This window comes from Gordonia effusa NBRC 100432, from assembly GCF_000241305.1.
Taxonomy (GTDB): domain Bacteria; phylum Actinomycetota; class Actinomycetes; order Mycobacteriales; family Mycobacteriaceae; genus Gordonia; species Gordonia effusa.
Genome location: NZ_BAEH01000091.1, coordinates 1 through 55915, shown reverse-complemented (window position 1 = coordinate 55915; position 55915 = coordinate 1). Strand labels below are relative to the sequence as shown.

Below are 55915 nucleotides of genomic sequence, written 5' to 3'. Positions count from 1 at the left end.
ACCTCATCCTGTTCGGGCGTCTACTCGGTTTGCGCAAGTCTGAGGCCAAAGCTCGGGCCGACGAACTGCTCGACCACTTTTCGCTCACCGAAGCCGGCGGCAAACGCGTCGGCCAGTACTCCGGCGGAATGCGTCGCCGGATTGACATCGCGTGTGGGCTGGTTACCTCACCCAAGGTCGTATTTCTGGACGAGCCGACGACCGGGCTCGATCCGCGCAGCCGTCAGGATGTCTGGGCGCTGATCCAAAGCCTCAAGGCCACCGGCGTCACAACCTTGCTGACCACGCAATATCTCGAAGAGGCCGACATGCTGTCGGACAATATCGTCGTCATCGACAAGGGACGTGTCATCGCCGAGGGCACCTCCGACGACCTCAAGACCCGAACCGGGGCGGCGTACTGCGATGTCACGCCGGAACATGGCGACGACCTTCCCCGACTGCGAGCGCTGCTATCCGACCTGGTGGGTGACCCGACGGCGCAGCCGAAAGACCTCACCATCTCGGTACCCGCGCCCGATGGCGCCAATACCCTTGTCGAGGTCGTTCGACGGACCACCGAAGCGCGTCTGGAACTCTCTGACATCACCATGCGTCGCCCGTCCCTCGACGAAGTCTTCCTCCACCTGACCGATCCGACCAGGGACGGGAGCTGACGTTGAGCACTGGCTCGCAGCCGTTGATCTCACCCGCGCGCGACATCCGGATCAGCACCTTTGAACAGTGGCGCGCGCTGTCGTGGCGTGGGATCACCAGCATCATCAAGAACGGCGAGTTCATCTTCGCGATCGTGTCCCCGTTATTCCTGGCGGTCTGCTTCTACCTTCCGTTGCGTTCCATCATGGAAACCCGCGGCATCGACTACGCGCAGTACCTGATGCCGGTGATCGTGCTGCAGTCCATCGCGTTCACGGCGTCAGCCGCGGCGATGCGCGCGTCGATCGACGGCCAGAAGGGCATCAACACTCGATTCCGCGTACTTCCGATGAACGCGACCGTCCCTACCTTCGCGCGACTGACCACGAATACCGCCCTGTTGACGGTGTCGGTGCTATTCGCGTCGATCATTTGCCTGGTCATCGGCTGGCGGCCACAGGGCGGCATCGTCGGAATCATCGGCCTATTCGGCGTGGCCATCGGCGTTGGCGTAATCGTGAGCCTGCTCTGCGACGGCATCGGATTGCTGTCGGGCAGCCCGGAAGCGACCAGCCAGGCGTTAGCGTTGCCACTGCTCATCCTGGGTATGTGTTCAACCGGCTTTGTCACCGAAGACCAATTCCCCGACTGGATTCAGCCATTCGCGCGCAATCAACCGGTCTCGCAGATCACCAATGCGATGCGCGCCTTCGACGAAGGCCATGTCACTTGGTACAACGTCGGGCCGACGGTCTGGTGGTGTATCGGCCTGGGGCTCTTCGCCATCGTCGTAGTGATTCTCGGTAACCGGAAGGTGCGCCGATGACAACGTCGAAGTATCTGGACCCGGCTGGCTTCCCCAGCCCGGACACTCCACGCGAAGGCAGTATCCGCGCCTGGTTCACCCAGTCCGGGCCGTTGGTCGGGCGGCAGTTGATGGTCTGGTTCCGCGACCCGGTCACCATGATGCAGAGCCTGCTGATGCCCGCGGTGTCGATGATCATGTTCAAGGTGGTGCTCGGCGATTCGATCGCCCAAACCACCGGACAGAACAGTGCCTACGGCACGGTGCCGCTGGTGATCCTCGTCGGCGCGATGTTCGGCTCGATGGCGGCGGCCGTCCGACTGAATCAGGAACGCGGCTCCGGGCTGTTGGGCCGGCTGTACGTCATGCCCATCAACCGCGGCGCCGACATCACGTCAAGGCTCGTTGCCGAACTCTTCCGCGTCCTGGTGACCACCCTGGTGCTGCTGGCGGCGGGGCATCTCATCGGATTCCGATTCACCCAGGGAGTGCTGCCGGCCATCGGCATCGTCGGTGTGGCATTGCTATACGGGGCGTCGTTCTCGATGTTGGTGCTTGCCTTGGCGGTCAGCGCCAAGCCGGGCGCCCCGTTGGTCCCGCTGCTCTCACTGTTGTCGAGTTTCATGATGTTCTTCAACTCGGGTTTCGTTCCGCTGAAGTCGTATCCGACCTGGGTGCAACCGATCGTCGAATACCAGCCGATGACACCGGCCATCGAGGTCATGCGGTCACTCGCCATTGGCGGACCCATCACCAAGAACCTGATCATCGTCGCGATCTGGGCGGTTGCGATCCTCGCACTCACCACCTATCCGGCGCTGCGCGGCTACCGGAAGGCCGCGACCGATCGCTAAATTCCGGCATCGGTCGGTTGACTGAGAATGCCGATCGGCCGAAAATCGTAACAAATACCGCCCCGCTGCCGATGTAGCATCGAGGAAGCAGGCAAACGGAAGGGCGCGAAACCCATGTTTCGAACCATGATGACATCGAAAATCCACCGCGCGGTAGTGACACAGGCAGACCTGCACTACGTCGGATCAGTGACAATCGATGCCGATCTACTCGACGCGGCAGACCTGCTCGAAGGCGAACAGGTAACCATCGTCGACATCGACAACGGCGCTCGGCTGGAAACCTATGTCATCGCCGGTGAACGTGGATCCGGAGTGATCGGCATCAACGGCGCTGCGGCCCATCTCGTCCATCCCGGCGATCTCGTGATCATCATCGCGTACGGCATCATGAACGAGGCCGAAGTCCGCGCGTACTCACCCCACGTCGTCTTCGTCGATGCCGACAACCGCGTCCTCACCGAAGGAAACGATCCCGCGGACGTCCCGGCGGGGTCGGATTTGCTCGATCCGCGTCGCCCGCTGGTCAACGCCTGACGCTGAACAAAGCTTCTTGCCGACACGTCGAGGCGATCCCTCGCCGCTCAACGTCGGCTTGCCGCTACTACACTCGTCCGGGTGACCACTGACAAAGCAGGCGCCCAAGTCACCATCTCCGCAAACCCCGAACTCCGTCGTTACGAGGTTTACGCCGATGGTGAGCTGGCCGGATTTACCGTCTACCGCGATCGCGAGTACGACGGCGCCGCCGAACGAGTTTTCTACCACACCGAAGTCGCCGAAGCTTTCGGCGGACGCGGGCTCGCGACGATTCTCGTCAAAGAAGCCCTCGACGCAACGCGCGCCGAGAACAAACTGATCGTCGGCGTGTGCCCACTGGTGGCGATGTTCCTCACCAACCATCCGGAGTACGCCGAGGCATCCCGCCCCGTGACCGATGAAGTCCTGAACTGGCTGCAGCCATAACCGACGACGCGACCGGCCAGAGTTTCGCCGACGAAAGCTTCGTCGGCGAGACCTGGACCGAACGTACCTTTACCGACTGCGCGTTCTTCGACGCCGACCTGTCCGACCTCACGACCGTCTCGGTCGTCTTCGACGGATGCGATTTCACCGGCGCCAACTTCGCCGATTCGACGCACCGATCGAGCGCCTTTCGCAACTGCACGTTCCGTCGGACTCATCTGTCCGGACTCACGATGTCGGACTGCTCGCTCGTCGGCTCGGTGTTCTCCGAATCACGAACACTCCGTTGGAAACTCACCGACTGCGACCTGACGCTCGTGTCGCTCGCCGGGCTGCGGCTATTGCGCGCTGACCTAACCGGTTGCCGCCTGCGCGAGGCTAACCTCGGCGAATCCGACCTCACCGGGGCGGATCTGTCCGGCGCCGACCTCTCGTCGGCGCGCGCCATCGGCGCCATTCTGCGTGACACCACACTGCACGGCGCCCGCATCGACCCGACGTTGTGGCGCCAGGCCAAGGTCGACGGCGCGCGCGTCGACCCGCATCACGCACTGGAGTTCGCGATGGCATACGGCCTGCGGATCGGCGACTGACCAACGCCGACGTCGGGTAGCTACTACGGTTGATACATGCCAACTTTCGCTGATGTCGCCAAAGCTAAATACATCTCGCTGACCACCTTCACCAAAGACGGTCGGCCAAAGCCGACGCCAATCTGGGCCGCACCCAGCGGCGACAAACTTCTGGTTATCACCGAGGGGTCCGCCTGGAAGGTCAAACGCATCCGGAACACGCCCCGAGTCACCATCGCGATCTGCGATGCCCGCGGCAATGTCAAAGGCGACGCCGTCGAAGCCACCGCGGTCATCCTCGATAAGTCTCGCAACGGCGAGGTCTACGACGCCATCGGCCGTCGCTACGGCATCATCGGGAAGACGTTCAACGTCTTCAGCAAGTTACGCGGCGGCATGAAAAAGAATGTGGGACTGGAGATTTCAGCCGCTTAGGCTACCCGCCCGCGAAAATCGTCCGAATAGTGTGCCAGCGAGGGCAAGTTGCCCTTGCTGGCACACTATTCGGACGATTTTCCACGACGGGCGCTTCGGGCAATTGTGGATCCGGAAGCGCGACGCGATCACCGGAATCGTCATCGGCCCCAAAACCAAAGCGGCCCACTCCCTTTCGGGAATGGGCCGCTTTATAAGGCGTGCGAGCCGGGCAGACCTACTTGGCCTTCTCCAGCACCTCGACCAGACGCCAGCGCTTGGTGGCGCTGGTCGGACGGGTCTCCATCAGACGAACGCGGTCGCCGATGCCGGCGTCACCGTTCTCGTCATGTGCCTTGACCTTGCTGGTCGTGCGGATGATCTTGCCGTAGAGCGGGTGGCTCTTACGATCTTCCAGCTCGACCACGATGGTCTTCTGCATCTTGTCGCTGACCACGTACCCGATCCGCTCTTTGCGGCGGGCGCGCTCAGTCGTCGTATTCTCAGTCACCTTCTGGTCCTCACTCATGCGTCAGCCTCCGGTCCGGCAGCCAACCCGAGCTCACGCTCGCGCATGACGGTGTAGATCCGGGCGATCTCGCGACGCACGGTCCGCAGACGACGGTTGTTGTCAAGCTGGCCGGTAGCCATCTGGAAACGAAGGTTGAACAGCTCTTCCTTCGACTCCTTAAGGCGATCGACGAGATCGGTATCACCGAGCTCGCGGAGCTCGGCAGCGGCGGTTCCCAATGCCATCAGAACTGCTCCTCTCGAGTCACGATGCGGGTCTTGATGGGCAGCTTGTGCTGCGCGCGGCGCAGGGCCTCGCGAGCGACTGCCTCATCGGGGTAGCTCATCTCGAACAGCACGCGACCCGGCTTGACCGGGGCGACCCACCACTCGGGCGAACCTTTACCGGAACCCATGCGGGTTTCGGCTGGCTTCTTGGTCAGCGGGCGGTCGGGGAAGATGTTGATCCACACCTTGCCACCACGCTTGATGTGCCGGTTGATGGCGATACGTGCCGACTCGATCTGACGGTTGGTGATGTACGCACCCTGCAACGCCTGGATGCCGTACTCGCCGAACGTCACCTTGGTGCCGCCCGATGCCTGGCCCTTCAGGCTGGGGTGATGCTGCTTGCGGTGTTTAACCCGACGTGGGATCAACATGGCTAGCTCTCCTGATTCGCTTCGGTCGGTGACGTGCCGCCCGCTCGCTCCGCTCCCGGCGCGGTGGCCGGTGCGTCAGCCGCGACCGCGGCAGGTGCCTCAGCGGCACGTCCTGCCTCGGTGCTGGTCGCGGTGGTGCCCGAAGCACCACTACGACGCGGCCGGCTGGGGCGACGCGAACGACGATCGTCGGACGGCGCAGCGGCCGCGGTCAGCTCACGCTTTCCACCGACGATGTCGCCCTTGTAGATCCAGACCTTCACACCGATACGGCCGAAGGTGGTCTTGGCTTCGTAGAGTCCGTAGTCGATGTCGGCGCGCAGCGTATGCAGCGGCACGCGTCCTTCGCGGTAGAACTCACTGCGGCTCATTTCTGCGCCACCCAGGCGACCCGAGCACTGAACCCGGATGCCCTTCACATTCGGCTGACGCATCGCCGACTGAATCGCCTTACGCATCGCGCGACGGAATGCCACACGGTTGCTCAGCTGTTCAGCGACGCCCTGGGCCACCAACTGGGCCTCGGACTCTGCGTTCTTCACCTCGAGGATGTTCAGCTGCACCTGCTTGCCGGTCAGCTTCTCCAGGTCGCCACGGATCCGGTCGGCCTCGGCGCCACGGCGACCGATGACGATGCCCGGACGGGCGGTGTGGATGTCGACGCGGACGCGGTCACGCGTGCGCTCGATCTCCACCTTGGCGATGCCGGCACGCTCGAGGCCGGTGGCCAGGAGCTTGCGGATGGCGACATCCTCTTTTACGTAGTCCGCGTACTGCTTGTCTGCGTACCACCGCGACTTCCAGTCGGTGGTGATGCCCAGACGGAAGCCGTGCGGGTTGATTTTCTGGCCCACTACTAGGCTCCCTTCTTGGGCTGGCGCGAACGTGCCGAAGATGTACGCTGTCCGCCCTTCGAGTTCGGCGTACTTTCCACGATCACGGTGATGTGGCTGGTGCGCTTACGGATACGGAACGCGCGACCCTGCGCACGCGGCTGGAACCGCTTGAGCGTCGGGCCTTCGTCGGCGAATGTCTCGGAGACGACCAGGGTGCGACGATCGAGCCCCAGGTTGTTCTCGGCGTTGGCGATCGCGCTGGCGAGCACCTTGTAGACCGGCTCGCTGGCGGCCTGCGGAGCGAACCGCAGGATGTCCAGTGCCTCGTCGACATTCTTGCCGCGTACGAGCGCGAGCACACGACGTACCTTCATCGGCGTCGCGCTGACGTGCTTGGCGGTTGCCTTAGCGGTCGGATTCTCAGTTTGCGTAGTCATGGTTACCGACGCTTCGCTTTCCGGTCATCCTTGATGTGACCTTTGAAGGTACGTGTCGGGGCGAACTCGCCCAGCTTGTGGCCGACCATGTTGTCCGAGATGAACACCGGGACGTGCTTGCGGCCGTCGTGCACCGCAAAGGTGTGTCCGATGAAGTCGGGGATGATGGTCGAACGGCGTGACCAGGTCTTGATGACCTGCTTGGTGCCCTTTTCGTTCTGCGTGTCCACCTTCGCAAGGAGGTGGTCGTCGACGAACGGGCCTTTCTTGAGGCTGCGTGGCATTCTCTAACTCCCTCCTTGTTATCGCTTGTTCTTGCCGGTGCGACGGCGCCGGACGATGAGCTTGTCGCTCGCCTTGTTCTTACGGGTACGGCCTTCTGGCTGACCCCACGGGCTGACCGGGTGGCGACCACCGGAGGTCTTACCCTCACCACCACCGTGCGGGTGGTCGACCGGGTTCATCACGACACCACGGACGGTCGGGCGCTTGCCCTTCCACCGCATGCGGCCGGCCTTGCCCCAGTTGATGTTGCTCTGCTCGGCGTTGCCCACCTCGCCGACGGTTGCGCGGCAGCGCACGTCGACGCGACGGATTTCACCGGAGGGCATACGCAGGGTGGCGTAGGCGCCTTCCTTACCGAGCAGCTGGATGCCAGCACCCGCACTGCGGGCCATCTTGGCGCCGCCGCCCGGACGCAGCTCCACCGCGTGCACGGTGGTACCGGTCGGGATGTTGCGCAGGGGCAGGTTGTTGCCCGGCTTGATGTCGGCGCCCGGACCGCTCTCCACGACGTCGCCCTGGTTCAGGTTCTTCGGCGCGATGATGTAGCGCTTCTCGCCGTCGAGGTAGTGCAGCAGTGCGATGCGTGCGGTGCGGTTGGGGTCGTACTCGATGTGCGCGACCTTGGCGTTGATGCCGTCCTTGTCGTTACGACGGAAGTCGATCAGACGGTAGGCACGCTTGTGGCCGCCACCCTTGTGACGAGTTGTGATGCGCCCGTGCGCATTTCGTCCACCGCGACCGTGCAGCGGGCGAACCAGCGACTTCTCCGGGTGGTTACGGGTGACTTCGGCGAAGTCCGAGCCGCTACTGCCACGACGACCCGGGGTCGTCGGCTTGTACTTACGAATAGCCATGAGTCTTGTTCCTTATCTGAAGGTCCAATCGGCGTCAGCCGACCGGTCCTCCGAAGATCTCGATGGGCTTGGAATCGGCGGCCAGCGTCACCATCGCGCGCTTGGTCGACTTGCGTCGGCCGTAACCGGTGCGGGTGCGCTTGCGCTTACCCTGCCGGTTGGCGGTGTTCACACTGGTGACGGTGACATCGAAGATCTTCTCGATCGCGATCTTGATCTCGGTCTTGTTCGAATTAGGCGCCACCACGAAGGTGTAGACGTTGTCTTCGATCAGTCCGTAGGACTTCTCGGAGATCACCGGCGCCAGGATGATGTCACGCGGGTCTGCGTGCGTAGCCATGCCTAGGCCTCCTTCGATTTAGTGTTCGCCTCAACGAAGGCGTTCAGCGTCTCGACGCTGAAGACAACTTCATCCGAGTCGAGGACGTCGTAGGTGTTCAGCTGATCGGGAGCGATCGGCTGTACGAACGGCAAGTTCGCGACGCTCTTCCAGGCGGTCAGGTCTTCGCGGCCGAGGACCACGAGGAACTTCTTGCGCTCGGAGAGCAGCTCCAGGAACTTACGTGCGGTCTTGGTCGACGGCACCTGGCCGGCAACCAACTCGTCGATGACGTGGATGCGATCGTTGCGAGCACGGTCGCTCAGCGCACCACGGAGAGCGGCTGCCTTCATCTTCTTCGGGGTCCGCTGGCTGTAGTCACGCGGCTGCGGGCCGTGTACAACGCCACCACCGGCGAACTGCGGAGCGCGGGTCGAACCCTGACGCGCACGACCGGTTCCCTTCTGGCGGTAAGGCTTTGCGCCACCGCCGGAAACCTCGCCACGAGTCTTGGTCGAGTGCGTACCCTGCCGTGCCGCCGCCTGCTGGGCGATGACGACCTGGTGCATCAGTGCGATGTTGGCCGTGGCGTCGAAGATCTCGGCCGGCAGTTCAACGGTTCCGTTGGTCTTGCCGTCGACGGTCTTGACGTCCAGGGTCAGATTGGCTTTGGTTTCGGTGCTCATTTGGCACCACCCTTCACTGCATCACGCACGACCACGATGCCGCCCTTGCGGCCGGGGATCGCGCCCTTGATCAACAGCAGACCTGCTTCGGCATCCACCTTGTGGACGGTGAGGTTCTGCGTGGTCACTTTGTCGTTACCCATGCGACCCGCCATGCGCATGCCCTTGAACACGCGGCCCGGGGTGGCACAGCCACCGATCGAACCCGGTGCACGGTGGACACGGTGCGCGCCGTGGCTGGCGCCCAGGCCGGCGAAGCCGTGGCGCTTCATAACGCCGGCGAAGCCCTTGCCCTTGCTGGTGCCGGTCACGTCGACGAGCGCGCCGTCGGCGAAGATCTCGGCGGTCAGCTCCTGGCCGACCTCGAACTCAGCGGCGTCGTTGACGCGGATTTCCGCGACGTGGCGACGCGGGGTCACGCCCGCCTTGGCGAACTGGCCGGCGACCGGCTTGATCACCTTGCGGGGATCGATCGCGCCATAAGCCAATTGGACGGCGGCGTAGCCGTCGCGCTCGGCAGTGCGGATCTGAGTGATCACGTTGGGGCCGGCCTTGATAACGGTGACCGGGACAACGCGGTTGTTCTCGTCGAACACCTGGGTCATACCAAGTTTGGTACCCAAGATGCCCTTCGTAGCATTCTGTGTCATAGCTGCAACCCTCGCCTACTGGATGTTGACGTCGACGCTCGCCGGAAGATCGATGCGCATGAGCGCGTCAACCGTCTTCGGCGTGGGGTCGAGAATGTCGATGAGTCGCTTGTGAGTGCGCATCTCGAAGTGCTCGCGGCTGTCCTTGTACTTGTGCGGCGAGCGGATGACGCAATACACGTTCTTTTCAGTGGGCAACGGCACCGGGCCAACGATCCGTGCCCCGGTACGGGTCACGGTCTCCACGATTTTGCGCGCAGATGCGTCGATCGCTTCGTGGTCGTAGGCCTTGAGCCTGATGCGGATCTTCTGTCCCGCCACGCTGTGTCCTCTTCCGTCAGATTTTCTCTCGACAGACAAACACCGCGTGACCTGGCCCGAACACACTCGGGTGGGTGCACATGACCTCGGGCAACTTCCGAAGATCTACGCTGTTCATCTGTCGTTGTACGTTGCCGGGTTGATCCCGGCGGGGCTCCGGTCCACGCGGTCGGGCGTGTCGGTCCGCTGAAGCTGGTTCAGCGCGTTTCACGCACAATCCGAATGTCTCGGGCTGGCAGTCGCCTACCTGATCGAGGCCGCGAAATAGCGACTACCCCATCAAGGCAACCCGACAAGTATGCACCATTTGGCCGGGCAGGCCAAATCGACGGCGCTGAGGGCGGGCGACGACTGGTTTCCGCGCGCTCGACATCGGCGAGGGCGTTACTCCCTTGGCGCGACTCAGGCCGCAGACTTCAGCCGACGCCATCCGCTCGAATTTACTAAGGAATTCTTATTATTCACTTTCGGGAACTAGATCGTCGGGACCGTCGTTAACGGGTTTCACCGTTTTCGGATCCAGAAAGGTCCATCCCGATATGCCCGAGAACTCTGAGCCCGGCCCTTCGACGCCGGGATCCACCTCTGACGAACCAACGCCATCGCAATCACAGTCGGACGCGGCGGCATCACCGCCGACGACGACATCCCCACTAAAGGCGGGAACCATCCCGCCCTACCCCGCCGCCCCCATGCCATCGTTGCCGCCGCGAGTTCGCTGGTGGACCTCGCGCGAGTCCAACGTCACCTATCCGCGGGCAACGCTGATGGCAGTCGCCGCGATGGGAATCGTCGGCGCGTTCTGTTGGCGCATTGACGAGACCGGTATCGGCATCACCCTTACCGGCATCGCCGCCTTAACAGCCGTACTTGCGACCGCGCCCGGCGACTTTCGCACGCGAACCTCGCCGTATTGGGTGGTCATGGCAGTGGGCATCGTCGGATTGGTGACGGTTCCCTCGTTCCGCGACGCCGACTGGGTCTGCGCATTGTGCATACTCGCCGCCATCGCCGCGGGCGCGGTGCTCTTCGTTGAGGCGCATGGCCTTCGCGGGTTGTGGCTAGCGGCGCTGAGTCCCGCGTTCGCACCCTTCGGGGGATTTATGGCACTGTTTCGCCGACCGCCCAGGCCACCTCGCGCCAATGCCCGGCAGCATTCTGCCTTGATCCTGGTCGTCACGGTCACGACGATCCTGCTGTTGATCGTTTTCGGCGCGTTGTTCGCGAGTGCCGATGCGACCTTCGGCTCACTCTTCGACGTCAACCTCGACAATCCCGTCGGCCCCGACCTCGCCGCGGCGCTTGTCGCCGGAGTTGTGATCGCGCTCTTCACCCTCGGCGGCGCTTTTCTCACCGCACAGGGCACTCGTTACCCGTCCCGCCCCCAACGCCAGTTGCCACCGATCTGGGCGTGGGCCGTACCCGTCGGCGCACTGTTCGCGATGTTCCTGCTCTTTCTCGGCGTACAGGCGACCGCGATGTTCGGCGGCGACGACTTTGTCCAGAAGACCGCCGATCTCACCTATTCGGAGTATGCGCGCCAAGGCTTTTGGCAGTTGCTCGTCGTAGGCATATTGGTAATCGGCGTCGCGATCACCGCATGGCATTTCGTCGACGTCGATAATTCGCGCTCGCGCCTATCAGCACGAGTTCTGCTCGGCGGCCTGTGCATCGCGACGCTCGCCGTTAGCTTCTCGGCCATCCATCGGATGACGCGATACATCAACGCGTACGGGATGACCGAAGACCGCATCTTCGGCATCTTCGTCGAAGTTCTCGTCGGTCTGGTGATGATCGGCTTCCTGGTCGCGGGCGCCCGAATGAGCGCCGCCGGCCTTACGCGAACGCTGGTCGCGCTCGGTATGTTCGCGACGCTCGGCTTCGCACTATTCAATCCGGAGCGGTACATCGCGCACTACAACATTGATCGATACGAGTCCACCGGCAAGGTCGACGCCTACTACCTCGGCGGTTTGTCTGCCGACGCCGCCAGCCAATTCGGCCGTCTACCAACGAATCTGCGCGCCTGCACTGATTGGCACTATGCCCATCGCCACGGCGAGAAAAGTTGGCGCGAGTTCTCCTTCGCGCGGTACACCCCGTCGGCGTCGCAGATCAATGGGAAGTCGTATTACGACACGAACTGCGCCACGCACCGCGGTTATTGATACCCCGCACAGTCGGACTACCCACTATCTTACCGTGCGGTAAGATAGTGGGTATGTCTGAGAAGCGCACCACCAGCGCCACCTACGCACTGCGCAAGAAGCTGCCCAACAACGCCTTTGGAAACGCACTGTTCTCCATCGGCATGGTCGCTCGCGTCCCCTACTTCGGCACCATCCTCCCGGTGGTCACCGACATGGAGCCCGGCTACTGCAAAGTGACCGCCCCCAAGTGGTTCGGCGTCCACAACCACATCGGAACCTTCCACGCGATCGCGGCCTGCAACCTCGCCGAAGCAGCGATGGGCATGTTGATGGAGGCCACTACGCCATCGACGCACCGCTGGCTGCCCAAGGCGATGAACGCTCAATATCTCGCCAAGGCCGGCACCCGACTCACTGCCGAGGCCCGACTCGCAGACGTCGACTTCGACGCCATCACCACCGGCACCGACGTCGTGGTGAATATCGCCGTTCGCGACATCGACGGCAACGAGGTCGTGCACTGCGACATCACCACCTGGGTTACCCCGGCCTGAGCTTGGCTACCCGAAACACGCCTGCCAGCCGCGGTTGCGCAAGACCGTCACATCGCAATAGGTCGCGCGCGGATAGTAGGCACCCATCGTCGATGCCGGGTCGGTGCGATTGGCCTGCTCGGCCTGCACCGTCTGCGGATAGAACGCCGACGACGGCAGCATATATCTGAGGAAGACCACCTTCTTCGGCACCGACGTCGAGCCCCAGGGAATCACCGTCAGCGCCGGATTCGACGACGACGCCATATCCTGTTGTACCGCAACGACATACGTGTAATAGCCGTCGGCGTCGAGTCGGGTCTGGAAATCCGCCGCGCACGCGACGACCGGATATGGGCTGACTTTGTCGTTCTGGCACATCGACCAGTACCGCAAGTCGACGCCGGGTTGCGCCGGGGACGCGCCTGCTCGCGTGTTCGGATACGTCGGCGCTTTGCCGCGCACCACGGCGACCCGACCCGGACGGTAGGTCAGTGCGGCACCGATATATTTGTTGTCTCCGTTGGGAAACAGCCCCGCTGTGCTCGCCGGGTTCACGAAAGTAGCCTCCGGCGAATTCGCCGGAAATGAATTGGCCGCCGCATTCCCGATCGCCTTGTCGAAGACCGACGTCAACGCCTCGGCTATTGGACCGCGATAGTTACGCGGATTGAACGGGACCGCACATGGCGGCAGATGCACAGCGGTACCGCCGAGATGCATGGTGACGTCGGGCAGCGTCACACCGCCATTCGCCGACGTCGGGTTGTGCGGCACATAGACACGAATAATGAGGAATCCCAACGGAATCCGTTGCTTTCCCGCAGCCGGAAGCCCACGTATCTCATTACGTGCGTGGTTGGCAGGGCGATTGACTACCGTCGCTTTCCACTTCCCATTCCCCAAACTCGACGCCGCAGCTGTCGACGCATAGGGATTTCCGCCGGAGACTGGGTGAATTTGGTTGTCGCGCAATGTATCGACCGTATTGAAGTCGGTTCCGTAGGTATTCAGCGAAAAGTACCGGGCCGTCGGGTAGGTGCCGGACAAACTGATCGAGTCACCACCGCCGAGCAGGTACGGCAAAATCCAATAGGTGGCATTGGCGTCGGGGAACGCGACGTTGAGATCCGAGCTGTTCGACATCAGTTGCCACGCGCAGCCCGGCGGTGGTGCGTATCCCTGTGGCGCACCGGAAGCGGGAGCGGTCATCGACAGAGTCGGCATCGCTACCGCCACAATCAGTATCATCAAGCGTCGCATGACTTTCGAGGATCCTTGAGCGCCCATAGATCGAGATTATGGCGTGTCAACTTCAACCGAAAGGTTACTTAGCCGGGCGTATCGACTGATTGGTGAATCGCCTAACCCGCGGGCCACCGCAAACTGTTCGCCCATCGCAGCGCCTGGGTCTCCACCGAACTTTCCAATCCGTGTGCGGTCGGCACCTTGCGATAATCAACCGATACCTTGTTGTTGTGCCGCAACAACCCGACGAAGTCGTCCGTAAACGGAACGGGCACAACAGGATCGTAGATTCCCTGATAGATGAGAATGGGAGCGCGATAACCCGAATTCGGAACACTCGTGATCTGCCGAATGGCTTCGATCAGATTACCCTGCGCCAGCGGTCGCGAAACCAATTGCCCCACACCGAGCCCCTTGGTCGCACGTCCCTGGTTCGGATAGCACAACGTCTTCGCGTTCTCGACGACACGTTTACCCAACGGAGTGAGATACGAATCCACATCGACGTCGGGGCGCGCGACCTTGACTCCGGCCAGAATGTAGGACACATAGGTGACATAGTCGGGCACCGGTACCGGCGGGATACCCGGTCGAATGACCGAAACCATCGCGGCTATCTCCGTCGGCACCGACTGCGCGACCGTGCCGACATTCTTCAGTTCGGGTGCGTACGTATGTGCTTGTCGGCCGGCCCAGAGCGAGGTCTGCCCGCCCTGCGAACCTCCTACGGTGACCACGCCGCTGCCTAGGGTCTGGCCGGTGTACTTCTGGACGATTACCCGTGCCGCGCGTGCGGCGTCGAGGAGGTTCTTCCCGGCGACTTTGCCATCGGAATAGGCGTGCACACCCGGACCACCGATGCCGGCGTATTCCGTTGTCGCGAAGACATATCCGCTGCCGAGCCACTGCCCGAACCAGTCGTCGAATACACCTTTGCCGTCGACCTTGCTGCCCATCCGATCGGTGGTCGTGCACCTATCTCCGAGGCCGGTGGTGCCGTGTCCAAATGCCACCAGCCGCCATCCAGCCGCAGGTCGCGCGGGGATCGACACCGAGCCGCGAACCGGAACGAGGTGCCCATGCGGCCCCTCGGAGAGATAGGTCATCGCAATAACACGCTGCGCGTTCACGATTCGCGAATTCGGTTGCGCCGTAATCTCGTTCGACGAGATCACGGTGCCGGCGGCCGCGCGCGGCGCCGCGTCGGCAATCGACGCCACCGACGTCAGCGTCGCCATCGCGATCATCAGCAACCCAAGCCGCATCGACATTCGACACAGCACACCACTGCTCGTCGCGCTAGTTCCTAGCATACCGGAAACGGTACACCAGGGATAAGCTAACTAGTCACGCGGTAGCGTCCAACTGTGCGATCACCTTGGTCGGCGTGATCCACACAACCAGCTCGCCCGGCACACCATTGCGGGCCCCGAACTCCTCGGCACGGTCGGCACCCATGTACCGGCCGCCGCACGCGGCGGCTATCCGCGCTACTTCCGATAGGTCGTCGGATAGTTCCACCGCGCCCTGTACCGTCACAAACCCGTACGGCGGCTCTTGCAGGTCCACACAGAGCGCCACTCTCGGATCACGCTGCATGGCACGGGCTTTGGCCGTTGTCGCCCCCGTGTTGAACGCGAGTCGATCGCCATCGACGACGAACCAGATCGGCACGGTCAACGGACGTCCGTCCGACGCCGTGTAGGCCAGGTGCCCGGTCCTAGTTCCGTCCGCGAGGAAGTTCTGGATCGCCGGGTCGTTGAATGTATAGCTCATAACACCACTCCTGGGTTCAATAGTCCTTGCGGGTCCAAGGCATATTTGATCATTCGGGTCATCTCCATCACGTCGGGGCCAACCTGATTCGGTAGCCACCCCTTCTTCAACCGCCCGACTCCGTGTTCACCGGTAATAGTTCCGCCGAGTTCGATCGCCAGATCCATAATCTGCCCGAATGCCTCGGTGGCCCTGCGTGTTTCATCGACATCATTCGGATCGTGCACGATCAGCGGATGCGTATTTCCGTCACCGGCATGTGCGATTACCGAGATGGTCACGTCATTCCGCGCCGCTATCTTCGCCACCCCGGCGACCAGAGCAGGCAACTGCGGCAGCGGCACCCCGACATCCTCGAGCAATAGAGGGCCAAGTCGTTCGACTGCGGGAATTGCCGCGCGCCGCGCTGCGGTGAACGCCTCACCTTCGGCCCCGTCGGTCGTCGAAAAGCACTCGGTTGCACCATGCCTGTTGAATGCGTCCTCGATGATCGCCAGCTCATGTGTCACCGCTGGCCCCGCCGCGTCCGACTGCGCGACAAGCATCGCGCCTGCCGACCGGTCGAGGTCCATCCTCAGCATGTCCTCCACCGCATTAATCGCCACCGCGTCCATGAATTCGAGCATCGCCGGGCGTATTTGCGCGGTGATATCCAGGACGGCGCGAGTGGCTTCGACAACCGACGGAAAGCTGGCGACCACCGTCGCCGGCGTCTGTTGCCGCGGCAACAGACGCAACGTCACTTCAGTGACGATGCCGAGCACGCCTTCGCTCCCGACGAACAGCTTGGTGAGCGGGAGCCCGGCCGAATCCTTCAGCTGACGACCACCGAGCCGCACCACGCGACCATCGGCAAGCACCACCTCCAGACCGAGTACATACTCGACCGTCACGCCGTATTTGACACAGCACAACCCGCCGGCATTGGTTGCCACGTTGCCGCCGATCGAGCAGATCTCGAACGACGAAGGATCCGGCGGATACCACAGATCATGTTCTGCGGCAGCGGCTTTCACGTCGGCATTCAACGCACCCGGTTGCGCGACGGCAGTGCGAGTCGCCGTATCGACGCTGATCGTCGTCATCTGTTCGGTGCAAACTGTCACCGCGCCGTCCACAGCTGTCGATCCGCCAGACAGGCTGGTGCCCGCGCCGCGAACAATCATCGGAACCGCGTGCCGCGCGCACCAACGCACCGCGGCTTGAACCTCGTCGGTATTCGTCGGCCGCACCAGCGCGACGGGAGTGCCGGCGTCGGGATCGTTGGCGCGGTCGAAGCGATAGGCACCGAGCACGTCGGCGTCGGTGACGACCCGCCCCGGCGGCAGGGCGGAAACAAGGCTGGAAAGATCTACGGCCATACCTCGATACTGCCCTATCTCTCCGGTTGACATCAGTGGATGAGCTCGTCGCCGATCAGGCAGGCAAGCATCATGATGGTTTCGTGTGGACCGCTGCGGCCCGCGTGCGGCAGGATTGATCCGTCCACTACGCGCAGCCCGTCGATACCTCGATGGGCGCCGTACCAATCAGTCGCCTGTCCGATCGGCAAAGTCGCGCACGCATGTTGCGACGTCGACGAAACCCCTGACACCGCAACCGAATTCGGCTCCACGATGTGATCAAACTCGGACGATTGGAGCATCCGCGACACCGAATCGACCCCGGCTGCCACGGCGTCACCGCCGCGCCAGAGTGCCGGGTCCCGGGGCCCCAGTTCAACCACCAGGGCTCCGCGTTCCCAGCTAAGTTGACCGAGCACTCCCGGCGTCATCGCGGCTACGCCTATCGCGGGACCCCACGCGGGTATCCGGTCGATAAACTTCGCGAAATCGTCAGAGTAGCAACGTATTTCACACCCTCCTGCGTCGTGGACCACCGTCTGCAGCAATGCTGGCGCGGTGCCGGGTGCCCGACGTCGCCGATAGCGGACCAGCACCTCCCGGTGTTCGACCACGGTCACATAACCATCGAGCAGGCCGGACCGGAAAAGCACTTCCGCGGTTCCCAATGTCCCGGCACAGAGGATCACCTGTCCCGCCGTCACGGTCGTAAGCCGACCGTCGAAGTTCACCTCCACACCGGTAACACGACCATCGCCGATCCGCAGCGTTCGGACTTCCGCACCACTCACCAACGTCAGATTCTCCCGCTCAGCAGCGGAGCGCAGATAGCCGTCAAACGCTGAAAACCGTTGTCCATCAACATTATTACTCAATACGCGATTCAGCCCGACGATCGGCCGGCGATCGGTTGGCTGCCGGGTCGGCACTCGCGCCGACCAGTAATCCTCGAAAGCGGCTGCGATATCGGTCAGTTCATCGTCCCGCCACTGCCGGACCCGCATGGTCCCGTCGACCCAATCGAGTTCGCTATACGCCTCGGCGATCTGGGTAGCCGACCATGGCCCGACGGCGACCAGGTCGCGGAGGTCCCCGTCGTGCCAGCGCATGAAGTATCCGCCGTTAACCGCTGACGAACCACCGAGACCCTGACCGCGTACTACCGACAATGTCGGATCGACCGTCTCGAATTCGCGCGCGTGCGCCGACTCGGGACCGATCGGCAGCTTAGAGAGCGCGGCGTCGCGCACCGACGTCGAGGGCCCCCGTTCGAGCAACATCACGCGTCGGCTCGGATCACGCGAAAGTCGTTCCGCTAACACACATCCAGCACTCCCCGCGCCGACTATGACGACATCAGCACGGTCAGCTGTCGGGCCCACGCGCTATGGAATCAGTTGCGGTCGAAGCGCGGAGAAGTCACCTGCACGAGCGGCGCCCTGCCACAGCCCGGCGCCGTATGCGAGGTCGTCGAGCCGATGCAACACGAAGTAGGTCAGCGGTCCGACGGTCGGTGCATGGTCTTCGACCAGCGCCGACCGAATCCACAACGTCAGCGACTCGGCAACGGCGATCTGAAGAACCAACAACCTGAACCTGCTGGAGACCAGCGCGCCGGCGACACTCACCGGCCAATAGTGGCGACAGACGGCGCCGGCGGTCTGGAGCAATCCGAAACCGATTGCCTTGCTCATCATCTCGGCTGTCACCAACTCACCCGAGGGCAGTTCACCTAATCGACGCCGTAGCCGCCAACTCATCTGGGCGATGCAGAAGACCGCGATCGCCAGACCGATCCGGGTACGCGAAAGCAGCGCGACGACAGCGAGCGCGAGCGGTATGCGCATGACTACCGGCGCGGCCAAATCATCGTGGCGCTGCGCCAGCGACGCCGCACCGGTGCCGTAGAAACGGCGACGGTCGAGTACCGCGCGGAGGGTGGTGCGATGATCGTGTGCCACCGTTGCCACCGGGTCGTAGCGGATCAGTTGTCCAGCTTGGTGAGTCCGCCAACACAGGTCGACGTCCTCGGCCACCCGCATCGACTCGTCAAACCCCGCAAATGCGTTGCGGCGCACGATCATTGCCGCACTCGGCACATACGGGACGCGAGTTCCGGGGATAACCGCCCCCTCCTGCGGCCCCATGTCGAGCGACGAGTACCCATTCTCGTAACGCTCGACCGGCGACCGAGCGTTCCGACGTAACCCGACAATGCGGGGCGCGACGATGGCCACCAACGGATCGGAAAAATGCCCCATCAACATGGTCAGCCAGTCCGTCGACGGCACCACGTCGGAGTCGAGAAACGCTACGAAGTCGGTCGTCGCGGCAGCCGCGCCAGCGTTGCGCGCTGCCGCCGGACCACGATTCGCCGAGAGACGCAGCACCCGGACGCCAGGCCGGTCTGCCGTGATCGGCACATCCGACGCGTCGTCGACGACGATGGCCTGGGTGTCGGCTGGCAGCGCGGCGATTAGACGGTCGACGCCGGATTGGTTGTCGCGCACCGGAATTACCACTGTCACCTGATCACTCGACGGGCCGAACATCGGGCGCGGATTCGCGATCCCGGACGCGAGTAAGGTGCGCGCGAGCTGGCGGGTGGCAACGTCGCAGACTTCGATGCGGCCATCTGCCGACGTCATCCCCAAGGCGCGGTCGCTCATCCGGAGCAGGCGCGTCGGGGAACCGCCGACGAGATACCGCAGATCGCCACGCACGCACGCCGAGTCGATCTGCACCTGAAAGCCGTTGGGCAGTTCGGTAGTGTCCGTCTCATCGACGTCGGGTGTCGACCCCGCCACCGCCGTCATGCGAGCATGCCCCGGTCGTCAATCTGCCAAGCGTCCAGGCGACGAGACAGCGCGCCGGTCATGCCGGCGATCAATTGACGGCCTTCGGCTTCATTCGCCCCGGCCGGGTCACCGAGCACACCATTCGGACTGACTGCACAAATCCCCTGTTGCGCAATATCTTTCATCAAATCAGTGATCGGCGTCGTATTGCCGGCGCGAGCGCGCTCAGTTACCACCAGTGCCGGTGAGATAGCCAGCAACAGCGACGTCTCGGTACGTCCCGCGTGGGCGTCACCACGCGCGGGAGCACACGGGAACCATGCGACGTCGCGGCCCTCGTAGCGGAGTCGACCCACCGCGTCGATCAGTGTCGGCACATTTCCCCCATGACCGTTGACGAAGACCACTCGCGAGGCCCACCGGCACACGCTGCGGCCATATTCGACGAGCATCAAACTAAGCGCGTCCCGGCCAACCGAAATTGTGCCGGGAAATCCTTCGTGCTCGCCGCTGGCCCCGTAATTGATGGCCGGCGCGACCACGAGCGAATCTAGTTGAGCATCAGCAACCACAGCGTCGGCGACAGCTTGCGCTACCTGAGTATCGGTGGAGAGTGGGAGATGTTCCCCATGCTGCTCTGTCGCACCGATCGGTACCAGTACGACGACCCCTGCACCGTCGAACTCAGGCCAGGTGCGATGACCCAGCTGCGCCGAACGTGTCATTCGCACCACTGTAGTCAGTTCACTCGACGGTGTTAACCCCAAAATCAGGCGAATCCACGTCACCGCGGCAAAAGTCTTGTGCATACCGCCCAGGGCCGGTTGTACGAGCGCTCGATCGGTTGTGCCATGCTGGATGCGGATTGTGATAGCGACCACGCTTTCGACACTTCCCCCGCGTTGTGCGGGGCTGCGCCAGGCGGGCAGCTCAGACCAGGAGGCTTGAAGAATGACCAGTCCGAACCGTGCGGACTCCGGCCGCAAAGGGCCGTTGCATAACGTGCGCGTCATCGAGTTCGCCGGCATCGGGCCGGGACCGCACGCCGCGATGCTCCTCGCCGACTTAGGTGCCGACGTCATCCGCGTCCAGCGCCCGGGCACGCTCCCCGCCGAAGGACGCAACGCGGACGCTCTGCTCCGCGGTCGGCGCGTGGTCGAAGCCAATCTGAAGAACCCCGCGGACCGGGAAACCATCCTCAATCTCATCTCGAAAGCTGATGCCATCATCGAGGGTTTTCGGCCAGGTGTCATGGAACGCTTGGGATTTGGCCCCGACGACTTGACCGCGGTCAACCCGGGACTGATTTACGGTCGGATGACCGGCTGGGGCCAGGAAGGCCCACGTGCCAACCTTGCCGGACACGATATGAACTACATCTCGCTTACCGGCATGCTGCACGCGATCGGCCGTAGCGACGAGAAGCCGACACCCCCACTGAACTTCGTCGGCGACTTCGGCGGCGGTTCGATGTTCCTGGTCTTCGGCATCCTTGCCGCAATCATCGAGCGGCAGACGTCTGGCAAAGGACAGGTCGTCGATGCCGCTATGGTCGACGGCGCATCGGTACTCGGTCAGATGATGTGGGCCTTCCGCGGCACCGGTCTGTGGCAGGATCGTCGAGGCGTCAACCTGCTCGACACCGGCGCCCCCTACTACGAGGTGTACGAGACCTCCGACGGCAAGTACATGGCGGTCGGCGCCATCGAGCCGCAGTTCTACGCCGAACTCCTCAAGGGTCTCGACCTCACCGACGCAGATATCCCGTCGCAGAACGACTTTGGACGCTGGGGCGAGTTGAAGCAGATCTTTATCGACAAGTTCAAGACCAAGACGCGCGATGAATGGTCGGCCATCTTCGACGGCACCGATGCATGCACCTCGGGCATCCTCGATTTCACCGAGGCCCCCTCCGATCCTCACCTCGCCGCGCGCGGCACCCTGGTCGAGATCGATGGGGTCATGCAGGCGCAGGTGGCGCCCCGCTTCTCCCGATCGGCCACCGAGACCCCGACGGGCCCGGCCCGCGTCGCCACCGACCCGGCGACAGTCTGGCAAGACTGAATTTCCTTTTCGACGGCTACGACAACATTTCCGTCCCCCTCAGCGCGGTCGAAGGGCAATATGCCCTCGGATGCCGTTGAGGGGGACGGAAATTCACGTTCGAGGCGAGCGATCCGCTCGGCAGCATCCCTGGTTGGTCGAGTGCCGAGGGTTCGCTAGTGGCGATTCACCGATGGTCCAGGGCCAAGGAGCGCAAGCGACGAGAATTCACCGATGGTCGAGTGCCGAGGAGCGCTAGCGACGAGGTGTATCGAGACCCCGCAACCACTGCCCCACGAACGGAACCGAATCGACTGTGTCAGCCGTAAACATCAGCGGCGTAGCGGGAATTCCGTCCCCCTCAGCGCGGTCGAAGGGCAATATGCCCTCAGATGCCGTTGAGGGGGACAGAAATTCACGTTCGAGGCGAGCGACCCTTTACCTGAGCGACGATCGGTGCGAGGTCCAAATCGGCGGGCGAGATCGCCAGCGCCGCCCAGTCAAAATCATCAGTATCAGCGATCGCGGCGCGTAAACCTAGACTTTCGAGCTGCCCATATCGATCTGGAACTCCGCTCCGGTCACTGCCTTCGCCGTCGCCAGATACAACACCGCGTCGCTAAGATCGTCGACGCTGGCCACCGGATAGTGGTCCATCAGCGATGGGAAGTGGCGGCCGTGCTCCTCGAAAACTTTGAACGCCGTGGTGTCTTGGACGCCCATTGGCGTGTTCACCGCGTAGGGGTGAACGGTATTGACACGAATCCTCTTGTTGCCCAACTCTTTCGCGACGGTTTGAGCCAGCCCGCGCAGGCCGAATTTGGACGCCGCGTACCCCGACTGCACCGGCATCGCCTTGAGTCCGGCGACCGAACTGATCACCGTGATCGATCCACCATTCCCAGCCTCCAGCATCGCCGGGATGGCAGCTTTGAGCGTCTTCCAGGTGCCAATCAGGTTGACGTCGATGACGTCGGTGAATTGTTCCTCCGATAGCTCCCAGGTGAGTCCCCAGGAAAGGACGCCGGCATTCGCGACCACATGGTCCAGTCGCCCAAACTGCTCGACCCCGTCGGCGATGAGTTGCGTCTGGAACGCCAGATCGCGCGTATCTCCTTGGCGCGCAAGAATTTTGCCGCCAGCCTCCTCGACCAGTCGGATGGTTTCGGCGAGGTCGTCGGGAGTAGCCGACGGGTAAGTGGCATGGTCCACAATCGGGCCGGCGATATCCATCCCGATAATCGACGCACCCTCACCGGCAAAGCGAATCGCGTGGTTACGACCTTGCCCACGCGCGATGCCGGTGATGTAAACGACCTGGCCGTCGAACGTTCCCATGCGCTTCTCCCAACAGACGAGTTACCCAAAACTGTAACACGTTCTAGTGGTCGCCTACGCGCAAACCCGACCCTGCCGGACATTCCCGACCCAGTTTCCGGGTCGGGAATGTCCTCGCGAGTCGGGTTTGCGAAAGAGACGGGCGCCCGGGCGCTATCCCCCGAAGCTGCGCTCGAACCCGTGCGGGATGAGCAGATCGTCACGCGACAACTCGTGCACGCTCGATCGCCCCAAACCCATCAACGACGAATCGATCCCCATTCGCAGCAAATCCAACACATTCTCGACGCCGGTCTGCCCGTTCGCGGCAAGACCCCATAAATACGCGCGGCCGATCATTACGGCCTTGGCGCCCAACGCAAGTGCCTTCACCACGTCGCTGCCGCGACGGATGCCGCCGTCGAGCAGAACCTCGACGTCGCCTCCGACGGCGTCGGCGATCGGACCAAGCACGCGGATCGTCGCTGGAGTTCCATCGAGGTTATTTCCACCATGATTGGACACCGAGATGGCCGTCGCGCCGATGTCGACCGCGCGCTTAGCATCGTCGAGGCGGGTGATTCCCTTGACCATAAACGGCCCGCCCCATTCCTTGCGCAGCCACTCCAGGTCCTCCCAGGTGGGCGGCGGAGTTCCCATCCACTGCCCATAGGCACCAAAAAACGTAGGCCCCTGTTCACCCTTTTCGACCAGATTGGGGGCGGATAGATCCGGGATCAGAATCTTGCCGTCACGAATCCAGTCCATCGCATACCTCGGCTTGGTAACAATCTCCGGCGCGAGTTTCGCCAGCGCACGCAGGTCGACCTTCTCCGGGATCTCCGGACTGCCCCAGTCACGGCCGGTGTTGAACACCCAATCGGTGGTCACGATCAGCCCCTTGCAGCCCGCCTCACGGGCGCGGCGCGCGCGATCAAGGATCTGTTCGCGGCTACCCAGCCAATAGATCTGGAAGAAGATCTGGTTGTTCACCGCGGTGACTTCTTCGACCGGCTTGGACGCGAAACTCGACAGCCCCATCGCTGTGCCGCGCGCCGCTGCCGCCCGCGCGACGGCGACTTCACCATCGGGATCGACGGCCTGCACGCCGGTCGGCGAGATCATGACCGGGAACGAGATATCTTGTCCCATAACCGAAGTGGCGAGATCACGCTCGGGCGTAGCCCCGACGACGTGCGGTGCGAAACCGACCTCGGAGAACGCTTCCACATTGTCGTGGATCGTTACACCTTCCTGAGTTCCCGCTATCAGCGAAGAGTAGACCGACTTGGGCAGACGCTTCTTTGCCCGACGCTGCGCCTCGAGAACAGTCTCGAACCACGGGTTGCGGCGCCAGGGATTCTGCTCCAATAGCTCGGCGAATTTGGACATGGTGTTACTACTCCTCTGGTACTTCTGATCGCGCTCTGAGGCGAACAGGCAATGCGATTAGGCCGGTGTGATCGACAACGATGTTGGGGTGAAACCGGCGAGCGGGTTTTCGTCGCAGTCGCGGGAGGGCGGCCGAGTCATCAACTTGAGTGGCACGCCGCGCGAATGGTCTTTGTTCGCAGTGGGTTTCGACCGTTCACCGGCAAGCAACTGCTCTCCATAGCCCTGAACGCATTCGGGATCGGGACCGTCGAGTGGCAGGCCGGTGAAGAATTTGGCGGCCATGCAGCCACCGCGACAGGCGTCGAAGTGGCTACATTTGGTGCATGCACCGGCGCTCTGTGGTTCACGCAATTCGGTGAATAAGTCGCTTCGCTGCCAGATTTCCCGGAATCCGCCGTCGGACAAGATATTTCCGGCGAGGAAGTTTTCGTGGATAGCGAAGGGGCACGCGTACACGTCGCCCACCGGGTCGATCAGACACACCACGCGGCCCGCGCCACACAGGTTCAGGCCGGGCAGCGCTCCTCCGCCGCTATCTCCGGAGAACGCGGACAGATGAAAGAACGAGTCGCCGGTCAGCACTCGATCCCCGTGTGCGACAAGCCATTCGTACAACGCGCGTTGCTGCTCCGGTCGCGGGTGCAGGTCGTCCCAGACGTCAGCGCCGCGCCCCGACGGACGTAGGCGGGTGATGCGCAGGGTGGCGTTGTAGCGGTCAGCGAGCGCCTTGAACTCGTCGAGCTGATCGACGTTGTGGCGCGTCATCACGACGCTGATCTTGGCGTCGGCGAACCCGGCGTCACGCAGATTTTCCAGCGCGCGTACTGCCATATCGAAGGATCCCCGACCGCGCACAGCGTCGTTGACCTCGGCGGTGGCACCGTCGAGCGAGATCTGCACGTCGACATAATCCGATGCCGCTAGACGTTGCGCAACCTCGCGGTCGATGCGTAATCCGTTGGTGGAGAACTTAACTCCCACCTGGTGGCTGGTGGCGTAGTCAACGAGCTCCCAGAAGTCCGGGCGCACGGTCGGCTCTCCGCCGCCGATGTTCACATAGAAGACCTGCATACGCTGCAGCTCGTCGATGATCGCCTTGCACTGCTCGGTGGACAATTCGCGCGGGTCACGTTTACCCGACGATGACAGGCAGTGCACACAGGACAGGTTGCAGGCGTAGGTCAGTTCCCAGGTGAGGCAGATCGGCGCGTCGAGCCCCTTCTCGAACTGGTCGACGAGCCGGCCGACCTTGGCGGGCGCGTCGGTGCGCGGGCGTTCGATGGTAGTCACGCGGGTACCTCCGTTAGTTCTGCATGTCGCACGATCATTCCCGAATCAGCAAGTGCCCCAAGCGCTTGTAGGTACAGCGGGCGCTGCGCGGCGTTGATTCCGGCCGCCGACAAGGCCGCGTCGGCGCTGGAATGCTCGGCCAGCGAGCCGACGATGTCGACCACCGTGAGATTTTTGAGGAAGGACAGCTTCCGAGTACCGAAGTGGTACAGCAGCGCGCCGAACGGTTCGGGGCGCAGGGCCACTTTCGAGTTGAGTTGCCAGGCTAGCGCCGGGTCGAAACCCGATGCGGCTGCGGCGGGCGGTGTTTTCTCGACCGCCGAACTGGGTGTGGGAGCGCTCCCGGTGGCCGCCGCAGCGCGGCCACCGAGAGCGGCCGATGTCGCGGACGACATCAGTAGACCCCGCACATCCCGTCGATCGACACCTCTTCGACGAGGGACTCGCCGACGAGTTCGGTTTCGACAACCTCTGCCGCGTGATCTGCCATGATCCAACCTCCTGGTTCCTTATAGTGATGTGGATCACCAGAGACTATAATGGCACTGAGTGCACAAAAGCTAGACCTGCGTCACAATTGGTTGAAAACTAGGGGAAGGACACACCTGGTGCCCGTCAATGACCAGCATGTTTCGCCGGAGTCGCGCACCGGCTCGGTCGGGAGGAAGCGCATCACGACGATGACCCACATCTCCGATGTCGCCATTGACCTGTTCGCGCGCGATGGCTTCGATGACACCAGCGTCGATGACATCGCGGCCGCCGCCGGAATCGCCCGCCGCACAGTCTTCCGCTATTACCCCTCGAAGAACGCCATCGCATGGGGCGACTTCGACATCTACCTCGACGAGCTACGCACCCTCCTCGACGCCATACCGGCCGACCTGACGATCGCTGATGCACTCCAGCGCGCCCTCGTCGACTTCAACAGCGTTCCCGGCACCGAACTGCCCCGGCATCGGCGACGGATGTCGCTTCTGCTGGGAGTTCCTGCGCTACAAGCACATTCGATGCTCATGTATGCCGAGTGGCGTCAGGTCATCGCACAATTCTGCGCGCGGCGACTCGACGTCGACGCCAACTCCCCACTTCCACAGACCATCGCCTGGATGACACTCGGCACCGCACTGGCGGCATATGAGCAGTGGCTCGCCTCCCCTGACGTCGATCTCAACGCCCTGCTGATCGCGGGAGGTCGTACGCTGTCGGAGGGAGTCGCTGCCCTCGGCTAACCCAATCCGAGACGTGACCGTCGGGGAGTTTCGACGTCGCGTTCGGGTAGGCTAATCTAGAAACTAGAACACGTTCTCATTTGCCAGAAAGTCGGTGTGATGACAGACCTGACTCCGCATAGCGCGCGCAGCGTCATCTTGACGGTGAACGATGTCATCGACGAGACCGCTGATGCGCGATCGGTCGTCTTTGACGTCCCGGCCGACCATGCCGAAAAGTTCGTCGACTACCGTCCCGGCCAGTTCTTGACACTGCGGATTCCGAGCGAGCAAACCGGCTCAGTCGCGCGCTGCTACTCACTGTCGTCATCGCCGGGCGCGGACAAATTGCCCAAGGTGACGATCAAACGTACCGCGGATGGGTATGGCTCAAACTGGGTGTGCGACAACCTAACCGCGGGTTCGCAGATCGAAGCGTTGCCGCCGTCCGGGGTATTCACGCCACACAATATCCATCTGCCGCTGCTGCTTATCGCGGCTGGCTCCGGCGTCACTCCGGTGATGTCGATCCTGAAAACCGCGCTGCGGGACGGCACCGGTCCGATCACGTTCTTCTACGCCAACCGGAGCGAGAACGACGTCATCTTTGCCGACGAGCTACGCGAGTTACACGCCGCACATCCCGGCCGACTGACCATCATCCACTGGCTGGAATCCGTGCAAGGCTTACCGTCAACCAAGGCGCTGGCCACCCTGTTCGCACCGTTGAGCCAGACGCACAGTCTGTATGTATGCGGCCCGGGGCCATTCATGGACGCGGTGCACGCCGCAGCCGCCAAGGCCAAATTCGACCATCACAATGTGCACTCAGAGGTGTACAACTCGCTGTCGGGTGACCCCTTCGAAGAGGTCGAACTCGAGGAGGTCTCCGAGGAAGATCAGGCCGGCGCGGCCAGCGTCGATGTCGAACTCGACGGTGAGACGCACACATTGTCGTGGCCGCGTAAACGGACGCTGATCGACATCATGCTCGCCGCCGGACTGGACGCGCCATACTCCTGCCAAGAAGGCGAATGCGGTTCGTGCGCTTGCACTTTGACCGAAGGCAGCGTCGACATGGAGAACTCCGGCGCGCTCGACCCCGACGACATCGCCGACGGGTACATCCTCGGCTGCCAGGCTCGACCCACATCAGACACTCTCAAAATCGAGTTCTGATCACGTAGGCTCTCACCGTGAGCACCGAACGTCTCTCCCGAATCATGGCATTTCCGCTGATCTTCATGGGCGTGCTGCACTTCGCAGCGCCAAAACCGTTCGACGCATTGATCCCCGACGAGATCCCAGCCGACAAACGCACGTTGACCTACGCCTCCGGCGTCGCCGAAGCAGTTATCGGCGGCGGACTGCTGTTTCGCCGTACCCGACGCTTAGCAGCGGCGGGCGCAGCGGCGCTTTTCATCGCGGTCTTCCCGGCGAATATCAACATGGTCCGCCTATGGCAGGACAAACCGGCATGGATGAAGGCGATCGCCTGGCTGCGTCTGCCCCTGCAGATCCCGATGGTATTGGCCGCGGTCAAGGTCTACCGCGGCTCGAAGGTCGAAGCCGAGGCCAGCTAAATCCACCTCGTCTACCCGGATTCACCTCGCTGGTTGAGCGAGGTGAATCCGGGTAAATGAGGTGGATGTCTGGTCCATCATTCGTTCGATCCGCTCGCGCAGTTCGTCGGGGCGGTTAACCGTTGCCCATCCCCACCTCACTACTCGAAACCCCAACTCGTGTAGGCGATCTGTTCTGGCCTTCTCTCGCCGTGCGGCCGTCGGATCGTTCTCGTATTTGAGCTCGCCGTCTGCCTCGCCGATCAGCCGGTGATCCGGCCAGTAAAAGTCGACGCGTGCGACGAATCGTTCAACCTCGTCATAGATTTGTTGCTGGAGAACAGGTTTGGGTAGTCCGAGGTCGAGTATCTCGATACGGCTCCGGGTCTCCAGAACCGATTCGGCCAGACCATCCATCAGGTCGACGGCCAGACGCGCACGGTTGATGCCAGTCATTCCCCGCGCAAGATCTAGTTCATGATGCAGATCGTCAACGGTGCACAATCCTCGGAACAGAGCGGCGTCGCCCAGCGCTATCGCCGGGATGCGAGCGTGACGGCGTGCGATGTCGATGACGGTCCGGGCGGGTGTAGTCAGTGGCAACACGACATCGTCGAGAGCGACCAAATCGGGCTGTCGCTGATCGGTAGTCAGTCGCACGACAGCACTTTGTCGAGTACCCGGAGGACGAGTGAAGTCTTGGATCTCCACTCGCTGTATTGGCAAGCCCCACAACGGAAGTCGAAACGCTGCCGCTGCGGAGACATCGCTAAGAGCTCGATCACCCGGAGCAGTCACGCGTGGCTTCACCTTGCGCGCCCATAGGACGACACGCTCGCGATGTTTTTCCTCTCGGGAGAGAGACACAGCAGGTGGCGGGCCGTAAAGGCCAGGTCCGATCCGGTCAATGTCTCCGCGCTCGAGCGCGCTGGCAATCACATCGTCAGTGAACCCGAGCCCGAGCAGTTCGCGTCGGGTGTGATTGTCATCAAGGGACACGAGGAAAGTCATGACGTATTGGACGCAAAGGCGCACTGTTTGGTTCCACACCACCCCCCTCAGAAATCCACCTCGTCTACCCGGATTCACCTCGCCGGCTGAGCGAGGTGAATCCGGGTAAATGAGGTGGATTAGTCTATCGCATCGCGCGGTATGCCTTGCGCTGCTCGGGAGGCAAATGCTCGGTCGCATAACTCAGCGCGGTGCGTCCCAACTCGGCGGCGTGGCCGTCCAGATACTCCGTCAGCGTTTCCCGATCTACCCTCTTCCCCATCTCCCGCAGCATCCAGCCAAGCGCTTTCTGAATCAGGTCGCGACGATCATCGACGACGATGGGCGCTACAGCCAAGGTCGCCGAGGCGTCGCCCGCGGTGAGATACGCATAGGTCCCCACGATGCCCACGCGTCGTCGCCACAACGGCTCCTGTACCGCATAGTCGAGCAGCGGCTGCGAATCACCTTGTGTCAGAGCCCAATCCCCGAGGATGTTCGCCGAGCTGTCCACCAAGTCCCAATTGTTCACCCGGCCTCGGTCAACCGCCGACCGGTAGTGTCGCACCCACGGCGGCTTATCCGCGACGACAGCCTTCTCGTATTCCGTCCGCATGATGATCAGCGCGGTGAGTCGATGCTCGTGGATCGGACTGTCGAGCAGCACATCGATCTGGTCGGCGGCCAATCCACGAAAACGCTTGGCTACCTTGCGTTGTGCGGGCACTGAGATTCCGATGAACTCATCGCCCTCACCATATTGACCCGGCCCCGTCTTGAAGAAGCCGGCTGACGACACCGCACGCTGCGGATCGGCCAACTCCGCCAACGCATTTCGCACCGCTGCCGCACTCAGATCCGCGCTCATAGCAGATCCGCGATCGGTGTCGCGGCGAGCAGCTTGGCCCTCATTTTCATTACCGCACCGGCCTTTCCACCGCCGGCCACCGCCGTCAGCAGGCCGTCGCGGCTGAAGTAGGCGACGAATTTCTTTCCGTCATCAACGACGATGTGTACGTCGTCAGTCGCCTTCGGCCAGCCAAGGACCTGCACCTTGACGTCATACTGGTCGCTCCAGAAATACGGCACCGTGACCGCGACGTCGGCGGTGCTCCCGAGAATCTGTCCGGCGACGATGGCGGCCTGTTCGACGGTGTGATTCCAATGCTCCACCCGCACCGGAACACCATCGGAATTACGCCAATTCGCGACATCTCCGACGGCGTATACATCGTCGATGCTGGTATGTCCGACCTCGTCGCACGCGACTCCGCCACCGCTCTCACGTGCCGCCAACCCAATGCCCGAACCAGCCAGAAATTCGACGACCGGCGTGGAGCCGATACCGACAACAACAAGGTCGGCAGGCACGTCACTGCCGTCGGACAGCCGAACCGACGACACCTGATCCCCCTGTGCGACAAGGGCATCCACACCAACTCCGCTGCGCACATCGACGCCGTTGGCCACATGCAACCTGGTAACCAAATTGCCGATCGTCTCGCCGAGCGCTGCAGCCAGGGGGGTCGGCGCGGGCTCGATCAAGGTCACCGTCAAACCACGCGCACGCAGGCTCGCGGCAGCCTCGCAACCAATGAAGCCGGCACCGATGACTACCGCGTTGCGCGCCGATTCCGACTCGGCGCGCAACGCCAGCGCGTCATCGACAGTACGAATGACATGTACGCCCTTCGCCGGCGCTCCAGGGAAGAGCCGTGGCCGCAGGCCGGTCGCGAGCACCAAGCTGTCATAGCCCAATGTCTGCGCGGCGTCACCGGAGCCAATTGTGACGGTGTGCTCGGTGGGCGATACCGCGGTTACGGGCTGGCCGGTGCGCAAGGTAACGGTGGACTCGGCGAAGAATTCCGCCGGCTTCAGGTCGACGCGCTCGTCATTGCCCAGCAGTACCGACTTCGACAGCGGCGGACGGTCATACGGCGGGTGAATCTCGTCGCCGATGAGAGTGATTGGTTCGGTATACCCGCCAGATCGCAGATTCTCGGCCACTCGGATACCGCCGAGTCCGGCCCCGACAATGACTACGCCCGCTTCGCTCACAAACTATCCCTTGTCTCGTTGTTATTGGCCTGTCTCCCGCCGAAAACCGCACGTAGCGACGTCGCCGAGGGCAATACGCCCCCGGACAGGGCTGCGCGTGCGGTTTTCACGCCGGTCATGAATCACCGCTCGCGTCGACGAGCGTCAGGTCTTTGAGCAACCACACACCGTCGTGCCGGTGCATCACTGCCCATCGCGACGCCGTCACTCGTTCTCCACCGGGATTGTCTCGCGTTAGACCGGGCACGTCGACCTGTTGGTCGACGAATACAAGTACGCGAGCTTCGTCGGTCGAGTAGGAATTGACCGCTGCCCCAATGACCTTGGCGGACATGGAGGTTCGCGACTCGACAGCGTTGGGCAGGATGAGATCCGGTCCCTGCGTGCGGTATTCGGCTGCCATACGCCCGGTAAGTTTCGCCACCACCTCCCGGCGAGGTGGGTCGTCGGCTGGAGAGAATGTCATTAGGGCGGCCACCGCGTCCGCGGCGGCCTGCTGGACCGTCGTGCGTTCGTCAGTGGTCGGATGATTGACGTCATTCCGGTGTGCCGCAACCAGTCCCGCGAATCCGACGACGGCTAGCGCTATCGCAGCCGCGGCCAGCACCGCCACGAGACGTGAACGATAGATCGCGCTCATCGCAGTCCCGCTTTCGCGATTTTCCACGTCCCGCCATCGGAGCGCATGGTGACCGCTATGGGCATTCGCTTCTGCTTGGGGTCTCCGCCGATCAGTGCGGGATTGGTGGCCTCGGCGACAAGCAGCACCTCAGCGGTGGCGTCGGTGGTATCTGACGGATCAGTGATGAGACCCGCCGACAGCACGACTCCAGTGCTGACCGCCTCCTGCCCGGCAATCTCACCGATCAGCTCTTGTCGGCCGGCACGTAGTCGATCCCGTTGACCTGCGGTACTGACCGCGATGACCGAATCCGCGTATTGCTCAGCGTGTTTCGGGTCAGCACTGAGCATCGTGGTTATCGCCGACGTCGCGGCGGTCAGTACAGCATCGTCACGCTGGCCGGCGTCGCGCGCGGCGGTAACCCGAAAAGGTATGACTACCAACATGATCGCCAGCGAGAGCGCGACAATCACAGTGGTAACGATCGCGATGGTGAGTTGTCGACGACGGCGCCGCGCCCGGCGCCGAAAAGCGTCACGAGCAGCGATAGCCGCCAATCGCGTTGCACGCGTGGACTTAACCAGTTCGGCACGAGCGACTACCAGTCGCTGCGAGTCGTCGGGGCCAGTTGTCATCAACGCACCACGTCGATCTGATCAACCAGCCAGCGACCATCGATCGAAACGAACTGCACCGACAGCGTTTGGGGTGTCGGCGACGGAGCGGCCTGGATGACTCTGATCGAGTTTCCGTCGATAAGCACGGTTCCCGACGTCGCATCAGCGTCGACAATCGCCACCGTCGTCGGCTTCCAATGAGTTGCGTAGTCGGTAACCAGGCCGGGGCCCTTTTTGTCGAGTTCGTTACGTCGCGCGTAGGCGTCAGTGACCAGCCCTCGGGCCCGGATGCGGTCGGCGTCCCAATAGGTTCCGCGCGAGAGTACCTGCGCCACAATGGTTCCAGCCTGTGCCCGCAGTTGAGATCGGGCGTCCTCGATCGCGTTTTCGTCGGACAACCGCGTCCACTGCCACGTGACGAGTCCGACAAGAACCATGACGACTACCGCCAGCGCACCGAGCAGCGCTGCCCGACGGCGGTCCGAGATCGCAGCTGCCGCGTCGGCTCGCGCAGAGCCGGTTGTCGCGTCGGCTCTTGTTTGATCGGAGTCGGCGGTCATGGCAGGTACTGCACCATCGAGAGTTTGAGGACGCCATCTTCGGGTGTGACGACGGTGCGCAGGCGGAACTCACGCGACGATGCCGGGCGGTCTGCTTGGGCGGCCAGGTCCGCCGTTGCCGCAACCAGTATTTCAGCGTCATCGCCGATTCGGCGGGAAACCCCGGCGCCGGTGACTCGACCAGTAGACACCGTTCCCGCTTTGCTAACAAAAGTCGTATACGCATCGGCTGATTGAGCGAACTCGTCGTAGAACGTGCCGGTGGCTCCCGCCAGGACGCGCTTGACCTGTTCGGGCCGGCGATAGTCGGGACTGAGCAGCAGTTCGATACGTTTTGTGACGGCACCGATGTAGTCGGCGTCGGTGTAGCTGTGGTCGGAACGTCGCCATTCGATGAGGCCGACGACGGCGAACGCCAGCGCCACCACCACAACGAATGTCACGACTCGAAGGGGCCAGTGCCAAAGCGGCCGGCGACGACCGGCGAGAACCTCGGCGTCGAAGACGGCCGACGAAGCACGCGCCTGGTCGGCGCGCGCCGAACGATAGGCGGCGAGCAGTGCACGGTCGTCGGTCATATCCCTCTTTCTGGTGCGACCACCCTACAGGCAAACTAGAACACGTTCTAGTGTAGAGAGGTCCGCCACCATAGAGTGTGCCCGACACCGCGAATTGGCCCAACGCGGGCACAATACCTACATACATTCGGCTACGTCCTATGGTCGGCACGGCAGTCAAACTGTTGAAGGTCTTCTACTGCGCTGACGTGTGCAAACGCTGCGCAGTCGTTATCACCCGCCGAGTCGCGCGCCGCGGCTACTGCCCGATCCGCTTGGAGTACTCCCCGCGTGCCGCTTCGTCGTAGCTGAGGAAGATGGTGTCGAGCTTGGTCATTCGACGCACGGCCCGCTTAACCGGTTGCGGCGTCAGAGTATTCGCGTGCACCCACGCCATCGATCGCGGTGCGGCCGCGCGTACCTTGGGTTTTGCGATCGTCCACAATACCTGCGCCGCAACATCTTTCGGCTCGACAGTCGCGATGAACTTGTTGGTTGCCAGTCCGGTGATCAATCCGGTGTTGGTGAAGGTTGGCATCACGGTGCTGACCCGCACACCCGACGGCGACAATTCGGCGTCGAGCGCCTCGGTGAGTTCGATGACGGCCGCCTTCGCCGCGTTGTAGATCGACAGACCCGGCATTGGCAAGCGTCCGGCAACCGACGAGATATTGAGGATTTGACCAGTGCCGCGCGGCGACATCCGGCGTCCGGCGGCTTGTGCCCCGAAGATCACGCCGAGCGTGTCGATGTCGAAGGTACGCCGAATTAGCGCCTCGCTGTATTGCAGAAACGGCCCGACCGGCATGATCCCGGCATTGTTGATCAACACGTCGACCGGTCCGTGCGCCTTCTCCACGCCATCGAGAAACTTCTCGAACGACGCCGGATCGGTCACGTCGAGATGCAGCCCTTCGACGCCAAGATCGGCCGCTGCCTTACCAACTGCCTCTTCGTCGACGTCACCGATCGCGACCTTCGCGCCCGCGGCCAACAGTTGGGTCGCGGTCTCGAAACCAATTCCGCGGGCACCGCCGGTGACAGCGATAACCTTGCCGCCCAGCGCTTCTCGCACCTTCTGTAGCCGCGCGTCAGCACGCGCCGCGGGCGCCAAGGATCGAGGAAAGTCACGCAATGCCATTGAAAACTCCTGTGTGGATGAGGATTACCAAATCATTGGGGCGAGGAACTTCGAGGCCAGCGCCCGTGCTCCGTCGGGGGTTCGAGCTTCCTCGTCGGACCCCGGGATCTCGAGATAGGAAATGACCAGGCGCACATGAAGTTCCACAGCCTGAGTCAGGTCGGCGTCGGGCATGGTGGCGCCGGCTCCGCGCAATGTCTCGGCGACGCGCGCGGTGACCATGTCGATGAAAAGGGCATTCATCGACGCGGTTACGCTGCGCACCTCATAGTCTTCGAGCACCATACGATTGAGCAGCGGATCCTCGGAAATCATTTGCGCGCCAACGGCAAACGCCTCGATAAGCGCGTCTTGCGCGGAGAGTCCCTCGACCGCTTCCTCCAACTGTTTCATACCAACTTCGTATATCTGAGTGGCGACAGCGATGAGCAGATTGTCTTTGTTGGGAAAACGGCGATACAGCGTCGATCGACTAACACCGGCGTTGGCGGCAACTTCGTCCATATTCGCGCGACGAACACCAACCGCGGCGAATTCCGCGGCCGCCGCCGAGAGGATCGATGCCTCCTGGTCTTCGGGCGTCGCGGTACTGCGCACCTTTCGCGTCGTCGCCATCAACGGCGCCGAATAGTGACGGGCAGTTTGTCCTTAGGCACCGGCAGCGAGCTGTAATCCATCGGAATCTCGTAGTCGGCCGGCACCGACCACTCGTAGCCGCGCAGCAAATGATGCATGATCGTCTTGATTTCCATCTGCCCAAAATACAAGCCAATGCACTTGTGCACACCGCCGCCGAACGGGATCCACGCCATGCGATGGCCTTTATCCTCTTTGCGCTCCTTGCTGAAGCGCTCCGGATCGAAGATATCGGGATTGGTGAAGAACTCGGGATCGCGATGGTTGGTCAGCTGCGGGACACTGACGAGCGTGCCCTTGGGAATGTAAAACCCTTGTATCTCAGTATCTTTGATGGCCATCCGCGGCTGCGCGGGCACCGGCGGACACATCCGCAGCGATTCCTTCATGACCGCGTCGAGGACGTCGAGTCGGGCCAAATCGTCGTAGGTCAGTTGCGCGTCAAGCTCAAGTGACTGGGCTCGTGCGCTGTCTTGCCATTCCGGCGATTTCGCCATCCGGTACGCCATTTGAGTCATCGTGATAGTCGAGGTGTCGTGAGCGGCCATCAACACGAAGATCATGTGGTTGACGACATCCTCGTCGGTAAAGCGGTCTCCCTCTTCACTTTCCGCGTGGCACAGAACCGAGAACAGGTCGGGCGTCTGCGTGGCGCGTTTAGCCGCGATGTTGGCATAGAAGAATTCTTCGAGGATCTTGCGTGAGCGCAGCCCCTTCCACCACCGACCGCCGGGAACCGGCTTGCGTACATACGCGACACCCGCGCGCACGGTCTCGATAAATGCCTTGTTGAGTTTGTCGGCCTCTTTCTTCGGCAACTCCAGGCCGAGGAAGACTTCGAGCGCGACGTCGAGGGTGAGTTCCTTGAATTCGCTGAACAACTTCACGTCACCGGTTGGAAAGCGTGACATGCGTTCGGCAACCATCGGCTGCATCTCGTCCATGTAGCCCTTGAGAACCTTCGGCGTGAATGCTTGCTGCAGGATGTGGCGGTGGTGGCGGTGCTCATCAAAGTCGAGAAGCATCACGCCGCGATTGAAAAACGGACCGATGAAGTAACTCCACGCGGGTCCGTTGGCGAACGCCTTGTCCTTATTCATCAGAATCTGCTCGGCGGCGCGCGCACCGCTCGCGGTGACAATCTTGATGCCAAATGCGTTAAGCGCGGAGGTTTTTCCGTACTGGGCCAGCTTCTCGTCGGCGTACCCGAATGGGTCGCGGCGCATCTGCATGATCTCCAGAATGCCGTTGCGATCTGACTTGGGGACCTCGCGCAATTCACTACCTTCGGGCGCTTTGGCGAACACTGCGGTCATCAGAGAAACTCCAGTTCACGAGAGGTGGCACGGCACTGGGCTGCCAGTGACTTACCTCACCGTAGCGCGCATTGGAACAAATGTCGAGATATGTTTCATTCGGTGTCGTCGTCAGTCAGGCAGCTCAGCCAGTACGCGATAACACCTGCTAAGCCGTTCGCGCCACCAGGCATCACGGTCGGGAGCCGCTAGCGGCAGCTCACCGAACGGCGTCACCGCGCGAGGCGATACCGTCCCGCCGACCGGACGAAACGGCTCGGCCACGTCGTCAACGAACATCGTGCCGGTGCCAAGTCCGCACGCGAGCTCCAGCGACGGCAACGCGGCGGCGGTCGCCACGCCGGCGGAGATACCGACTGCCGAATCCAGTGCGCTCGACACCACGACGGGCATCGTCATCTGCTCGGCCAATCGAAGCACCGCCCGCATACCGCCAAGCGGAGCCACCTTGAGCACCGCGATGTCGGCGGCATCGAGTGCGACGACACGCATCGGGTCGTGCACCCGACGGATCGACTCGTCGGCGGCTATCGGGACCGAGACGGCACGTCGTACCTGCGCCAGTTCTTCGACGCTGACACACGGCTGCTCGACATACTGCACCTCACCGATCGCGGCGATGGCCTCAATCGCCTGTGGCACAGTCCATTTGCCGTTGGCGTCAATGCGAACGTTCGGCACCACATCGCGGGCGGCGGCCACGCGGTCGACGTCGTCGGACAGCGTCTGCCCCGGCTCGGCAACCTTGACTTTCGCTGTCGTCGCGCCCTCATAACGCGCGAGCACCGTGGCGACCTGCTCGGCGGGCACGGCGGGAACCGTCGCGTTGACTTCGACGACGTCGCGCACCGGAGTCGGCGGACCGAGATAGGCGGCTTCGATACCGGCGGCCAGCCAGGACGACGATTCATCATCGTCATATTCGGCGAATGGCGAGAACTCACCCCAGCCCGCCGGGCCGTCGAAGATCACGACCTCGCGCGTGGTAATTCCGCGGAACTTCACGCGCATGGGCAACGCGCAAACGTGAGCGGAATGCAGCAGGTCGGCGAGTGCTGGCAGCGGAGTCATGTCTGCAACTCTATGAGCCGCGTCCAGCGTCACCACTGTAGCCAGTTTGGAACACATCTGATAATTTGTTCCAAAGTGCGCTACGCTCAAGCCATGACAGTGCAAGAAGGCATGCGCGAAGCGGTCCCGATGATCGTCGCCGACGATGTCGCCGACGCGAAACCCCGACTAGGTGCCGACTCCCTGGTGTGGAAGTACTACGGCGACTCCCGCGGCATCCTTGGGTTTCAGCGATTAGCCGGCACCGAGAACTGCATCGAACAACTCGGCAAAGCGGTCGAGGATCATTCGATTATCTTCAGCGACTTCATCGGTCGCGCCCAGCGCAGCGGTCCTCCCATCATGCGGACGGTCTACAGCACCGATCCGCATCGCTGGGGCCGCAAAGTCCGCGACTTCCACCGCGACATCAAAGGCACCATCAGCGACGGATCCCGTTATCACGCACTGAATCCCGAGCTGTTCTATTGGGCGCATGCGACATTTGTCGACCAGGTCCTCTACATCACCGACACGTTCATCAGACGACTCTCCTACGAGGAGAAGGTGCAGATCTTCGAGGAGTCGAAAATCTGGTACGAGCTGTACGGCGTGAGTTCACGGAATCAACCTCAGACATACGAGGAGTTCGTCGAGTACTGGGAGTCGATGCTCGATCAGTTTGTGCCGACACGCACGATCGTCTACGCGACGGGGTACATCCGCCGCGGCATCCCCGGACCGAAGAAGATCCCGAAACCGTTGTGGCGCATCGCTTCTGCACCGCTCAACGGATTCATCCGGACCGTCGTCGTCGGCACCCTGCCTCGGCAGATGCGCGAGGTATGCGACCTTGAGTGGGACGATCGGAAGCAAAAGCGGTTCGATCGCTTCGCGGCGTTCATGCGATTCATAAACCCGGTGGTCAATCGTCTCCCACTCAAAATGCTGTACGTGCCCTGGGCATACGAAGGCTGGAAAGCGGTGGGCGTCGATCCAAGGCCGTTGTACAACAGGTAGGACCGGGCTGGGTGGTCTCGATACACCTCGTCGCTAGCGCTCCTCGGCACTCGACCAACTGCGGAAATTCCTCACCCGCAAAGCTTCTCGACGCTCGACCAACCGTGGAAACCCCTCGCCCGCAAAGCTTCTCGGCACTCGACCTATCGTGGAAACCCCTCGCCCGCAAAGCTTCTCGGCACTCGACCTATCGAAGCCCGCTAGTCGAGAAAGTCCAGCACGGTGCAGATGAATTCTTGACTGCGGTCTCGATGCACGCTGTGTCCTGCTTCGATTGTCTGAAATGAGCCGCCCGGCAAGGCATCTGCCAACGACTTCAAATGACGCGGTGGCAAGAAACTCCGGCTGCCACCGGATATCACCAACGTCGGAGCCGGAAGATTCGCTAGTCCCGACCACCATTCGGGCGCGGCGGTCTCGAACTCCCGACCAACCTGCGCCGGAATCGCGCGGTCGAATCGCATCAACGGCAGGGGGTTTGCGACGAGCGCCGAGACGCCGCGTATTCTCTCGCCGAATGTCGCGGTCGGGACGATCTCCTCGTCGATGTCCGCCTGATTTCTCGGCATCGGCGGACACTCTTCCAGCACAAGACGATTCACGCGCGCGGGCATTTTCGTCGCCAACCGCAGCGCGGAATGCGCGCCTAGGGAGTGACCGACAAGGTCGAAGCCATCGAGGGAAAATTCCTCGACGATGAAGTCAAGGTCGTCGCGAAAGTCGTTGAGGTGATAGGTCTTTGCGCGTCCGCTCCGACCATGGCCGCGCAGATCTACCGATACCACCGATCGCCCTGCTTTGCGCAATTCTCGACACAACGCGCGCCAGGTGGTGTGATCGCTAGCCATCCCGTGCACCAAAACGACCGGGCGATCTGACGGGTCGCCGGACGCCGCAGCGGCCAGACACAGTTCACCTCCGTCGGTGAGCCGGTGAAATACTCGCATCATCTGACTTTACGGGTCACGCCTCATCCGCGCGCGCCTGCGTTTGCCTCGCTCGAAACGCCGCAACGGCAACGCGGTTGGTACATCGCGTCGAGCAAAACCGCTTCGATCTATTGCGCGAGAAGTCCAACACGATATCGTCGCAATCGTCGGCGGCACACACTCCGAGCCGCGAAACTTCTTGCGCGCGAATCAGATCCATCATGGCGAGCGCCGTCTCGCCGATGATTCGATCGACCAGTGGCGCATCGGATGATACGGCGTGCATATGCCAGTCGACGCTACCGTGGCGCACGAGCTGCGGCACCGCGCCGACCTGAACCAACATTTCGTTGACGACCAACGCGGCATCGTCACGGTTGCTGGTCAACAGTTGCCGCAGCCGCGGTCGCACTGCGCGAATGGCGCCCAACTCGTCTTCGGTGCGATCGTGGCGACCGGTGTACCCATAGCGGACATAGTGCTCGGCGAGCGCGTCGACCGACGCTAGCGGGTCGGCATCGGTAGCTCTGCCGTTTACCAGCGCGACCGCAGACTCGAGCGAACTCACCGTGTCATCGGCATTGAACATGTTGACAGCTTACATCTACCCGATCTACCGTAATTGGCATGGAGAGTTTAGCCGATGACACAGCTCGAAGTAGGGTCCGAACCGGCCTCGTCTTCGCATTGATCTCGGCGTCGTCATTCGGGCTCTCGGGTCCTATCGCGCGCGCACTGCTCGATACCGGGTGGTCCGCGTCGGCGGCTGTCACCATCCGCATCGCCATCGCCGCACTAGTCCTGGCGCCGGTTGCCATCGGCCACATGACTGGCCGACTACGTGAGCTGTTGCGCCGCAGCACGCTTGGGGCAATGGCGGCGTACGGAGCGATCGCGGTGGCCCTGCCGCAACTCTGCTACTTCTACGCTGTCGAGACACTGCAGGTTGGCGTGGCACTACTCATCGAATATCTGGCGCCGGTAGTCGTTGTCGGGTGGATGTGGGTGCGACACGGGCAGCGGCCGACATGGCGCACACTTGTCGGCGCGTTGGTGGCCGCCGCCGGGCTCGCGTTGGTGTTACAAATCTTCGGCGGAGTGCGTCTCGATGCCGTCGGTGTCGCATGGGCGTTGGGAGCAACCATCGGTGCTGCCGGTTACTTCATCATGTCCGGAAGTATGCGAACAACCGTGCCAGCGGTCACATTAGCCGGCGGCGGCCTGATCACCGCCGCGATCGGACTCAGCCTGTTGGGCGTCGTCGGTGTACTGCCGATGAGTTCGAGCACAGCGAATGTCACCTTGGGAGGGCACCAATTACCTTGGTGGGCAGCACTTCTCGTTCTCGGCGTAATAACCGCTGCTGTTGCCTACGTTACCGGGATAGCCGCAGCCCGACGGCTCGGCTCGCGATTGGCGTCGTTCGTCGCACTTGCCGAGGTGGTCGCGGCAATCGTGTTTGCCTGGCTACTACTTGGACAGGTACCTACCCTGGTCCAATTGCTCGGCGGCGCACTGATTCTCGCCGGTGTAGTCATCGTGAAGCTGGGTGAGCCGTCGGTGAGCGACGAGGTGGTGCCCGACCCGCTGCCGTCGGTCGACCCGCCATCTCAAGATCCGACTGTCGACGAGTTAGGTGCACGCGCCTAGATTCGGGCAGCTCGTCGGCTCGACATCGTTCGGCCAGCCACGCTCAGATACCGGGTTCGACGTCGAACACCCCACTGCGGGTTGATGTTTGACGGTTCGAGCCCGGTATCTGTGCGCCTTCCCCGGCCGGCGAACGGTTCTGTGACCTAGCGGTCGCGGAACCAGCCGCTGTTCTTGGCGCGCCAGACCATATCGTTCCAGTAGCCCCAGTCATGGGTTCCCTGCGTCGGGTAATCACTGGAAACATCTACTCCGGCACGAAGTGCAGATACTTCGAAAGCTCGTGTTTGGGCCAGGGCCAGCAATTCCAGCGGTGTGCCCTTCACCGCGGATACCGGCTCGCGATCGTGGACGCCCCACAGTCCGGTTGACGCGCCGATGCGTAACTTCATGCCCTTCATGCGCTGGGTTTGCAGGAAAGGATCGTTGTCGAGCCAGCGTTTACTCCAGGGTGGACCCCACATCGCATCGGCGTCGAGTGGCCCAACGCCGGCTTGGACACCCGCGTCGACCAACGCCGCACGAATACCTTCCCGCATGCTTGGGGCCGACAAGTTCAAGTACCCCGACATCGAGAACGCATGCGAGAATCGCTTGCGATGGTTGACCGCGTAGATCATTGCGGCATTGCCACCCATCGAAATACCCATCAGCGCGTACTTGCCCCATTTGCCGACCGCGAGTCCGCGGGCATCGAGTTCGCGAACGATGGTGTCGAGTCGGCAGGTCCACATATAGCGGTATTTGACCTTGCTGAGCTTGCTCTTCTTGTCCCAGTTTGTATAGAAACTTCCCAAACCACCAACTGGCTCAATAACATTCACGCCATGATCGGCCATCTTCTGGATGCGCGTGTTGTGCCGCCAGCCGCTCATGTCGGTTGTCGCGCGAAGGCCATCGAGCGCGATCGCCGTCTTGTAGTTTCCGCCTCGGGTCCACATATCAACTGGGCTGGTTGGCATTCCGCAGCCGCTCACGTAGAAGCGCTGGCGAGTGGCGGCGTCGCCATGCCCGGCGCCGACGACGGTGATAGTCACCGCGGACAAAACGATGGCAAGACCGGCGACGACGATGCCGAACGCGCGTCGTCGACGCGCACGGAGCGGCGAGGGGTAATGGCTGGGCACGAACGAAACTTATTCGCCCTCTCCATGCAGGACAAGGCATGTGTCGCAACGAGAATCGGTTCGAGACCAGCCGGTGACCAAAGTGGCTATTGTGACTAAAGTGATGTATGGGGTTATTGGGACTGTCGGGTCTGTTTGCTCTTCCGACCTCTGCGGTGCCGTCCCATAGCTATATCGGTGGGAAGACTCCACAGCTATGGGGCGAACCCGAAATGGCGCGACTACAGATCGCTCAGCACTCGCTGTCGGGCCTGCTGATACTCGGTCGAATCGATCCGCCCCGCCGAGTAGAGGGCGTCGAGTTCAGCGAGCCGCTCGGTCAACGAACGCTGTGGGACCGGTTTGGCCAACGACGTCGGAGCGCTGCCCGCGAACTGTCCGGTACCACCGTGCGGCGATGTCGGAGGTTGGGCGCCCGAACCGTACTGCCGCACGATGGCCATTACTTCCGCGCGGGCCATTGGGTTGCTTCGCAAGTCGATGGTTCCGCTATTGCCCACTCCGTGTTTGCGAAGTACCTCGAGAATCCTGATAAGCGGTTCGGATTGTCCGGTGAGGTCGTAGGTGCGCCCGTCTTCACTAGACGTAAATTGCGCGGGGACCGAACCGGTGATCATTCCTGTTGCCTGCCAATCGATTTCGAACTCTCTGGTGGCCGGGTCCACCAGTACCGCCAACACTCTGCGGTGCAACATCGCCTGCGCGACGATCGGTACGGTCTTACGAATGTCGACGTCGAAAGTCGGGACGCCATCGCCATGGATACGCAGGCCCAACTGCATGACCGGTTGATCGTTGATCTGAACGTTGGTCTGTCGCAGGGACGTAATGTCGGCCAATGCCATGTGACCGGAAGCCTGCATTCGAGCGAGCTTCGCTTTCATCTTCGTGGATCCGCGGGCGACGAAGAAAGCGATCACTACGTTCAGGATCGTGACGCCGATGCCGGTCCACAGCATCCATTCGATGCCCGGCTCGTCGATGACGAAGTACATCACCAGAAAGATCGGTCCGACGATGCCGCACACCATGATGAACGCCAGCGACTTCAGGAACGAGCCGAGGAAACCACTGCCACCGGTCGATTTGGCGCCGGCCTCGCCGAACATTGTTGTCATAGGTGGAAGATTACGACTATTCCGACGCTACCGATCACGAGTTGGGCCAACGGTGGGCGGTCCAGTGTCGAAGATCGGCGGAGTCCTCTCCGCTGGCCCGAGCGCCGAGGAGCGCAGCGACGAGGTGTATCGGGACCTCAGACACACCAGCCTCTGAACCCAAACACGTTGTCGTGCAAATCTTTTCGATGTCAACTCACCGGGTCTCGATACACCGTCGGGCTCGCAAGCTCGCACGACGACACTCGACCATCGAGAGTAACGTCGACCCACAGTCTCCGACTGTACGCGACCATCGACGGCAGAGGTCGACTGAATCTGCGGGAAGAGCACGCCCGAGGGAATATCGACCTCGCACCTTCTGACGGCGGAGACTTCAGCCTATGTTCAGCCAAAAAACAAAAGGCGCCCAACCACTTTCGTGGTTGGGCGCCTTCGCGCTGTTACCGAAAGATCAGGCGATGATCTTGGTGACGCGGCCGGCACCAACGGTGCGGCCACCCTCGCGGATCGCGAAGCGCAGGCCCTCGTCCATGGCGACCGGCTGGATGAGCTTGACGCTCATCTCGGTGTTGTCGCCTGGCATGACCATTTCGGTGCCCTCGGGGAGGGTAACGACGCCGGTCACGTCGGTGGTACGGAAGTAGAACTGCGGACGGTAGTTGTTGAAGAACGGGGTGTGACGACCACCCTCATCCTTCGACAGGATGTACGCCTGGCCCTCGAAGTCGGTGTGCGGGGTGGTGGTACCCGGCTTCACGACGACCTGGCCACGCTCGACGTCCTCACGCTTCAGGCCACGGAGCAGCAGACCGGCGTTGTCGCCAGCCTGAGCCGAGTCGAGAAGCTTGTGGAACATTTCGATGCCGGTGACGATGGTCTTGGTGCTCTTCTCGCGGATGCCGACGATCTCGACTTCCTCGTTGACCTTGACCTCGCCGCGCTCCACACGACCGGTGACAACGGTGCCACGACCGGTGATGGTGAAGACGTCCTCGACAGGCATGAGGAAGGGCTTCTCGGTCTCGCGGACTGGGTCCGGAACCGACTCGTCGACAGCGGCCATCAGGTCCTGGATCGACTTAACCCACTTCTCGTCGCCCTCAAGCGCCTTGAGCGCCGAGATCGGCACGACGGGAGCATCCTCGTCGAATTCCTGGGCGGCCAGCAGTTCGCGGACCTCCATCTCGACGAGCTCCATGATCTCGTCGTCGTCGACCATGTCGGCCTTGTTCAGTGCGACGAGGATGTAAGGAACACCAACCTGACGAGCGAGCAGCACGTGCTCGCGGGTCTGCGGCATCGGGCCGTCAGTGGCGGCGACGACGAGGATCGCGCCGTCCATCTGAGCGGCACCGGTGATCATGTTCTTGATGTAGTCGGCGTGACCCGGCGCATCAACGTGCGCGTAGTGGCGCTTCTCCGTCTGGTACTCGACGTGGGAGATGTTGATCGTGATACCACGAGCCTTCTCCTCAGGAGCCTTGTCGATCTGATCGAACGCGAAGCTCTCGTTGAGATCCGGGTACTGATCGGCGAGCACCTTGGTGATGGCTGCCGTGGTGGTGGTCTTGCCGTGGTCGACGTGACCGATGGTGCCGATGTTCACGTGCGGCTTGGTCCGCTCGAACTTCGCCTTGCCCACTTGATGTCCTCCTGGACTGTTATCGCTGTCGAGTGGATCCCGACAGTGCTGTGTTTACTTGGTAATTTTCGCGCCGTGGCGCGGACCCGCAGACAACAGGTGACTTACTCGCCCGTCGCCTTCGCGATGATCTCCTTCGACACGTTCGCCGGTACTTCAGCGTACGAGTCAAAGACCATGGAGTAGTTTGCCCGGCCCTGAGTCTTCGACCGAAGGTCTCCGATGTAGCCAAACATCTCCGACAGCGGAACCTGTGCCTTGACGACACGCGCACCGCTGCGCTCCTCCATGGCCTGGATCTGGCCACGGCGGGAGTTCAGGTCGCCGATCACGTCACCCATGTAATCCTCGGGCGTCGTGACCTCGACGGCCATGATCGGTTCGAGGATGACGGGACTCGCCATCCTCGCAGCCTCTTTGAGAGCCGCCGATCCGGCGATCTTGAAGGCCATTTCCGACGAGTCGACGTCGTGGTACTGACCGTCGAGCAGAGTGACCTTCAAGTTGACCAGCGGGTAGCCGGCGAGAACGCCGTACTGCATCGCGTCCTGCGCACCGGCATCCACCGAAGGGATGTACTCACGCGGAACACGACCACCGGTCACGGCATTGTTGAATTCGTAGGTCGCACCATCTTCGGCGTCCACAAGGGGCTCCAGCTTGATGATGACCTTAGCGAACTGACCCGAACCACCGGTCTGCTTCTTGTGGGTGTACTCGTGCTTCTCCACAATCTTGCGGATCGTCTCACGGTAGGCCACCTGCGGCTTGCCGACGTTGGCCTCGACCTTGAACTCGCGCTTCATGCGGTCGACGAGGATGTCGAGGTGGAGTTCGCCCATACCGCCGATGACGGTCTGGCCGGTCTCGTCGTCGAGCTTGACCGAGAAGGTCGGGTCCTCTTCGGCGAGCTTCTGGATCGCGGTGCCCAGCTTCTCCTGGTCGGACTTGGTCTTCGGCTCGATCGAGACGTTGATGACCGGGTCCGGGAAGCTCATCGACTCCAGCACGATCGGCGCAGCCGAATCACACAGGGTGTCACCGGTGGTGGTGTCCTTCAGGCCGATCATCGCGTAGATGTGGCCCGCGGTCGCATCCTCAACCGGCATTTCCTTGTTGGCGTGCATCTGGAAGAGCTTGCCGATGCGCTCTTTCTTGCCCTTGGTCGCGTTGAGCACCTGGGTGCCCGCGGTGATGTGGCCCGAGTAGACGCGCACGAAGGTCAGCTTGCCGAAGAACGGGTGTGCCGCGATCTTGAACGCAAGCGCCGAGAACGGCTCGTCGGATGACGGCTTACGCGACAGAACCTCTTCTTCGTCGCCAACGGCGTGACCCTCGACCGAGGGGACGTCGAGCGGCGACGGCAGGTAGTCGATGACCGCGTCGAGCATGGGCTGAACGCCCTTGTTCTTGAACGCCGAGCCACAGATCACCGGATAGAGCTCACGGCTCACGGTGAGCTTGCGGATCGCACCCTTGATCTCTTCGATGGTGAGTTCTTCGCCACCGAAGTACTTCTCCATGAGGGCTTCGTCGCTCTCGGCGACGGTCTCCAGGAGCTGTTCCCGGTACTCGGCAACCTTGTCGACGAGGTCCGCGGGGATCTCTTCGACGGTCGGCTCAGCACCGATCGCGACGGTGCCGCGCCAGGTGATGGCCTTCTGCTCGATCAGGTCGACGACGCCGTCGAACTCATCCTCGGCGCCGATCGGGAGCTGCAGGACCAACGGCTTCGCGCCGAGGCGGTCCTTGATGGTCTGCACGGTGAAGTAGAAGTCTGCACCCAGCTTGTCCATCTTGTTGACAAAGCAGATACGCGGAACTTCGTACTTCTCGGCCTGGCGCCACACCTGCTCGGACTGCGGCTCCACACCCTCTTTGCCGTCGAATACGGCAACCGCGCCGTCGAGGACGCGGAGGCTGCGCTCCACCTCGACGGTGAAGTCGACGTGTCCGGGGGTGTCGATGATGTTGATCTGGTTCTTGTTCCAGAAGCAGGTCACGGCGGCCGACGTGATCGTGATGCCGCGCTCTTTCTCCTGCTCCATCCAGTCGGTGGTCGAAGCACCGTCGTGGGTTTCACCGATCTTGTAGTTCACACCGGTGTAGAACAGAATCCGCTCGGTGGTGGTGGTCTTGCCGGCATCGATGTGCGCCATGATGCCGATGTTGCGAACCTTGTTCAGGTCGGCGAGCACTTCCTGTGCCATTCGGTTCCCTTCGGGAAAGGCTTTGGACTAAGTCTGACGGTCAGCGGGAAGGATTCCCGCACTGTCGGCGAGCTCGGTGATCCTCGCCCGCCGACAGCAGTTCTAGCGGTCTACCAGCGGTAGTGAGCGAACGCACGGTTGGCCTCGGCCATCTTGTGCGTGTCCTCACGGCGCTTCACCGAGGCGCCGAGACCATTGCTGGCGTCGAGCAACTCGTTGGCCAGACGCTCGGTCATGGTCTTCTCACGACGCTGACGGCTGAAGGTGACCAGCCAACGCAGCGCGAGGGTGTTCGCACGACCCGGCTTGACCTCGATCGGCACCTGGTATGTGGCGCCACCAACACGACGGCTCTTCACCTCGAGGGTCGGCTTCACGTTCTCCAACGCCTTCTTGAGCGTCAGGACCGGATCGGTGCCGGTCTTCTCGCGGGCCTGTTCGAGGGCTTGGTAGACGATGCGCTCGGCGGTCGACTTCTTCCCATCGAGCAGGATCTTGTTCACGAGCTGGGTAACCAGCGGCGAACCGTAGACCGGGTCGTTGATGAGCGGGCGCTTGGGAGCGGGTCCTTTACGTGGCATGACTAGCTTCCCTTCTTAGCGCCGTAACGGCTACGTGCCTGCTTGCGATCCTTGACACCCTGGGTGTCGAGCGAACCGCGGATGATGCGGTAACGCACACCGGGGAGGTCCTTCACACGACCACCGCGCACGAGCACCATCGAGTGCTCCTGCAGGTTGTGGCCTTCACCGGGGATGTAAGCGGTAACCTCGACGCCGCTGGTCAGGCGCACACGGGCGACCTTACGCAGAGCGGAGTTCGGCTTCTTCGGGGTGGTCGTGTACACGCGGGTGCACACTCCACGACGCTGCGGGCTGCCCTTCAGAGCGGCGGTCTTCTTGATCGACGCCTTGTCCTGACGGCCCTTACGGACGAGCTGGTTAATAGTTGGCACTGAGTTCTTTCTTCCTTGGTTTCGAACTTCTCAAGTCGTTGCAGTTGTTGCTCCGGGCAAGTAGTCGATGCCCACCAGTTGGTGTTTCGGCTACCTCTACAACTCGCCCCACCAAGGCTTTCGCCCTGGTCAGTACATCTATTGCCACCCCGGGGTCGGGCGTGTCAGACATCCAGCCCCGGCATCGCATGTCAGCCTGTTCATGACATCTGGGTCAGGTCGGAGAATCTCGCTGATTCCAACCCTTGCCAAAAGCATGCAGACTGGCCCAGCATTTGCCGGGCACCGCCGAAACACTCTACCGACCCCGAATGCACAGGTCAAAATCGCTGCCTGTCAGCGCGAACGCGATATGAACTCCATACTAACGCGCGGCACTGGTGAGCCAGGTGCCCGACGGCGTTCGGTGAGGTGCGTGCGGGTCTCGATACACCTCGTCGCTAACGCTCCTCGGCACTCGACCAGCCAGGAACCACCTCGTCGCTAACGCTCCTCGGCACTCGACCAGCTAGGGACCACCTCGCCCCGCAGGAGGATGTCGTCGCGAATTTCCGTCCCCCTCAGCGAGGCCCGAGGGCATATTGCCCTTCGGCCCCACTCACGGGGACGAAATTTGCGCGATCACTCAGTTGCCTGCGGCAGCTTCACCTTCGCGCCACCACGTTTGGCTGGATTCGACGGTGGCGGAACCATCGGCCCGACGTCGCCGTCGGGTGCGACGTCGAGATCGACGATGACGGCCGCGTGATCGCTCGGCTTTGTCCCCTTGCGCGACTGCCGATCGACCCATGCCGCCTCGACTCGCGAGGCAACCGCTTCGCCGGCCATGATGAGGTCGATCCGCATGCCGAGGTCTTTGTGGAACATTCCGGCCCGGTAGTCCCAGTAACTGAACACCCGCTCGGACGGCCACCGCTTGCGCACAACGTCGGCCAGCCCCTCGGCTTCGATCGCCGCGAGCGCCGCCCGCTCCGGCTCGGTGACGTGGGTGTGCCCCACATACGCGGCAGGATCGAAAACGTCGGCGTCAGTCGGCGCGATATTGACATCGCCACAGATCACCGACGTCGCCGCGTGCTGCGCGACATCGGCCCGCAACTTCTCCAGCCAGGCCAACTTGTACTGATAGTGATCCGATTCGGGTTCTCGGCCGTTGGGTACGTACACGGAGTAGACGCGCACTTGCGCGTCACCTTCACCGCAGAGGGCGGAGATGGCCCGGGCCTCCTGCGGACCATCGATCTCCGGAAAACCCGGACCGTCCTGCACACCGTGCCGCACGTCGTCGAGCCCGACCTTGCTCAGCAATGCTACCCCGTTCCATTGCCCCTGCCCATTGTGCGCGAATTGGTAACCGCGAGAAGACAATTCGTCACCGAGCAACTCTCCGAAAGCCTCGGCCCCGAGTTTGGTCTCCTGCAAGCAGACGACGTCGGGTTGTCGTTGATCGAGCCACGGCAGCAGTCGGGGTACACGGGGAGTCACCGAGTTCACGTTCCAGGTGGCGATGCGCATGGCGACCACCGTAGTCGGCGGGACCGACACTTACTCCCCGGTGGGCCCAGCCGCCAGGCATCGCAACAATGATCGCGCCGAAGCGGCCGCCTGCACCGCATCGCCGTCGATCACCGCCTGCACCAGGCCGGTATGGCTGGCCTCATGTGACAGGTCCGATCCGACCCCGTTTTCGGCGATGAATGTGCGCAACGTCGGCAGTAGCGAGTCGTAGAAGGACAGGTAAATCGCGTTGTGGCTGGCGACGACGATCGCGCGATGCAGTTCAAGATCGGCCGAAATGAGCTCGTCACGCTCAACCGGGTCGTCGATGTCATCCCGGCGCCACAGTTGGTTGCGATTGTCGAGTATTTGACGCAGCATCGCGATGTCGGCGTCGTCGCGTCGCTGCGCCGCCAGCACGGCCGCGGTCACATCGAGCGCTTCCCGCAATTCCAGCAGATCCCGACGTCGGGCGGCACCGAAATAGCCGCCGAGCAGCACTTCCTGTTCGTCGGTCGCGATCACGTAGGTCCCCGACCCCTGGCGTCGTTCCAAGAGCCCCGAATGAACCAGCGATTGGACCGCCTCACGCACTGTGTTTCGCGCTGTTCCGGTGATCTCACACAGCTCGGGCTCGGTAGGAATTCGCTCGCCAACACCCCACCTCCCCGCGGTAATCTCTCCGCGCAACTGCTCGGTGACCTGCGCGATGAGACTCTGCTTCTTAACCGTCTGCACCCAGGCAGTCTAAATCACGTTGTTTCAATACGACCATTCATCCTATGATTTGCCAATGTCGACGACATCGAGTGAGCCGATAGCCGCACAAGCCATTCCATCGACCACAAATGCGCGATCCCTGTCCGTAGGGCGCGCGATCGTTCTCGTCGCGATAGTCCTGTTCTCGCTCAGCCTTCGCTCGGCCGTCACCTCGATGGCACCGCTTCTCTCCCGGATGTCGACCGAGATCGGTTTCGGCGACGCGATGATCGGCGTGTTCGGCATGATGCCGACCGCGATGTTCGGAATCGCCGGCATCGTCGCTCCCACCCTTGGACGACGGTTCGGCCTCGAACGATTAACCCTCGTCGCCGTCGCCGCCACCGTGATCGGTATCGCCGCACGCTCGGCCGTGTCGAGTACATCGGCGCTGCTAATCCTGTCCGGCGTCGCGCTGGCCGGAATGGGCATAGGCAACATCGTTATCCCACCGCTGGTCAAACGCTACTTCGGCGATCGGGTTGCGATGATGAGCACGGTCTACATCACCTGCGTGCAATTGGGCACGGCAGTGCCTGCCGCGATCGCGGTCCCGCTGGCCGATGCTCATGGCTGGCGTATCTCGCTCGCTATCTGGGCACTGGTTCCGCTGGCCGCGCTACTTCCGTGGGTGTGGGTGGTCCGCGCTCGACGCGGTCACGACGTCGCTGATCACACCGGCGAACCCACGGGACCATCGCTGCCGGTCTGGCGCGCACCCCTGGCCTGGGGTATGTCGTTGATGTTCGGCATGACGTCGTTGGTCACCTATTCGATGTTCGCGTGGGTTCCACGCATCCTCACCGACGCCGGGGCATCCGAGAGTTTCGGCGGCGCGATGGTTGCCGTCTTCTCCGCGGTCGGCTTTGCGGCAACGCTCTTCGCGCCCACGGTGACCGCACGGTTCGCCAACCCATTCGGCTGGGTGCTGATTTTCGTCGCCTGCTTGCTCGCCGGTTTCGCCGGGCTGTTGTGGGCGCCGTTACATGGCACCGTGCTGTGGGTGGCACTGCTCGGGCTGGGTCCGACGACATTCCCGATGGCCCTGACCCTCATCAACTTGCGGACCCGAACACCGAGCGGGTCGGCGTCGCTGTCCGGGTTCACCCAGGGCGTCGGCTACCTGCTGGCATGTGCCGGGCCGCTGTTCTTCGGGCTCTTGCACACCTGGACACACGGCTGGACCGTTCCGTTCGCCTTCCTGGTCGGCGCGGTTTTGGTGCTGGTCAGCGGCGCCTACGTCGCGTGCAAACCCCGCTACCTCGAGGACAGTCTCGCGTCCAAGTAGTGAGGTATGCCACAGTGTGTGGTGGAGGTGCACCTCACCATGCCCCAGGCAATACCCCGTCGAAACGTCATAGCCGCGTCATGGCGTCGGTCGGAGATGTCGGGCCTCACCCCGGACTGCCGCCCTACTCCCGTCATCTCCGACGTCACGTCGGCAGACCCGCTCCTCGACGCCGCGCGCCCGATCCTCCGCAAGGCCGGTGACGAACTCGCCGACACCGGAACCGCACTCCTACTCGTCGACCACAACTGCCAATTGGTCTCGCGAGTGGTTTCCGGCATCGCCGTCGAGCGAGCGCTCGATGGCCTGGGCGCGACCACCGGAGCGATGTTCGCCGAGGACATTATGGGCACCACCGCGCTCGGGACGCCGACCGAGACGCGCGGCGGCATAGTCATCAACGGCTCAGAGCACTACCTCGAACAGTTCAAGAAGTTGAGCTGTTTCGGCCGGCCGATCGTGCACCCCGCGACCCGACGACTCGTCGGTACCGTCTGTATGACCGAAGTGGGGCCACGCTCCAACCCATTGTCGACGCCCTTCGTCAACGGCTTAGTCGACGACATCCAGGACCGACTGCTCGACCGCTCCCGCGCCGAGCAACGCGCCTTGATCGACGCATTCGGCCGAGCGGCACCACGACGCGACATTGCCGTAGCCGCCATCGGCGACGACCTTCAACTCACCAATTCCCTTGCCGCACAACTCCTAAGCCCGGCCGATTTCGGGACCCTCCGAATAGTCGCTGCCGAGACAGCCACGGCGTCGGACCGCCTACTGCTGACGCTGAGCACCGGAAGCGTCGCCGAGGTTGCCGTCGAGCGGGTCCCAGGTGTCCGCGACGCCGCTCTGTTCCGGCTGCGCCCAGTGGAATCGTCTGCGCCACAAGCCCTATCGTCGACCCGACGGACTTCGACTATCTCGACGATCGACTCGCTCGCCATCACCGGCGAGCCGGGCACCGGCCGGACTACCGCCACCTCCAGCCCGGCGACGAACCAGCTGTTCGCCGACGTCGCCGACAGCCTCATCACCGGAACACGCGTGGATCTGCCACAACTGATCGCCACGGCCCGCCAGCTCGGCCACACACTCGTGGTCGACGACGCCGACATGCTCGACGACCAATCGATCCTGCTGCTGCACAAGGTGGTCACTCAAGCCGACCAGTCGGGCCCATCGTTGGTGGTCGTGACCGGCCCCGGCGCCATCGCACGACCATCGGTTAACGCGTTAATCTCGGTGTGCCGCAAGCGAATCGACCTCGCACCATTGCGTCAGCGAGTCGGCGAGATTGTGTCACTGGCTGGGCAGATGCTCGCCGACGTCGATCCTCGACTCAAGCTGTCAGCGGCGGCCGCCGACGCACTGGCGTCGGCACAATGGCCCGGCAACCTCAGCGAATTGCGCGTGGTGATCGATCACGCCGCCGCGTCCACCTTGGACCGCGCCGCCCGTCAGGTCGATGTCGCTGACCTCCCCCCGCAGTACCGAAGTATCACTCGCGCATCGCGATTGACCGGACGTGAACAAGCCGAGCGGCAAGCCATCATCGATGCTCTCGACGCTGCCGGCCACAACAAGGTGCATGCCGCCAAAGCTCTCGGGGTCAGCCGGACAACGCTCTACTCACGCATACGCGCGCTAGGCATCCGCGGCTAATCACGAAATCTGGTTATCACCCCAGGTCCACCCCCTCGAAATCCTCCGGGCTGTACTCCCGCGCCTCTACCAACACCATCCAGTTGCCAGAGTTATCGCGCATCAACGCTTCGACACCGTAGGGACGCTGCTCCGGCTTCTGAAGGAATTCGACGCCCTTTGCAGACAGTTCTTCGTAGGTCGCCTGACAGTCATCCACCGCCAGACCGAGCCCGGGAAGCCCTCCCTCGTTTTGGGCTCGCTGCATGGCGGCGATCAGGTCATCGGAGAGCGGCCTACTCGGCGTTGTCAGATGGACCTGAAGCTCAGGCTGCGACGGGTGCACGACGGTGCACCACCGAAAATCCTCGCCGAGCGTCATGTCGTCTTTGAGCTCGAAGCCGAGGATCTCGGTATAGAACTTTTTGGAGTCATCGATGTCTTTGACCCACACGGACAGGAGCGAAATGTTTGTGATCATGCGTCGAGACTAGGGCGGAGGTCTGACAATCCGCTTCTCCCAGATTGCGGAACCTAACCGACTAGGAATCTGAACCCGATGCCGGATACCTCTCAGCCAAGCCGGCCATGAACAAGTAGCAGCCCGGTATGCGCGGAGCACCGTCGCTATAGCGTTGCCGGAACTGCGACGGCGACTCTCCCACCAAGTCGGTGAACCGCGAACTAAACGAACCCAGGCTCGAAAAGCCCACTGCCACACAGATTTCGGTAACCGTCAAATTGGTCGCGCGCAGCAGATCCTGAGCTCGTTCGATCCGCCGCCGCGAAAGATACTCGGCCGGCGACATGCCGTATGTCGCGACGAACAGGCGCTGGAAGTGGTACTTGCTAATGCCCGCGATAGCGGCCAACTGATCGAGCCGAAGCGGTTGGGCGAAATGACGATCCGCATGGTCACGCGCGCGGCGAAGACACACGACGACGTCATCGGGGGCGCGCAGAACCATGCCTCGATTATGCCCGGCGACCTCCGACTCGAGATCCCAGTTCCGACACCCACGCGGTGTCGGAATACGGACGCACTGTCGGAACGCAGCCAACACAACCGCCTCCGGCCCGAGCACTGTTCAGTTTCTGGACAGTTCATCGCGCCGCGCACATGCGAAAAATGACATGGGTCCACTGTGTCCCCGCTCACATCAGATACAACCTCATCGATTCGCCTGGAGGGCTCCATGACAATCACCGCCGACACGGCACTGCTACCCGCTGTGCGTGACTTCGTCTCCCGTGACCGCAAGATGCTGATCGGCGGAGCCTGGGTCGACGCCGAGTCGGGCCGGACCTTCGACACCTTCGACCCGGCGAACGGTCAGCGAATCACCGGCGTGGCACATGGCACTGCCGCCGATGTCGACAAGGCCGTCAAAGCCGCACGGATCGCCTTCGAGGAAGGTCCGTGGTCGCGGATGAAACCGAACGAGCGGGAACGGTTGATCTGGCGCGTCGGCGACCTGCTCAGCGAACGCGCGGAAATCTTCGGCCAGCTCGAAGCCCTCGACAACGGCAAAGCCGCGACCATCGCGACCGCGGTCGACGTCGCGTGGTCGGCGGATGTCTTCCGCTACAACGCCGGACTCGCCACCAAGATCAACGGCGACAGCGTCAACGTGTCGATGCCGTTCGCACCCGGTGGCCAATTCCACGCCTACACCTTGCGCGAGCCGGTCGGCGTCTGCGGCCAGATCGTTCCGTGGAATTTCCCAATCCTGATGGCCACCTGGAAGATCGCTCCAGCATTGGCCGCCGGCAACACGGTCGTGCTCAAACCCGCTGAGCAGACACCACTTTCGGCACTCATGCTCGGCGAACTCTTCGAGGAGGCCGGCTTCCCACCCGGTGTCGTGAACATCGTCCCCGGATACGGTGATGCCGGCGCAGCCCTATCCGCGCATATGGACGTCGACAAAGTCGCGTTCACCGGTTCGACCGAGGTCGGCAAACTCATCGTCGACGCGGCGAAGGGCAACCTGAAGAAGGTGTCGTTGGAACTGGGCGGCAAGAGTCCCAACATCGTCTACGCCGACGCCGACAT

Annotated in this window: 64 protein-coding genes (1 of these 64 cut by a window edge); 18 read left to right on the top strand and 46 right to left on the bottom strand. The window is 62.4% G+C overall.

Features of this window, described 5'->3' with window-relative positions; all coding sequences use genetic code 11:
• The 7 genes from GOEFS_RS15660 to GOEFS_RS15630 all read left to right on the top strand — a co-directional run.
• Nucleotides 1–656 carry the 3' end of an ATP-binding cassette domain-containing protein gene (locus GOEFS_RS15660; protein ID WP_083837350.1) on the top strand. 715 nt of this gene lie to the left of the window's left edge, so 656 of the gene's 1371 nt are visible here — the last part of the coding sequence; its start codon lies beyond the left edge, outside the window; it ends in the stop codon at nt 654–656.
• Between the two features lie 2 nt (nt 657–658).
• Nucleotides 659–1462, top strand: coding sequence for an ABC transporter permease (locus tag GOEFS_RS15655; RefSeq protein ID WP_007318908.1), 804 nt, complete (start codon nt 659–661; stop codon nt 1460–1462).
• Nucleotides 1459–2295, top strand: a complete 837-nt coding sequence (locus tag GOEFS_RS15650) for an ABC transporter permease (RefSeq protein WP_007318907.1) — start codon at nt 1459–1461, stop codon at nt 2293–2295. Before GOEFS_RS15655 ends, GOEFS_RS15650 begins: the two co-directional genes overlap by 4 nt.
• Before the next feature lie 114 nt (nt 2296–2409).
• Nucleotides 2410–2832, top strand: coding sequence for an aspartate 1-decarboxylase (gene panD / locus GOEFS_RS15645; protein WP_007318906.1), 423 nt, complete (start codon nt 2410–2412; stop codon nt 2830–2832).
• A gap of 81 nt (nt 2833–2913) precedes the next feature.
• Nucleotides 2914–3261 carry a GNAT family N-acetyltransferase gene (locus GOEFS_RS15640; RefSeq protein WP_007318905.1) on the top strand — a complete coding sequence of 116 codons (348 nt, stop codon included), beginning with the start codon at nt 2914–2916 and terminating at the stop codon, nt 3259–3261.
• Nucleotides 3246–3854, top strand: a complete 609-nt coding sequence (locus tag GOEFS_RS15635; protein WP_306304950.1) for a pentapeptide repeat-containing protein — start codon at nt 3246–3248, stop codon at nt 3852–3854. The genes GOEFS_RS15640 and GOEFS_RS15635 overlap by 16 nt, the downstream gene beginning before the upstream one ends.
• Nucleotides 3855–3890: 36 nt before the next feature.
• Entirely contained in the window at nt 3891–4268 is a 378-nt protein-coding gene (locus tag GOEFS_RS15630) for a PPOX class F420-dependent oxidoreductase (protein WP_007318903.1), read from the top strand.
• Nucleotides 4269–4485: 217 nt separating this feature from the next.
• Here GOEFS_RS15630 and rpsQ read toward each other — a convergent pair whose 3' ends face one another.
• From rpsQ to rpsJ, 11 genes are read right to left on the bottom strand one after another with little or no spacing between them, the layout of a single operon-like run.
• Entirely contained in the window at nt 4486–4776 is a 291-nt protein-coding gene (gene rpsQ / locus GOEFS_RS15625) for a 30S ribosomal protein S17 (protein ID WP_007318902.1), read from the bottom strand.
• Entirely contained in the window at nt 4773–5003 is a 231-nt protein-coding gene (gene rpmC, locus GOEFS_RS15620; RefSeq protein WP_007318901.1) for a 50S ribosomal protein L29, read from the bottom strand. The genes rpsQ and rpmC overlap by 4 nt, the downstream gene beginning before the upstream one ends.
• Nucleotides 5003–5419 (bottom strand): 50S ribosomal protein L16, encoded by a 417-nt coding sequence (gene rplP / locus GOEFS_RS15615; RefSeq protein WP_007318900.1) that lies wholly within the window; start codon nt 5417–5419, stop codon nt 5003–5005. The genes rpmC and rplP overlap by 1 nt, the downstream gene beginning before the upstream one ends.
• Nucleotides 5420–5421: 2 nt before the next feature.
• A complete protein-coding gene (gene rpsC / locus GOEFS_RS15610) occupies nt 5422–6273 on the bottom strand; it encodes a 30S ribosomal protein S3 (RefSeq protein ID WP_007318899.1) in 852 nt (283 codons plus the stop codon).
• Between the two features lie 2 nt (nt 6274–6275).
• Nucleotides 6276–6692, bottom strand: coding sequence for a 50S ribosomal protein L22 (gene rplV, locus GOEFS_RS15605; protein WP_007318898.1), 417 nt, complete (start codon nt 6690–6692; stop codon nt 6276–6278).
• Between the two features lie 2 nt (nt 6693–6694).
• A complete protein-coding gene (rpsS, locus tag GOEFS_RS15600) occupies nt 6695–6976 on the bottom strand; it encodes a 30S ribosomal protein S19 (protein ID WP_007318897.1) in 282 nt (93 codons plus the stop codon).
• 18 nt (nt 6977–6994) lie between these two features.
• Nucleotides 6995–7831, bottom strand: a complete 837-nt coding sequence (gene rplB / locus GOEFS_RS15595) for a 50S ribosomal protein L2 (protein WP_007318896.1) — start codon at nt 7829–7831, stop codon at nt 6995–6997.
• A 34-nt stretch (nt 7832–7865) separates the two neighbouring features.
• Nucleotides 7866–8171 carry a 50S ribosomal protein L23 gene (gene rplW / locus GOEFS_RS15590; protein WP_007318895.1) on the bottom strand — a complete coding sequence of 102 codons (306 nt, stop codon included), beginning with the start codon at nt 8169–8171 and terminating at the stop codon, nt 7866–7868.
• 2 nt (nt 8172–8173) lie between these two features.
• Nucleotides 8174–8836, bottom strand: coding sequence for a 50S ribosomal protein L4 (gene rplD, locus GOEFS_RS15585; protein ID WP_007318894.1), 663 nt, complete (start codon nt 8834–8836; stop codon nt 8174–8176).
• A complete protein-coding gene (gene rplC / locus GOEFS_RS15580; RefSeq protein WP_007318893.1) occupies nt 8833–9486 on the bottom strand; it encodes a 50S ribosomal protein L3 in 654 nt (217 codons plus the stop codon). Before rplC ends, rplD begins: the two co-directional genes overlap by 4 nt.
• A 15-nt stretch (nt 9487–9501) precedes the next feature.
• Nucleotides 9502–9807 carry a 30S ribosomal protein S10 gene (rpsJ, locus tag GOEFS_RS15575; RefSeq protein WP_007318892.1) on the bottom strand — a complete coding sequence of 102 codons (306 nt, stop codon included), beginning with the start codon at nt 9805–9807 and terminating at the stop codon, nt 9502–9504.
• 539 nt (nt 9808–10346) lie between these two features.
• Here rpsJ and GOEFS_RS15565 point away from each other — a divergent pair.
• Nucleotides 10347–11975, top strand: coding sequence for a DUF4153 domain-containing protein (locus GOEFS_RS15565; RefSeq protein WP_083837348.1), 1629 nt, complete (start codon nt 10347–10349; stop codon nt 11973–11975).
• A gap of 53 nt (nt 11976–12028) precedes the next feature.
• Nucleotides 12029–12511: a hotdog fold domain-containing protein gene (locus tag GOEFS_RS15560; RefSeq protein WP_007318889.1), complete on the top strand. Its 483-nt coding sequence runs from the start codon at nt 12029–12031 to the stop codon at nt 12509–12511.
• 6 nt (nt 12512–12517) lie between these two features.
• Here the strand turns inward: GOEFS_RS15560 and GOEFS_RS15555 are convergent, their stop codons facing one another.
• The 7 genes from GOEFS_RS15555 to mftE form a co-directional block, all read right to left on the bottom strand.
• Nucleotides 12518–13753, bottom strand: a complete 1236-nt coding sequence (locus GOEFS_RS15555; protein ID WP_007318888.1) for a hypothetical protein — start codon at nt 13751–13753, stop codon at nt 12518–12520.
• A gap of 101 nt (nt 13754–13854) precedes the next feature.
• Nucleotides 13855–15009 (bottom strand): lipase family protein, encoded by a 1155-nt coding sequence (locus tag GOEFS_RS15550; protein WP_050949927.1) that lies wholly within the window; start codon nt 15007–15009, stop codon nt 13855–13857.
• 76 nt (nt 15010–15085) lie between these two features.
• Nucleotides 15086–15514 (bottom strand): PPOX class F420-dependent oxidoreductase, encoded by a 429-nt coding sequence (locus tag GOEFS_RS15545; protein WP_007318886.1) that lies wholly within the window; start codon nt 15512–15514, stop codon nt 15086–15088.
• A complete protein-coding gene (locus tag GOEFS_RS15540; protein WP_007318885.1) occupies nt 15511–16875 on the bottom strand; it encodes an FAD-binding oxidoreductase in 1365 nt (454 codons plus the stop codon). Before GOEFS_RS15540 ends, GOEFS_RS15545 begins: the two co-directional genes overlap by 4 nt.
• A 32-nt stretch (nt 16876–16907) precedes the next feature.
• Nucleotides 16908–18239, bottom strand: coding sequence for a mycofactocin system GMC family oxidoreductase MftG (gene mftG, locus GOEFS_RS15535; RefSeq protein ID WP_040525258.1), 1332 nt, complete (start codon nt 18237–18239; stop codon nt 16908–16910).
• Between the two features lie 3 nt (nt 18240–18242).
• Nucleotides 18243–19673 carry a mycofactocin biosynthesis glycosyltransferase MftF gene (gene mftF, locus GOEFS_RS15530; RefSeq protein ID WP_007318883.1) on the bottom strand — a complete coding sequence of 477 codons (1431 nt, stop codon included), beginning with the start codon at nt 19671–19673 and terminating at the stop codon, nt 18243–18245.
• Nucleotides 19670–20380: a mycofactocin biosynthesis peptidyl-dipeptidase MftE gene (gene mftE, locus GOEFS_RS15525; protein WP_040525267.1), complete on the bottom strand. Its 711-nt coding sequence runs from the start codon at nt 20378–20380 to the stop codon at nt 19670–19672. Before mftE ends, mftF begins: the two co-directional genes overlap by 4 nt.
• Nucleotides 20381–20606: 226 nt before the next feature.
• Here mftE and GOEFS_RS15520 point away from each other — a divergent pair, with 226 nt between their 5' ends.
• Nucleotides 20607–21719 (top strand): CaiB/BaiF CoA transferase family protein, encoded by a 1113-nt coding sequence (locus GOEFS_RS15520; protein ID WP_007318881.1) that lies wholly within the window; start codon nt 20607–20609, stop codon nt 21717–21719.
• A gap of 516 nt (nt 21720–22235) precedes the next feature.
• Here GOEFS_RS15520 and GOEFS_RS15515 read toward each other — a convergent pair.
• The 5 genes from GOEFS_RS15515 to mftA all read right to left on the bottom strand — a co-directional run bounded on the left by GOEFS_RS15515 (nt 22236) and on the right by mftA (nt 26190).
• Nucleotides 22236–23036 carry a mycofactocin-coupled SDR family oxidoreductase gene (locus GOEFS_RS15515; RefSeq protein ID WP_007318880.1) on the bottom strand — a complete coding sequence of 267 codons (801 nt, stop codon included), beginning with the start codon at nt 23034–23036 and terminating at the stop codon, nt 22236–22238.
• Nucleotides 23037–23189: 153 nt separating this feature from the next.
• Entirely contained in the window at nt 23190–24407 is a 1218-nt protein-coding gene (mftD, locus tag GOEFS_RS15510; protein WP_007318879.1) for a pre-mycofactocin synthase MftD, read from the bottom strand.
• 57 nt (nt 24408–24464) lie between these two features.
• A complete protein-coding gene (gene mftC, locus GOEFS_RS15505; protein ID WP_007318878.1) occupies nt 24465–25700 on the bottom strand; it encodes a mycofactocin radical SAM maturase in 1236 nt (411 codons plus the stop codon).
• On the bottom strand, nt 25697–26095 hold the full coding sequence (gene mftB / locus GOEFS_RS15500) for a mycofactocin biosynthesis chaperone MftB (protein ID WP_007318877.1): 399 nt from the start codon (nt 26093–26095) through the stop codon (nt 25697–25699). The genes mftC and mftB overlap by 4 nt, the downstream gene beginning before the upstream one ends.
• Nucleotides 26095–26190, bottom strand: a complete 96-nt coding sequence (gene mftA / locus GOEFS_RS22940; RefSeq protein ID WP_083837347.1) for a mycofactocin precursor MftA — start codon at nt 26188–26190, stop codon at nt 26095–26097. Before mftA ends, mftB begins: the two co-directional genes overlap by 1 nt.
• Before the next feature lie 115 nt (nt 26191–26305).
• Between mftA and mftR the strand changes: the two genes are divergently transcribed.
• The 3 genes from mftR (at nt 26306) to GOEFS_RS15485 (ending at nt 28494) form a co-directional block, all read left to right on the top strand.
• Complete coding sequence (gene mftR, locus GOEFS_RS15495) at nt 26306–26932, top strand: mycofactocin system transcriptional regulator MftR (protein WP_373278216.1); 627 nt, start codon at nt 26306–26308, stop codon at nt 26930–26932.
• A gap of 99 nt (nt 26933–27031) precedes the next feature.
• On the top strand, nt 27032–28090 hold the full coding sequence (locus GOEFS_RS15490) for a ferredoxin--NADP reductase (RefSeq protein WP_040525257.1): 1059 nt from the start codon (nt 27032–27034) through the stop codon (nt 28088–28090).
• Between the two features lie 17 nt (nt 28091–28107).
• On the top strand, nt 28108–28494 hold the full coding sequence (locus GOEFS_RS15485) for a DoxX family protein (protein WP_007318874.1): 387 nt from the start codon (nt 28108–28110) through the stop codon (nt 28492–28494).
• Nucleotides 28495–28515: 21 nt separating this feature from the next.
• On the opposite strand, the gene GOEFS_RS22935 is transcribed toward GOEFS_RS15485, so the two are convergent.
• The 11 genes from GOEFS_RS22935 to GOEFS_RS15430 form a co-directional block, all read right to left on the bottom strand.
• Nucleotides 28516–29271 (bottom strand): DUF559 domain-containing protein, encoded by a 756-nt coding sequence (locus GOEFS_RS22935; protein WP_211600667.1) that lies wholly within the window; start codon nt 29269–29271, stop codon nt 28516–28518.
• 337 nt (nt 29272–29608) lie between these two features.
• Complete coding sequence (locus tag GOEFS_RS15475; protein WP_007318871.1) at nt 29609–30331, bottom strand: DNA alkylation repair protein; 723 nt, start codon at nt 30329–30331, stop codon at nt 29609–29611.
• Nucleotides 30328–31521: an NAD(P)/FAD-dependent oxidoreductase gene (locus GOEFS_RS15470; protein ID WP_007318870.1), complete on the bottom strand. Its 1194-nt coding sequence runs from the start codon at nt 31519–31521 to the stop codon at nt 30328–30330. The genes GOEFS_RS15475 and GOEFS_RS15470 overlap by 4 nt, the downstream gene beginning before the upstream one ends.
• A gap of 115 nt (nt 31522–31636) precedes the next feature.
• The gene (locus tag GOEFS_RS15465) at nt 31637–32161 is read right to left on the bottom strand and encodes a hypothetical protein (RefSeq protein ID WP_007318869.1); all 525 of its coding nucleotides are present in this window, start codon (nt 32159–32161) and stop codon (nt 31637–31639) included.
• Nucleotides 32158–32778: an Rv1363c family protein gene (locus GOEFS_RS15460; protein ID WP_007318868.1), complete on the bottom strand. Its 621-nt coding sequence runs from the start codon at nt 32776–32778 to the stop codon at nt 32158–32160. The genes GOEFS_RS15465 and GOEFS_RS15460 overlap by 4 nt, the downstream gene beginning before the upstream one ends.
• Nucleotides 32778–33320, bottom strand: a complete 543-nt coding sequence (locus GOEFS_RS15455) for a hypothetical protein (protein ID WP_007318867.1) — start codon at nt 33318–33320, stop codon at nt 32778–32780. The genes GOEFS_RS15460 and GOEFS_RS15455 overlap by 1 nt, the downstream gene beginning before the upstream one ends.
• Nucleotides 33317–33898: an Rv1363c family protein gene (locus tag GOEFS_RS15450; RefSeq protein WP_007318866.1), complete on the bottom strand. Its 582-nt coding sequence runs from the start codon at nt 33896–33898 to the stop codon at nt 33317–33319. Before GOEFS_RS15450 ends, GOEFS_RS15455 begins: the two co-directional genes overlap by 4 nt.
• Nucleotides 33899–34136: 238 nt before the next feature.
• A complete protein-coding gene (locus GOEFS_RS15445; RefSeq protein ID WP_007318865.1) occupies nt 34137–35018 on the bottom strand; it encodes an SDR family oxidoreductase in 882 nt (293 codons plus the stop codon).
• A gap of 24 nt (nt 35019–35042) precedes the next feature.
• On the bottom strand, nt 35043–35633 hold the full coding sequence (locus GOEFS_RS15440) for a TetR/AcrR family transcriptional regulator (RefSeq protein ID WP_007318864.1): 591 nt from the start codon (nt 35631–35633) through the stop codon (nt 35043–35045).
• A complete protein-coding gene (locus GOEFS_RS15435; RefSeq protein WP_007318863.1) occupies nt 35633–36970 on the bottom strand; it encodes a cytochrome P450 in 1338 nt (445 codons plus the stop codon). Before GOEFS_RS15435 ends, GOEFS_RS15440 begins: the two co-directional genes overlap by 1 nt.
• Before the next feature lie 111 nt (nt 36971–37081).
• Entirely contained in the window at nt 37082–38041 is a 960-nt protein-coding gene (locus GOEFS_RS15430; RefSeq protein ID WP_007318862.1) for an o-succinylbenzoate synthase, read from the bottom strand.
• A 93-nt stretch (nt 38042–38134) separates the two neighbouring features.
• Here GOEFS_RS15430 and GOEFS_RS15425 point away from each other — a divergent pair, with 93 nt between their 5' ends.
• Complete coding sequence (locus tag GOEFS_RS15425; RefSeq protein ID WP_040525256.1) at nt 38135–39040, top strand: oxygenase MpaB family protein; 906 nt, start codon at nt 38135–38137, stop codon at nt 39038–39040.
• Between the two features lie 200 nt (nt 39041–39240).
• Here the strand turns inward: GOEFS_RS15425 and GOEFS_RS15420 are convergent, their stop codons facing one another.
• Both GOEFS_RS15420 and GOEFS_RS15415 read right to left on the bottom strand, forming a co-directional pair.
• Complete coding sequence (locus GOEFS_RS15420) at nt 39241–39987, bottom strand: alpha/beta fold hydrolase (RefSeq protein ID WP_040525264.1); 747 nt, start codon at nt 39985–39987, stop codon at nt 39241–39243.
• Nucleotides 39988–40003: 16 nt separating this feature from the next.
• Nucleotides 40004–40558, bottom strand: a complete 555-nt coding sequence (locus GOEFS_RS15415; protein WP_007318859.1) for a CGNR zinc finger domain-containing protein — start codon at nt 40556–40558, stop codon at nt 40004–40006.
• 38 nt (nt 40559–40596) lie between these two features.
• Here GOEFS_RS15415 and GOEFS_RS15410 point away from each other — a divergent pair, with 38 nt between their 5' ends.
• A complete protein-coding gene (locus GOEFS_RS15410) occupies nt 40597–41619 on the top strand; it encodes an EamA family transporter (RefSeq protein ID WP_007318858.1) in 1023 nt (340 codons plus the stop codon).
• A gap of 146 nt (nt 41620–41765) precedes the next feature.
• Here the strand turns inward: GOEFS_RS15410 and GOEFS_RS15405 are convergent, their stop codons facing one another.
• The 8 genes from GOEFS_RS15405 to GOEFS_RS15370 form a co-directional block, all read right to left on the bottom strand.
• Entirely contained in the window at nt 41766–42746 is a 981-nt protein-coding gene (locus GOEFS_RS15405; RefSeq protein ID WP_007318857.1) for an alpha/beta hydrolase, read from the bottom strand.
• A 221-nt stretch (nt 42747–42967) separates the two neighbouring features.
• Nucleotides 42968–43864, bottom strand: coding sequence for an SHOCT domain-containing protein (locus GOEFS_RS15400; RefSeq protein ID WP_211600666.1), 897 nt, complete (start codon nt 43862–43864; stop codon nt 42968–42970).
• A gap of 454 nt (nt 43865–44318) precedes the next feature.
• On the bottom strand, nt 44319–45509 hold the full coding sequence (gene tuf, locus GOEFS_RS15395; RefSeq protein WP_007318855.1) for an elongation factor Tu: 1191 nt from the start codon (nt 45507–45509) through the stop codon (nt 44319–44321).
• A gap of 104 nt (nt 45510–45613) precedes the next feature.
• A complete protein-coding gene (fusA, locus tag GOEFS_RS15390; protein ID WP_007318854.1) occupies nt 45614–47719 on the bottom strand; it encodes an elongation factor G in 2106 nt (701 codons plus the stop codon).
• 110 nt (nt 47720–47829) lie between these two features.
• Nucleotides 47830–48300: a 30S ribosomal protein S7 gene (gene rpsG / locus GOEFS_RS15385; RefSeq protein ID WP_007318853.1), complete on the bottom strand. Its 471-nt coding sequence runs from the start codon at nt 48298–48300 to the stop codon at nt 47830–47832.
• A 2-nt stretch (nt 48301–48302) separates the two neighbouring features.
• Nucleotides 48303–48674, bottom strand: coding sequence for a 30S ribosomal protein S12 (gene rpsL / locus GOEFS_RS15380; protein WP_007318852.1), 372 nt, complete (start codon nt 48672–48674; stop codon nt 48303–48305).
• Nucleotides 48675–49295: 621 nt separating this feature from the next.
• The gene (locus GOEFS_RS15375; RefSeq protein ID WP_007318851.1) at nt 49296–50189 is read right to left on the bottom strand and encodes an exodeoxyribonuclease III; all 894 of its coding nucleotides are present in this window, start codon (nt 50187–50189) and stop codon (nt 49296–49298) included.
• Between the two features lie 30 nt (nt 50190–50219).
• Nucleotides 50220–50909, bottom strand: a complete 690-nt coding sequence (locus tag GOEFS_RS15370) for a FadR/GntR family transcriptional regulator (RefSeq protein ID WP_007318850.1) — start codon at nt 50907–50909, stop codon at nt 50220–50222.
• Between the two features lie 55 nt (nt 50910–50964).
• Here GOEFS_RS15370 and GOEFS_RS15365 point away from each other — a divergent pair, with 55 nt between their 5' ends.
• Both GOEFS_RS15365 and GOEFS_RS15360 read left to right on the top strand, forming a co-directional pair.
• Nucleotides 50965–52218 carry a CynX/NimT family MFS transporter gene (locus GOEFS_RS15365; RefSeq protein ID WP_050949925.1) on the top strand — a complete coding sequence of 418 codons (1254 nt, stop codon included), beginning with the start codon at nt 50965–50967 and terminating at the stop codon, nt 52216–52218.
• Between the two features lie 6 nt (nt 52219–52224).
• Nucleotides 52225–53880: a sigma-54-dependent Fis family transcriptional regulator gene (locus GOEFS_RS15360; protein ID WP_007318848.1), complete on the top strand. Its 1656-nt coding sequence runs from the start codon at nt 52225–52227 to the stop codon at nt 53878–53880.
• A 16-nt stretch (nt 53881–53896) separates the two neighbouring features.
• Here the strand turns inward: GOEFS_RS15360 and GOEFS_RS15355 are convergent, their stop codons facing one another.
• Together GOEFS_RS15355 and GOEFS_RS15350 are read right to left on the bottom strand one after the other, a co-directional pair.
• Nucleotides 53897–54340 (bottom strand): VOC family protein, encoded by a 444-nt coding sequence (locus tag GOEFS_RS15355; protein ID WP_007318847.1) that lies wholly within the window; start codon nt 54338–54340, stop codon nt 53897–53899.
• A 61-nt stretch (nt 54341–54401) separates the two neighbouring features.
• The gene (locus tag GOEFS_RS15350; protein WP_040525255.1) at nt 54402–54827 is read right to left on the bottom strand and encodes a helix-turn-helix domain-containing protein; all 426 of its coding nucleotides are present in this window, start codon (nt 54825–54827) and stop codon (nt 54402–54404) included.
• Between the two features lie 228 nt (nt 54828–55055).
• Here GOEFS_RS15350 and GOEFS_RS15345 point away from each other — a divergent pair.
• Nucleotides 55056–55915 (top strand): aldehyde dehydrogenase family protein (locus GOEFS_RS15345; protein WP_007318845.1); only part of this gene is annotated, 860 nt, incomplete at its 3' end.

Coding starts and splice junctions, on each gene's coding strand:
- GOEFS_RS15650 (WP_007318907.1), top strand. CDS start 1,459: ATGACAACGTCGAAGTATCTGGACCCGGCTGGCTTCCCCAGCCCGGAC.
- panD (WP_007318906.1), top strand. CDS start 2,410: ATGTTTCGAACCATGATGACATCGAAAATCCACCGCGCGGTAGTGACA.
- GOEFS_RS15630 (WP_007318903.1), top strand. CDS start 3,891: ATGCCAACTTTCGCTGATGTCGCCAAAGCTAAATACATCTCGCTGACC.
- rpsQ (WP_007318902.1), bottom strand. CDS start 4,776: ATGAGTGAGGACCAGAAGGTGACTGAGAATACGACGACTGAGCGCGCC.
- rpmC (WP_007318901.1), bottom strand. CDS start 5,003: ATGGCATTGGGAACCGCCGCTGCCGAGCTCCGCGAGCTCGGTGATACC.
- rplP (WP_007318900.1), bottom strand. CDS start 5,419: ATGTTGATCCCACGTCGGGTTAAACACCGCAAGCAGCATCACCCCAGC.
- rplV (WP_007318898.1), bottom strand. CDS start 6,692: ATGACTACGCAAACTGAGAATCCGACCGCTAAGGCAACCGCCAAGCAC.
- rpsS (WP_007318897.1), bottom strand. CDS start 6,976: ATGCCACGCAGCCTCAAGAAAGGCCCGTTCGTCGACGACCACCTCCTT.
- rplB (WP_007318896.1), bottom strand. CDS start 7,831: ATGGCTATTCGTAAGTACAAGCCGACGACCCCGGGTCGTCGTGGCAGT.
- rplW (WP_007318895.1), bottom strand. CDS start 8,171: ATGGCTACGCACGCAGACCCGCGTGACATCATCCTGGCGCCGGTGATC.
- rplD (WP_007318894.1), bottom strand. CDS start 8,836: ATGAGCACCGAAACCAAAGCCAATCTGACCCTGGACGTCAAGACCGTC.
- rplC (WP_007318893.1), bottom strand. CDS start 9,486: ATGACACAGAATGCTACGAAGGGCATCTTGGGTACCAAACTTGGTATG.
- GOEFS_RS15565 (WP_083837348.1), top strand. CDS start 10,347: ATGCCCGAGAACTCTGAGCCCGGCCCTTCGACGCCGGGATCCACCTCT.
- GOEFS_RS15560 (WP_007318889.1), top strand. CDS start 12,029: ATGTCTGAGAAGCGCACCACCAGCGCCACCTACGCACTGCGCAAGAAG.
- GOEFS_RS15555 (WP_007318888.1), bottom strand. CDS start 13,753: ATGCGACGCTTGATGATACTGATTGTGGCGGTAGCGATGCCGACTCTG.
- GOEFS_RS15550 (WP_050949927.1), bottom strand. CDS start 15,009: ATGTCGATGCGGCTTGGGTTGCTGATGATCGCGATGGCGACGCTGACG.
- GOEFS_RS15545 (WP_007318886.1), bottom strand. CDS start 15,514: ATGAGCTATACATTCAACGACCCGGCGATCCAGAACTTCCTCGCGGAC.
- GOEFS_RS15540 (WP_007318885.1), bottom strand. CDS start 16,875: ATGGCCGTAGATCTTTCCAGCCTTGTTTCCGCCCTGCCGCCGGGGCGG.
- mftF (WP_007318883.1), bottom strand. CDS start 19,673: ATGACGGCGGTGGCGGGGTCGACACCCGACGTCGATGAGACGGACACT.
- mftE (WP_040525267.1), bottom strand. CDS start 20,380: ATGACACGTTCGGCGCAGCTGGGTCATCGCACCTGGCCTGAGTTCGAC.
- GOEFS_RS15520 (WP_007318881.1), top strand. CDS start 20,607: ATGACCAGTCCGAACCGTGCGGACTCCGGCCGCAAAGGGCCGTTGCAT.
- GOEFS_RS15515 (WP_007318880.1), bottom strand. CDS start 23,036: ATGGGAACGTTCGACGGCCAGGTCGTTTACATCACCGGCATCGCGCGT.
- mftD (WP_007318879.1), bottom strand. CDS start 24,407: ATGTCCAAATTCGCCGAGCTATTGGAGCAGAATCCCTGGCGCCGCAAC.
- mftB (WP_007318877.1), bottom strand. CDS start 26,095: ATGTCGTCCGCGACATCGGCCGCTCTCGGTGGCCGCGCTGCGGCGGCC.
- mftA (WP_083837347.1), bottom strand. CDS start 26,190: ATGGCAGATCACGCGGCAGAGGTTGTCGAAACCGAACTCGTCGGCGAG.
- GOEFS_RS15490 (WP_040525257.1), top strand. CDS start 27,032: ATGACAGACCTGACTCCGCATAGCGCGCGCAGCGTCATCTTGACGGTG.
- GOEFS_RS15475 (WP_007318871.1), bottom strand. CDS start 30,331: ATGAGCGCGGATCTGAGTGCGGCAGCGGTGCGAAATGCGTTGGCGGAG.
- GOEFS_RS15465 (WP_007318869.1), bottom strand. CDS start 32,161: ATGAGCGCGATCTATCGTTCACGTCTCGTGGCGGTGCTGGCCGCGGCT.
- GOEFS_RS15460 (WP_007318868.1), bottom strand. CDS start 32,778: ATGACAACTGGCCCCGACGACTCGCAGCGACTGGTAGTCGCTCGTGCC.
- GOEFS_RS15455 (WP_007318867.1), bottom strand. CDS start 33,320: ATGACCGCCGACTCCGATCAAACAAGAGCCGACGCGACAACCGGCTCT.
- GOEFS_RS15450 (WP_007318866.1), bottom strand. CDS start 33,898: ATGACCGACGACCGTGCACTGCTCGCCGCCTATCGTTCGGCGCGCGCC.
- GOEFS_RS15445 (WP_007318865.1), bottom strand. CDS start 35,018: ATGGCATTGCGTGACTTTCCTCGATCCTTGGCGCCCGCGGCGCGTGCT.
- GOEFS_RS15440 (WP_007318864.1), bottom strand. CDS start 35,633: ATGGCGACGACGCGAAAGGTGCGCAGTACCGCGACGCCCGAAGACCAG.
- GOEFS_RS15435 (WP_007318863.1), bottom strand. CDS start 36,970: ATGACCGCAGTGTTCGCCAAAGCGCCCGAAGGTAGTGAATTGCGCGAG.
- GOEFS_RS15430 (WP_007318862.1), bottom strand. CDS start 38,041: ATGACTCCGCTGCCAGCACTCGCCGACCTGCTGCATTCCGCTCACGTT.
- GOEFS_RS15425 (WP_040525256.1), top strand. CDS start 38,135: ATGACAGTGCAAGAAGGCATGCGCGAAGCGGTCCCGATGATCGTCGCC.
- GOEFS_RS15420 (WP_040525264.1), bottom strand. CDS start 39,987: ATGCGAGTATTTCACCGGCTCACCGACGGAGGTGAACTGTGTCTGGCC.
- GOEFS_RS15415 (WP_007318859.1), bottom strand. CDS start 40,558: ATGTTCAATGCCGATGACACGGTGAGTTCGCTCGAGTCTGCGGTCGCG.
- GOEFS_RS15410 (WP_007318858.1), top strand. CDS start 40,597: ATGGAGAGTTTAGCCGATGACACAGCTCGAAGTAGGGTCCGAACCGGC.
- GOEFS_RS15400 (WP_211600666.1), bottom strand. CDS start 43,864: ATGACAACAATGTTCGGCGAGGCCGGCGCCAAATCGACCGGTGGCAGT.
- fusA (WP_007318854.1), bottom strand. CDS start 47,719: ATGGCACAGGAAGTGCTCGCCGACCTGAACAAGGTTCGCAACATCGGC.
- rpsG (WP_007318853.1), bottom strand. CDS start 48,300: ATGCCACGTAAAGGACCCGCTCCCAAGCGCCCGCTCATCAACGACCCG.
- GOEFS_RS15375 (WP_007318851.1), bottom strand. CDS start 50,189: ATGCGCATCGCCACCTGGAACGTGAACTCGGTGACTCCCCGTGTACCC.
- GOEFS_RS15365 (WP_050949925.1), top strand. CDS start 50,965: ATGTCGACGACATCGAGTGAGCCGATAGCCGCACAAGCCATTCCATCG.
- GOEFS_RS15360 (WP_007318848.1), top strand. CDS start 52,225: ATGCCACAGTGTGTGGTGGAGGTGCACCTCACCATGCCCCAGGCAATA.
- GOEFS_RS15355 (WP_007318847.1), bottom strand. CDS start 54,340: ATGATCACAAACATTTCGCTCCTGTCCGTGTGGGTCAAAGACATCGAT.
- GOEFS_RS15350 (WP_040525255.1), bottom strand. CDS start 54,827: ATGGTTCTGCGCGCCCCCGATGACGTCGTCGTGTGTCTTCGCCGCGCG.